Origin of the sequence: Stutzerimonas urumqiensis, from assembly GCF_003640395.1 — a bacterium.
Lineage (GTDB): Bacteria > Pseudomonadota > Gammaproteobacteria > Pseudomonadales > Pseudomonadaceae > Stutzerimonas > Stutzerimonas urumqiensis.
This window is the reverse complement of the sequence record NZ_RBZQ01000003.1, coordinates 450,411-505,684: the sequence shown is the minus strand read 5'-3', so window position 1 is coordinate 505,684 and position 55,274 is coordinate 450,411. Positions and strand designations below refer to the sequence as shown.

The 55,274-nt window shown below is 62.6% G+C and carries 55 protein-coding genes, 2 tRNA genes and 1 pseudogene (1 of these 58 only partly in view); 26 read left to right on the top strand and 32 right to left on the bottom strand.

Annotated elements, in window-relative coordinates; translation table 11 throughout:
• The 9 genes and pseudogenes from rfbA to D7325_RS19060 form a co-directional block, all read left to right on the top strand.
• Positions 1-149: the 3' end of a glucose-1-phosphate thymidylyltransferase RfbA gene (rfbA, locus tag D7325_RS08340; protein ID WP_120995129.1), read on the top strand. The gene continues 733 nt to the left of window position 1, outside the view; the window shows 149 of its 882 coding nt (coding positions 734-882); its start codon lies off the left edge, out of view; its stop codon occupies positions 147-149.
• Positions 149-694, top strand: coding sequence for a dTDP-4-dehydrorhamnose 3,5-epimerase (rfbC, locus tag D7325_RS08335; protein WP_120995087.1), 546 nt, complete (start codon positions 149-151; stop codon positions 692-694). The genes rfbA and rfbC overlap by 1 nt, the downstream gene beginning before the upstream one ends.
• Positions 695-766: 72 nt before the next feature.
• Positions 767-2,161 (top strand): ABC transporter permease, encoded by a 1,395-nt coding sequence (locus tag D7325_RS08330; protein ID WP_162988022.1) that lies wholly within the window; start codon positions 767-769, stop codon positions 2,159-2,161.
• A gap of 98 nt (positions 2,162-2,259) precedes the next feature.
• Positions 2,260-2,859: pseudogene (locus D7325_RS08325) on the top strand (ABC transporter ATP-binding protein); the annotation flags it as partial.
• A 29-nt stretch (positions 2,860-2,888) separates the two neighbouring features.
• Positions 2,889-3,353: a hypothetical protein gene (locus tag D7325_RS08320; RefSeq protein ID WP_120995084.1), complete on the top strand. Its 465-nt coding sequence runs from the start codon at positions 2,889-2,891 to the stop codon at positions 3,351-3,353.
• A 100-nt stretch (positions 3,354-3,453) separates the two neighbouring features.
• The gene (locus D7325_RS08315) at positions 3,454-4,722 is read left to right on the top strand and encodes a rhamnan synthesis F family protein (RefSeq protein ID WP_120995083.1); all 1,269 of its coding nucleotides are present in this window, start codon (positions 3,454-3,456) and stop codon (positions 4,720-4,722) included.
• 95 nt (positions 4,723-4,817) lie between these two features.
• A complete protein-coding gene (locus D7325_RS08310; RefSeq protein WP_120995082.1) occupies positions 4,818-5,210 on the top strand; it encodes a hypothetical protein in 393 nt (130 codons plus the stop codon).
• 299 nt (positions 5,211-5,509) lie between these two features.
• Positions 5,510-6,427 (top strand): hypothetical protein, encoded by a 918-nt coding sequence (locus D7325_RS19065; protein ID WP_162988021.1) that lies wholly within the window; start codon positions 5,510-5,512, stop codon positions 6,425-6,427.
• A gap of 307 nt (positions 6,428-6,734) precedes the next feature.
• Complete coding sequence (locus D7325_RS19060; RefSeq protein ID WP_162988020.1) at positions 6,735-7,922, top strand: hypothetical protein; 1,188 nt, start codon at positions 6,735-6,737, stop codon at positions 7,920-7,922.
• 167 nt (positions 7,923-8,089) lie between these two features.
• On the opposite strand, the gene cysN is transcribed toward D7325_RS19060, so the two are convergent.
• Together cysN and cysD are read right to left on the bottom strand one after the other, a co-directional pair.
• Entirely contained in the window at positions 8,090-10,003 is a 1,914-nt protein-coding gene (gene cysN, locus D7325_RS08305) for a sulfate adenylyltransferase subunit CysN (RefSeq protein ID WP_120995081.1), read from the bottom strand.
• Positions 10,003-11,472 (bottom strand): sulfate adenylyltransferase subunit CysD, encoded by a 1,470-nt coding sequence (gene cysD / locus D7325_RS08300; protein ID WP_120995080.1) that lies wholly within the window; start codon positions 11,470-11,472, stop codon positions 10,003-10,005. Before cysD ends, cysN begins: the two co-directional genes overlap by 1 nt.
• Positions 11,473-11,541: 69 nt before the next feature.
• Between cysD and cysQ the strand changes: the two genes are divergently transcribed.
• Positions 11,542-12,330 (top strand): 3'(2'),5'-bisphosphate nucleotidase CysQ, encoded by a 789-nt coding sequence (gene cysQ, locus D7325_RS08295; RefSeq protein ID WP_120995079.1) that lies wholly within the window; start codon positions 11,542-11,544, stop codon positions 12,328-12,330.
• Entirely contained in the window at positions 12,327-13,106 is a 780-nt protein-coding gene (locus D7325_RS08290; RefSeq protein ID WP_120995078.1) for a sulfite exporter TauE/SafE family protein, read from the top strand. The genes cysQ and D7325_RS08290 overlap by 4 nt, the downstream gene beginning before the upstream one ends.
• A gap of 146 nt (positions 13,107-13,252) precedes the next feature.
• On the opposite strand, the gene D7325_RS08285 is transcribed toward D7325_RS08290, so the two are convergent.
• The 4 genes from D7325_RS08285 to D7325_RS08270 form a co-directional block, all read right to left on the bottom strand.
• Positions 13,253-14,209, bottom strand: a complete 957-nt coding sequence (locus D7325_RS08285; RefSeq protein WP_120995077.1) for a site-specific integrase — start codon at positions 14,207-14,209, stop codon at positions 13,253-13,255.
• Between the two features lie 685 nt (positions 14,210-14,894).
• On the bottom strand, positions 14,895-15,293 hold the full coding sequence (locus D7325_RS08280; protein ID WP_245962049.1) for a DUF6957 family protein: 399 nt from the start codon (positions 15,291-15,293) through the stop codon (positions 14,895-14,897).
• A 97-nt stretch (positions 15,294-15,390) separates the two neighbouring features.
• A complete protein-coding gene (locus D7325_RS08275) occupies positions 15,391-16,122 on the bottom strand; it encodes a phage antirepressor N-terminal domain-containing protein (RefSeq protein ID WP_120995076.1) in 732 nt (243 codons plus the stop codon).
• A gap of 4 nt (positions 16,123-16,126) precedes the next feature.
• Positions 16,127-16,618: a hypothetical protein gene (locus D7325_RS08270; protein WP_120995075.1), complete on the bottom strand. Its 492-nt coding sequence runs from the start codon at positions 16,616-16,618 to the stop codon at positions 16,127-16,129.
• A gap of 110 nt (positions 16,619-16,728) precedes the next feature.
• Here D7325_RS08270 and D7325_RS08265 point away from each other — a divergent pair, with 110 nt between their 5' ends.
• Positions 16,729-16,992 (top strand): helix-turn-helix domain-containing protein, encoded by a 264-nt coding sequence (locus tag D7325_RS08265; protein WP_120995074.1) that lies wholly within the window; start codon positions 16,729-16,731, stop codon positions 16,990-16,992.
• Between the two features lie 148 nt (positions 16,993-17,140).
• On the opposite strand, the gene D7325_RS08260 is transcribed toward D7325_RS08265, so the two are convergent.
• The 7 genes from D7325_RS08260 to D7325_RS08230 all read right to left on the bottom strand — a co-directional run bounded on the left by D7325_RS08260 (position 17,141) and on the right by D7325_RS08230 (position 22,258).
• Positions 17,141-17,428, bottom strand: a complete 288-nt coding sequence (locus D7325_RS08260; RefSeq protein ID WP_120995073.1) for a hypothetical protein — start codon at positions 17,426-17,428, stop codon at positions 17,141-17,143.
• A 488-nt stretch (positions 17,429-17,916) separates the two neighbouring features.
• Positions 17,917-17,992 (bottom strand) — tRNA-Thr (locus tag D7325_RS08255).
• Between the two features lie 58 nt (positions 17,993-18,050).
• Positions 18,051-19,253 (bottom strand): methyltransferase, encoded by a 1,203-nt coding sequence (locus D7325_RS08250; protein ID WP_120995072.1) that lies wholly within the window; start codon positions 19,251-19,253, stop codon positions 18,051-18,053.
• 6 nt (positions 19,254-19,259) lie between these two features.
• A complete protein-coding gene (locus D7325_RS08245; RefSeq protein ID WP_120995071.1) occupies positions 19,260-19,949 on the bottom strand; it encodes an ABC transporter permease in 690 nt (229 codons plus the stop codon).
• Positions 19,946-20,641 carry an ABC transporter permease gene (locus D7325_RS08240; RefSeq protein WP_120995070.1) on the bottom strand — a complete coding sequence of 232 codons (696 nt, stop codon included), beginning with the start codon at positions 20,639-20,641 and terminating at the stop codon, positions 19,946-19,948. The genes D7325_RS08245 and D7325_RS08240 overlap by 4 nt, the downstream gene beginning before the upstream one ends.
• A gap of 53 nt (positions 20,642-20,694) precedes the next feature.
• Entirely contained in the window at positions 20,695-21,447 is a 753-nt protein-coding gene (locus D7325_RS08235; RefSeq protein ID WP_120995069.1) for an ABC transporter substrate-binding protein, read from the bottom strand.
• A 37-nt stretch (positions 21,448-21,484) separates the two neighbouring features.
• Positions 21,485-22,258, bottom strand: a complete 774-nt coding sequence (locus D7325_RS08230) for an ABC transporter ATP-binding protein (RefSeq protein WP_120995068.1) — start codon at positions 22,256-22,258, stop codon at positions 21,485-21,487.
• A 360-nt stretch (positions 22,259-22,618) separates the two neighbouring features.
• Between D7325_RS08230 and D7325_RS08225 the strand changes: the two genes are divergently transcribed.
• Positions 22,619-22,906 (top strand): DUF4124 domain-containing protein, encoded by a 288-nt coding sequence (locus tag D7325_RS08225; RefSeq protein WP_120995067.1) that lies wholly within the window; start codon positions 22,619-22,621, stop codon positions 22,904-22,906.
• 100 nt (positions 22,907-23,006) lie between these two features.
• On the opposite strand, the gene D7325_RS08220 is transcribed toward D7325_RS08225, so the two are convergent.
• The 6 genes from D7325_RS08220 to D7325_RS19360 all read right to left on the bottom strand — a co-directional run bounded on the left by D7325_RS08220 (position 23,007) and on the right by D7325_RS19360 (position 29,862).
• Entirely contained in the window at positions 23,007-23,324 is a 318-nt protein-coding gene (locus D7325_RS08220; protein ID WP_120995066.1) for a copper-binding protein, read from the bottom strand.
• Positions 23,321-26,494, bottom strand: a complete 3,174-nt coding sequence (locus tag D7325_RS08215; RefSeq protein ID WP_120995065.1) for an efflux RND transporter permease subunit — start codon at positions 26,492-26,494, stop codon at positions 23,321-23,323. The genes D7325_RS08220 and D7325_RS08215 overlap by 4 nt, the downstream gene beginning before the upstream one ends.
• Positions 26,494-27,969, bottom strand: a complete 1,476-nt coding sequence (locus D7325_RS08210; RefSeq protein WP_120995064.1) for an efflux RND transporter periplasmic adaptor subunit — start codon at positions 27,967-27,969, stop codon at positions 26,494-26,496. Before D7325_RS08210 ends, D7325_RS08215 begins: the two co-directional genes overlap by 1 nt.
• Entirely contained in the window at positions 27,966-29,204 is a 1,239-nt protein-coding gene (locus D7325_RS08205; protein WP_120995063.1) for a TolC family protein, read from the bottom strand. Before D7325_RS08205 ends, D7325_RS08210 begins: the two co-directional genes overlap by 4 nt.
• A 93-nt stretch (positions 29,205-29,297) precedes the next feature.
• Complete coding sequence (locus D7325_RS08200) at positions 29,298-29,666, bottom strand: hypothetical protein (protein ID WP_120995062.1); 369 nt, start codon at positions 29,664-29,666, stop codon at positions 29,298-29,300.
• A 64-nt stretch (positions 29,667-29,730) separates the two neighbouring features.
• Positions 29,731-29,862: a hypothetical protein gene (locus D7325_RS19360; RefSeq protein ID WP_281273499.1), complete on the bottom strand. Its 132-nt coding sequence runs from the start codon at positions 29,860-29,862 to the stop codon at positions 29,731-29,733.
• A 141-nt stretch (positions 29,863-30,003) separates the two neighbouring features.
• On the opposite strand from D7325_RS19360, the gene D7325_RS08195 reads away from it, so the two are divergent.
• The gene (locus tag D7325_RS08195; protein ID WP_120995061.1) at positions 30,004-31,371 is read left to right on the top strand and encodes a GntP family permease; all 1,368 of its coding nucleotides are present in this window, start codon (positions 30,004-30,006) and stop codon (positions 31,369-31,371) included.
• 42 nt (positions 31,372-31,413) lie between these two features.
• On the opposite strand, the gene D7325_RS19055 is transcribed toward D7325_RS08195, so the two are convergent.
• Together D7325_RS19055 and D7325_RS08190 are read right to left on the bottom strand one after the other, a co-directional pair.
• Positions 31,414-31,566, bottom strand: coding sequence for a hypothetical protein (locus D7325_RS19055; protein ID WP_162988019.1), 153 nt, complete (start codon positions 31,564-31,566; stop codon positions 31,414-31,416).
• Positions 31,567-31,654: 88 nt separating this feature from the next.
• Positions 31,655-33,619, bottom strand: a complete 1,965-nt coding sequence (locus D7325_RS08190; RefSeq protein WP_120995060.1) for a BCCT family transporter — start codon at positions 33,617-33,619, stop codon at positions 31,655-31,657.
• 287 nt (positions 33,620-33,906) lie between these two features.
• Here D7325_RS08190 and D7325_RS08185 point away from each other — a divergent pair, with 287 nt between their 5' ends.
• A complete protein-coding gene (locus D7325_RS08185) occupies positions 33,907-35,190 on the top strand; it encodes an arsenic transporter (RefSeq protein ID WP_120995059.1) in 1,284 nt (427 codons plus the stop codon).
• Positions 35,191-35,285: 95 nt separating this feature from the next.
• On the opposite strand, the gene D7325_RS08180 is transcribed toward D7325_RS08185, so the two are convergent.
• The 5 genes from D7325_RS08180 to D7325_RS08160 form a co-directional block, all read right to left on the bottom strand.
• Positions 35,286-35,361: transfer RNA gene (locus tag D7325_RS08180), tRNA-Phe, on the bottom strand.
• Positions 35,362-35,457: 96 nt separating this feature from the next.
• Positions 35,458-35,730: an oxidative damage protection protein gene (locus D7325_RS08175; RefSeq protein ID WP_120995058.1), complete on the bottom strand. Its 273-nt coding sequence runs from the start codon at positions 35,728-35,730 to the stop codon at positions 35,458-35,460.
• Positions 35,727-36,791, bottom strand: a complete 1,065-nt coding sequence (gene mutY / locus D7325_RS08170; RefSeq protein WP_120995057.1) for an A/G-specific adenine glycosylase — start codon at positions 36,789-36,791, stop codon at positions 35,727-35,729. Before mutY ends, D7325_RS08175 begins: the two co-directional genes overlap by 4 nt.
• Positions 36,788-39,013, bottom strand: coding sequence for an AsmA family protein (locus D7325_RS08165; protein WP_120995056.1), 2,226 nt, complete (start codon positions 39,011-39,013; stop codon positions 36,788-36,790). The genes mutY and D7325_RS08165 overlap by 4 nt, the downstream gene beginning before the upstream one ends.
• 140 nt (positions 39,014-39,153) lie before the next feature.
• A complete protein-coding gene (locus tag D7325_RS08160; protein ID WP_120995055.1) occupies positions 39,154-39,552 on the bottom strand; it encodes an acetyl-CoA sensor PanZ family protein in 399 nt (132 codons plus the stop codon).
• 118 nt (positions 39,553-39,670) lie between these two features.
• Between D7325_RS08160 and hisB the strand changes: the two genes are divergently transcribed.
• The 8 genes from hisB to D7325_RS08120 all read left to right on the top strand — a co-directional run bounded on the left by hisB (position 39,671) and on the right by D7325_RS08120 (position 44,904).
• Complete coding sequence (gene hisB, locus D7325_RS08155; RefSeq protein ID WP_120995054.1) at positions 39,671-40,264, top strand: imidazoleglycerol-phosphate dehydratase HisB; 594 nt, start codon at positions 39,671-39,673, stop codon at positions 40,262-40,264.
• On the top strand, positions 40,264-40,902 hold the full coding sequence (gene hisH / locus D7325_RS08150; protein ID WP_120995053.1) for an imidazole glycerol phosphate synthase subunit HisH: 639 nt from the start codon (positions 40,264-40,266) through the stop codon (positions 40,900-40,902). Before hisB ends, hisH begins: the two co-directional genes overlap by 1 nt.
• A complete protein-coding gene (locus D7325_RS08145) occupies positions 40,902-41,156 on the top strand; it encodes a DUF2164 domain-containing protein (protein WP_120995052.1) in 255 nt (84 codons plus the stop codon). Before hisH ends, D7325_RS08145 begins: the two co-directional genes overlap by 1 nt.
• Positions 41,157-41,188: 32 nt before the next feature.
• Positions 41,189-41,932, top strand: a complete 744-nt coding sequence (hisA, locus tag D7325_RS08140) for a 1-(5-phosphoribosyl)-5-[(5-phosphoribosylamino)methylideneamino]imidazole-4-carboxamide isomerase (RefSeq protein WP_120995051.1) — start codon at positions 41,189-41,191, stop codon at positions 41,930-41,932.
• A 2-nt stretch (positions 41,933-41,934) separates the two neighbouring features.
• Positions 41,935-42,246, top strand: a complete 312-nt coding sequence (locus tag D7325_RS08135; RefSeq protein WP_120995050.1) for a chorismate mutase — start codon at positions 41,935-41,937, stop codon at positions 42,244-42,246.
• 46 nt (positions 42,247-42,292) lie between these two features.
• On the top strand, positions 42,293-43,063 hold the full coding sequence (hisF, locus tag D7325_RS08130; protein WP_120995049.1) for an imidazole glycerol phosphate synthase subunit HisF: 771 nt from the start codon (positions 42,293-42,295) through the stop codon (positions 43,061-43,063).
• 62 nt (positions 43,064-43,125) lie between these two features.
• The gene (locus D7325_RS08125; protein ID WP_120995048.1) at positions 43,126-43,875 is read left to right on the top strand and encodes a substrate-binding periplasmic protein; all 750 of its coding nucleotides are present in this window, start codon (positions 43,126-43,128) and stop codon (positions 43,873-43,875) included.
• 282 nt (positions 43,876-44,157) lie between these two features.
• Positions 44,158-44,904 carry a substrate-binding periplasmic protein gene (locus tag D7325_RS08120; RefSeq protein WP_120995127.1) on the top strand — a complete coding sequence of 249 codons (747 nt, stop codon included), beginning with the start codon at positions 44,158-44,160 and terminating at the stop codon, positions 44,902-44,904.
• Here D7325_RS08120 and D7325_RS08115 read toward each other — a convergent pair.
• From D7325_RS08115 to gpmI, 4 genes are all read right to left on the bottom strand, one after another.
• A complete protein-coding gene (locus tag D7325_RS08115) occupies positions 44,899-45,711 on the bottom strand; it encodes a divergent polysaccharide deacetylase family protein (protein ID WP_120995047.1) in 813 nt (270 codons plus the stop codon). The two genes, D7325_RS08120 and D7325_RS08115, sit on opposite strands and share 6 nt — an antisense overlap.
• Positions 45,708-47,051, bottom strand: a complete 1,344-nt coding sequence (locus tag D7325_RS08110) for a S41 family peptidase (protein ID WP_120995046.1) — start codon at positions 47,049-47,051, stop codon at positions 45,708-45,710. Before D7325_RS08110 ends, D7325_RS08115 begins: the two co-directional genes overlap by 4 nt.
• A 25-nt stretch (positions 47,052-47,076) precedes the next feature.
• Positions 47,077-48,333 carry a murein hydrolase activator EnvC family protein gene (locus tag D7325_RS08105; protein WP_120995045.1) on the bottom strand — a complete coding sequence of 419 codons (1,257 nt, stop codon included), beginning with the start codon at positions 48,331-48,333 and terminating at the stop codon, positions 47,077-47,079.
• Positions 48,334-48,452: 119 nt separating this feature from the next.
• Positions 48,453-49,988 (bottom strand): 2,3-bisphosphoglycerate-independent phosphoglycerate mutase, encoded by a 1,536-nt coding sequence (gpmI, locus tag D7325_RS08100; RefSeq protein WP_120995044.1) that lies wholly within the window; start codon positions 49,986-49,988, stop codon positions 48,453-48,455.
• 146 nt (positions 49,989-50,134) lie between these two features.
• Here gpmI and D7325_RS08095 point away from each other — a divergent pair, with 146 nt between their 5' ends.
• The 3 genes from D7325_RS08095 to secB are packed head-to-tail and all read left to right on the top strand — an operon-like array spanning position 50,135 to position 51,355.
• Positions 50,135-50,548 (top strand): rhodanese-like domain-containing protein, encoded by a 414-nt coding sequence (locus D7325_RS08095; protein WP_120995043.1) that lies wholly within the window; start codon positions 50,135-50,137, stop codon positions 50,546-50,548.
• Positions 50,549-50,550: 2 nt separating this feature from the next.
• Positions 50,551-50,805, top strand: coding sequence for a glutaredoxin 3 (grxC, locus tag D7325_RS08090; RefSeq protein WP_120995042.1), 255 nt, complete (start codon positions 50,551-50,553; stop codon positions 50,803-50,805).
• Between the two features lie 55 nt (positions 50,806-50,860).
• A complete protein-coding gene (secB, locus tag D7325_RS08085; protein WP_120995041.1) occupies positions 50,861-51,355 on the top strand; it encodes a protein-export chaperone SecB in 495 nt (164 codons plus the stop codon).
• Positions 51,356-51,578: 223 nt separating this feature from the next.
• On the opposite strand, the gene D7325_RS08080 is transcribed toward secB, so the two are convergent.
• Both D7325_RS08080 and fdhF read right to left on the bottom strand, forming a co-directional pair.
• Positions 51,579-52,061: a helical membrane plugin domain-containing protein gene (locus D7325_RS08080; RefSeq protein ID WP_120995040.1), complete on the bottom strand. Its 483-nt coding sequence runs from the start codon at positions 52,059-52,061 to the stop codon at positions 51,579-51,581.
• Entirely contained in the window at positions 52,061-55,024 is a 2,964-nt protein-coding gene (gene fdhF / locus D7325_RS08075; RefSeq protein WP_120995039.1) for a formate dehydrogenase subunit alpha, read from the bottom strand. The genes D7325_RS08080 and fdhF overlap by 1 nt, the downstream gene beginning before the upstream one ends.
• Positions 55,025-55,274 lie beyond the last annotated feature (250 nt).

Genomic DNA, 55,274 nt, shown 5'->3' with positions numbered 1-55,274 from the left:
GCCAAGGGTTGAAAGTTGCATGTCCGGAAGAGGTTGCTTTCAGACAGAAATGGATTGATGCCGAGCAGCTTGAAAAGCTCGCTGCGCCGCTCGCCAAGAACGGCTACGGGCAATACCTCAAACGACTTCTGAGCGAGACCGTTTACTGATGAAAGCGACGCCTTTAGCCATCCCTGATGTCATTCTGTTCGAGCCCAAGGTATTTGGCGATGATCGAGGGTTCTTCTTCGAAAGCTTCAATCACCGCCGTTTTGAAGAGGCTGTCGGTAAACCCGTCAACTTCGTGCAGGACAACCACTCACGTTCGGTGAAGAACGTTCTGCGAGGCTTGCACTATCAGATCCAGCAACCGCAAGGAAAGCTGGTGCGGGTCGTGCAGGGCGAAGTATTCGATGTTGCCGTGGACCTGCGCAGAAGCAGCGCAACCTTCGGGCAGTGGGTGGGAGCTCACTTGAGTGCTGAAAACAAGCATCAACTCTGGGTGCCCGAAGGCTTTGCGCATGGTTTTGTGGTGCTGAGCGAGACGGCTGAGTTCCTCTACAAGACGACCGACTACTACGCGCCAGAGCATGAGCGCTGCATCATCTGGAACGACATTGATCTGGCGATCGACTGGCCAATTGACACCCATCCTGCACTCTCGGGTAAAGACCAACTAGGTAAGTCTCTGGCACATGCTGACGTTTTCCTCTGACATATGACTGCCAGCACATCCAAAACCGAAGTCATGGCACCTGCAGAGGCGTTCGCTCTAGCGACTGCGCCAATGCGTGAGAAGCGCTGGCTGGAGGCCAGCGCGCTTTGGCAGGTCTACCGCGATCAATACCCTGGCCATCCGGCTCCATGGACTCAGGGCGCTACCTGCCTCATGCGTCTCGGTGAGATGTCAGCTGCAGCCGTGATTCTCGAGAAAGCACGCGAGCGGTATGCAAGGCATGCCAGTGTATGGCTGGTCAGTGCCGAATGGGCGCGACTGCTGCATGACCGTGATCGTGAGCGCGAATTTCTTGAGCAAGGGCTGGCGAAATGCCCGGAGCAATGGGAAATCCTCTATCGAAGTGCTGATCTGCAGGTACGGCAGGGCAATCTCATTCAAGCCGAAGTATTCAATGAACGCGCACGTGCTGCAGATCAACAGCGTATCGAACCACTTATCCAGCATGCCGAACTGGCGGAAAAGTGCGAAGACTGGCCGGAAGCCGAGTCACGCTGGCATCAGTTGCTTCAGCGCAAGCCCGAACACAAGCAAGCCTATGCTCGCCTATCAAAAGTCCTGATCAATCAGGGACGTAACCAGGATGCCCGGCGCTACCGGTTGGCCGGCCAATATGGTGCCGAGCTTCTTGAGCCGGTTAAGCAGCCCAACGCCGAGGCCAACAGTAAGGGCTCCGCTGGCAAGTTTCACTTTGCGCAACTGGTTTTGACCAAGGCACTCCTGGGGCTTAAGTCCGAAACATCCCGCACTCACCTGAATTACGCATGGGTGGTAATCGAACCCCTGCTGCACCTCATCATCTACTACATGCTGTTCGGTCAGTTACTCAATGCAGGGGTTGAGAACTACGGGCTGTTCCTACTCTGCGGGCTAGTCCCCTGGATGTGGTTTGCCAAAGCCATATCCACCAGTGCCACCAGCATCATCGGCGGTCAGTCATTGATGCTGACCACCAACATCGCACCGGCCTTCTTCCCATTGGTCAGCGTCGTGCAGGCCACCCTAAAACAGCTGCCAGCCCTTCTTTGCCTGCTTGCGCTGGGGCTTGCGACCGATATCAAGACGCTCAGCTGGAATCTGCTATGGCTGCCACTGATCATCGTGCTGCAACTACTGCTGACGATTTCACTCGCCCTGCTGATCGCGGCAATCATCCCGTTCCTGCGTGACCTCGCCAACCTCGTAGGTACCGGGCTGATGTTGCTCATGTTCCTTTCAGGCGTCATCTATGACTACCGCGCAATGCCCGGCACCATTGGGCAGTGGCTGGAATACAACCCGATGGCCGTCATGATCAGCACCTACAGGCGCGTCATCCTGGATGGCAATGCCCCTGATATGTCCGGCCTGTGCTTCATCGTGATAGTCACAACGACCCTGCTCACATGCGGAGTTATTTTCTACCGCCTTCAGCACCGTAAATTCGTACGCCAGGGGCTACGCTGATGGGCAAGATCGTACTCTCACTACGCAACGTCGGCGTACGCTTCAAGCTAAGCGGTAAAGGAGCACAGCAGGCATACAACCAGCCACTGAAGGGTATAACGCTCGACATCCGTGCCGGCGAAACGCTGGGTGTCCTGGGCGCCAATGGTGCAGGCAAATCTACCCTGCTCAAAATCATGTCAGGAGCACTACAACCGGATACCGGCGAACTCATCAACCATGGCGTGAATGTGGCGCTGCTCGCATTGCAGGCAGGTTTCGACAGCAACCTGAGCGGACGCGACAACGCCCTGTTTGGCGGCATGCTCCTGGGTTACACACGCAGGGAAGTGACGCTGCGCCTTGATGAAATAAATGCCTACGCTGAACTTGGGGATTACTTCGATGAGCCTGTACGCAACTACTCCAGCGGCATGGCGTCCAGGCTCGGCTTCGCCATTAGCACCATCATCAGCCCGGATGTACTGCTCATAGACGAGGTGCTTAGCGTCGGTGACGCACATTTCAAACAAAAAGCAGAACGCACCATGCTGCAAAAAATTGCCAGCGGTCAGACCGTCGTACTGGTATCGCATTCACGGGGGCAGATTGCCAACCTCTGCGACCGTTGCGTAATCCTCAACAATGGTGAGCTGATCGAGGGCGAAAACCTCGATGACACCCTCAAACGCTACGACCAGATCATGCAGCGCCAATAGGTCGCAACTTGAATTCCCGGGAGCTCAACATGCAAGGAATCCTAAGATCAGCAGTCGCCGCATCATGCCTGATCCTTATCGCAGGCTGCGACCAGACCGATACGCAAACACCAGCGCTGAAGTCGCGCCTCAGCACGCTCTGCGCGCTGGACGTCATCAACGGCAGTCAAGACCTTGTGGTTGAAGCCAAGGCACAGACCGTCGACTTTCGTGGTTGGGCCGTGGACAGCGAAACAAAGACCGTGCCCGACAACGTCAACGTGGTATTGACCAATAAACAGGGCCACGCCTACGCCTTCTCGCACGCACAACATAACCCCAGGCCCGACGTGGTCAAAGCGCTCAACCAAGAGAACTACCTGCAATCCGGTTATCGCGTGCTGGCCGACGTATCAACCCTGACCAATGACACCTACCTGATTAGCCTGCAGATGCCCACGCAAGACAGCGTGATCACCTGCAAGACCCGCAAAGTCTTATTGCTCAAGCAATAGCGGCCTGCCGCAGAGCCTTGCTCAATATAAAGGCACCACCCTCACCAGGGGCTCCAATGCCTACTGACTATCAGCCGAATTCATTCAAACCAGCAGTCAAATGAAAATTATCGAGCAACTGAAAAACCGTCTTATCTATCCAGCGGCCTACAGCTACGTCGCCTATCAATCGATGCGTAACGGCCTGCGCAGCATTGGCAAAAAAGACAAGGTACATTTCGCCGAGCCTTACGCCGGCCAGAAAATCATGCTCATGGCCCTGTATCAGAAAGGTGAGCTGCGCGCTGATGTCATCGCGGCATTGGCGGCTGCCAAGGCACAGGGTATCTACGTGATTGGCGTCAACACCCTCAAGATTGCCGAGCCCGACACCTGCCGTGACTATATGGACTGCTACATCGAGCGCTTCAATTATGGGCGCGACTTCGGCAGTTATAAATCCGGTTTCAACTATCTGTATGCCAACGGCCTGGCCGAGCAATGCCCGCGCCTGTTAATGATCAATGACAGCGTATTCTTCAGCAAAAAACATATCGATAAGTTTCTGGCAGATATGTTTGTCGATGATGTTGAAGTGCTGGGCGCAACTGAAAATCATGAAATTGAGCATCACCTTGGCTCATTTTGTATAGCCATCAGTCATGCAGTGCTCAATAGCGACAAGATAAAGTCTTATTGGCGAAAATATAAGTGCAGTGATATTAGGCCTATTGTGATTGAGCGGGGTGAAATGGCTTTATCCAAAGCGCTCAGAGGTGCCATCACTAGGTCTGATAGCTTTGGAGCACTTTATGACGTTACTCGCGCGGTCAATATGCTTCGTTCTGACTCCAGTTTATTTGATGACGTTGCAATTTTGAGTCGGTGCTCCAAGACACATTGGCAGACATTTTCGTTCTCTCAAGTCTCACAAGATCTTTACGAGAAATATCTTCACAGCAAACTATCTGTAACCGGCACGGAGGCAGATGTTGAAATACACAACATGGACGATATGGTTATGAGCTTCGGCTCTTCAACAACTGAGTTCAAGAGAATTGTTAAAAGCCTTGTCGCCAATGCTGAGACCATAAATAATAGCCTTGAAAAAGTCATTGATAGAGAAATCATATCCAATTTTGCAGATAGTTTCTCCTTAGGTTCACAGATACATCAGAATGGCCCATTTCTACACCGTATCGGTTTGGCTTTTGTAAAGCTTGACGGTCTATATCGTGGGACTTTTAGTTCTGAAGATATTGAAAATATTGCAGAGGATCTACTGCCAGAACAGCGGAATAGCTTCCGTAAAATTATGTATTCACGCCCTTATGGTAAGGCTGTCTATTATGGTTGGAAACGGGCGGCTTTTGAAAGAGGATTGATATAAACTTGAGTTTACTATTGGTGTGCATGTGCATGACTGCATAGTCTATTCATATCTCCAGCATGAATTTCATATATACCAGTAAGGAACTTTTTTAAATGTTTAGCAAAAAACTGGCTCTTGCTACTTCGCCAATGGAACAGTTCCCGCCATCATGGTGCCCCAAGACCTACCGAAGACTCCACGCGGATCTCACCCAGATGGACGATGCCGAACTGGCGCAGCATTACGAGCGGTTTGGTAAAAACGAAGGCAGGCTGGCTAGCGAGGTACGCAACAGATTTGATCTCATTAAACTGTTGAACAAGATTCGTCCCGCGTTGGAGATCGGGGCCTTCGACAGTCCCCTATTGCATCCGAAGGATGTGAAGCATTTCGACGTTCTGGATCAGGCCGCGCTGATCCGGCGCGCTACAAAACTCAATCGCGAGGCGAACCTGTGGATGGCACGCCGACATTTGCTGATCAATGCGGGAGAGGTGCGCCTGTAATGCAGGAAATGGCCGCCGCGAGGTGGTCTCGGCGGCTAGAAACACCGAAATAAGCGGGTTATCTGATCGTTTTTGATCGGTTTGCCGCTTTCAAAATCGGCGGAGGCTGAAGTCAGCCAGAAATGCATGGCTACTTCAGACCATCCTTAGGCGGATTATGTACTCTCGGCCGTTTGGCGGGAGTGTATTGTATGGCTGGAAACGTGCGGCGTTTTATCGCGGGCTTATTTAGGCCCTCTGCTGAGTAATAGTTTACGGCCTGTGGCTTAGTTATTTTTTATGCTTCATGAGGTGTGTTTATGAGTAAAGAGTTAGTTAATAAAGGTATTTCAATAATTGGCGCTCATGATGAAAGAAAAATACCCGTAGTGGTCGTGGGTGCAGCCCGTGGTGGTACCTCTATGGTAGCTGGTGCTCTAGCAAAGCTTGGAGTGTTCATGGGTGACCAAGCGCTTCCTCCTGTTTTTGAGGATGTGCGGCTGTCCGAAAAGTTTGAATCGAAAGACTTTATAGCTGCTGGCAATATAGTCAGTGAATACTCCAGTAGTCATGAGTGCTGGGGATGGAAACGGCCCTCTTCTATTGGTTACCTGTCGGATGTTGAGCGCGTTTTTGGCCGTGTGAGATATATTTTTATATACAAAGATATTTTTTCAATTTCTCAGCGAAATGCAATTTCTATGCGAAGTGAAATACTTCCAGGAATGCAGCGCGCTTTAAATCAATATGCAGGTACCTTGGCTTTTTTAAATGAAACAAGTGCCCAGGCAATGTTGTTGTCTTATGATAAGGTTCTTGCGGACCCTGTGAATTTTGTTGATTCTCTAGTTGCGTTTTGTAGGCTAACCCCATCGGCTGATCAAATAAAATCTGCTGTGGATTTTGTCAGGCCAGATCCGCAAGACTATCTTGAGGCTTCCAGGATAACTAAAGCGCAGGGGTGGATCGATAAAGTATCAAGCCGTGCAGTATATGGTTGGGCTCGTTATGTGCACAAGGATGTTCCTGCAGTGGTTGAGATTTTTTTGAATGATGTAAGTATTGGGAAGGTAGTTGCTGAGATACCTCGTGCCGACCTGTTGGCTAAATTTAACAAGCCATGTGCATTCACGTATGAAGCTCCAGGTGAGCTGGATTTTAAAAAGGGCGATGTGGTGCGCGCTAGAGTCCTATATGAGGTGAGGGACCTAAATAACTCGCCGCTTACAGTTGAGTAAATATTGTCTGCGCAAGCAGCTAATTCAAAAAAAATATAACGAGGTGCTCTAAAATCCCCGTTATTAAAATACGGGTATTTGTAAGCTTCAGTGAAGCTTTCTGGCTAAACGCGGGCAATCAATAGGTGCCTCGGCTCAATTATGGGCTTTTGTAATTTTGGCAAGGCTAAGAAACTATAAACCATACAAAGAAGATGCATAGTCATAAGCTGTGAAGCAATCTTCCTTAGCTCCAAAACTTTTAAATGAGCAATTTCAGGAACTGAATGCACGCACGTTGATAACATGATAACTGGGGTTGACTAGAATGTTCAAAACAATATATTTGCACGTAGGGCTGCCAAAAACAGGCACCAGCTACTTACAAAATGCACTTGATGTTCTGTCCCGAACAGACGCGCTGACGCAAACCAGTTATCCAGTTCTCAACTGCAACGAAGATCATACGCGGATACAGTCTGGCAATGGCGAAGCCATTGCCTTTCAGTTGCTGGCCGAGATGGTGCCAGAATATTGTATGCAAACCGTGGTTCGCCTGACGCAAAACTTATTGTCAGTGGCGGATCATTCGAAACCCAATCTGCTCATTTCCAGTGAGCATTTCAGCAATGCGGAGCCAACGCGACTGGCACATCTACTGGATCTGCTGGGTGCACATGCAAAATCGGTTGAGGTGATAGTTTTTTTACGCCCTATGGATCGCCTCTGCCATTCGCGTTATCACCAAGAAGTTAAGCGCCATGCGGAGTCGAGTGCCTACAACGCAAGTTTTTTCCAAGCGTTCAGCAAACAATTGCTAGATCAGCTCATCTTGATAGGTAACTTACCAAATCCAGTCCATGCCTTTAACTATAAGGCGAGCGGCCTTCTGGCAGTGCTGCTGGAGTTTTTGGGTGAGGATGCCAGCCTGCAAGTTCCATTCACGGATCAGGCCATCAATCGCTCGCTGACGGAGAGCGAATTGCACCTGCTGCGTCAGATCAATGCCATTTTCAAAAATGCAGAGCTTTCAACGCGGATTAGTGATCGCTGGATTTATTCGAATCCGCATGCTGCAAGTGTGATTGAGCACGCAGAGCGTACAGAGATCTTCTCGGCGCTTCGCCAAGTCGTTTGCGAACAACCTGACCGTGTTGCGACGCCCGTATGCCAGGCTATGTTAGATCGCCTGCTGCCGACAGAGACACCAAGTTATGGAACGGCTGATGTTTCATGTGCCGTTAAAAACGCTGAAAATGAGTCGTCTAATGAAGACTTGATGCGCATGGCACTTGAGGAAATTGCCAACTTGACGAGATTTGAAAGTGGGCTTTCGGCCTATTACCGAAACCTCAGCCCCACGCGTGACTTCTTTGACCCAGTACATTACCTTTTGCTTAATCGGGATGTTTTGTCGGCCGGTGTTGACCCTGTCGAGCATTTCAAAAAGTTTGGCTTAAAAGAGGGGCGTTTTTCTGCTTTTAGCTCGATATCAGCACAGTATGATATCAGTTAATTATATAAAGGAAGCCTGCGTCTTATGGTTTCACATCCCCTTAAATCTTCTCATATACCTCTGCTAGGTTTGGCAAATATAAAGATGGCGCAAAAACCGAGGGCAAAACCTGACCTTTCAGGTAAGGTGGTGCCCTTATGCCTTATTCATAGCTCAGCGTTTACTGATTATAAACTTTCATCAATTTTTTTCAGAAGGTTGGTCACAATAGAGTCCGGTTCGCCTAGCGCGGTATTGACCTCAATGTCTGCGGCAATAGGTGGCTCATATGCGCTGCCCACCCCAGATAGATTCGGCAGCTGCCCGGCGCGCGCCTTTTTATAGAGCCCTTTTACATCCCGCTGTTCACAGACTTCCAGAGATGTACTGACGTATATTTCGAGAAAGTTTTCTTCCCCTATGAGTTCTTTTGCCATTTCCCGCTCTCGCCTGAACGGTGAAATAAATGCAGTCATGACAATCATTCCTGCATCCATCATCAGTTTGGCTACTTCTGCAATGCGCCGAATATTTTCCACGCGGTCTGCATCGGTAAAGCCCAGGTCCTTGTTCAAGCCTTGGCGAACGTTGTCGCCATCGAGGATGTAGGTGCGTTTGCCCAGGGCGTGGAGTTCTTTCTCCAGGGCGTTGGCGATGGTCGATTTTCCCGAGCCGGAAAGGCCGGTGAACCAGATGACCTTGCCTTTATGGCCATTAAGGCGTTCGCGGTCCTCGCGGGTAATGCTGAGTGCCTGGCGATGTACGTTTTGTGCGCGGCGCAGGTTGTGGCGGATCATGCCGGCGGCGACGGTGCTGTGGGTGTATTTGTCGACCAGCAGGAATCCGCCCAGGGTGTTTGATTGGGCGTAGGTATCGAAAACCAGTGGCTTGCTCAGTGCAAGGTTGGCCACTGCGATGTCGTTAAGCTGCAGCTGGCGGCACGATTCATGAGCTTGGGTGTTGACGTCTATGCGGTGCTTCAGTGCGGTAAGGCTGGCGCTGGCCCATTGGTTCGCCAGTTTGATCTCGTAGGGGCGGCCTATCAGGCCAGGCTCGTCGTGCATCCAGACCAGGGTGGCTTCGAACTGGTCGGTCATTTCCAGCGGTTGCTCGGCGCGCGCCAGTATGTCGCCTCTTGAGGAGTCGACTTCGCGGTCCAGTACCAACGTGATGGCATCACCCGGGTTGGCACAGTCGAGATCACCGTTGGCGGTGACGATGCGTGAGACTTTGGCTGTCTGCCCGGAGGCCGTTACTCGTACTTCGCTCCCTACCGCCAGCTGGCCGGAGGCCAATGTGCCGCTGAAGCCTCGGAAGCTGGCATCCGGACGGTTGACCCATTGAACGGGAAAGACCGTTTTGAATGCCTTGGGGGGACGAGGGTCGATGGTTTCCAGGCAGGCCATGAGGGTTGGGCCCTGGTACCAGGGCGTATGCGCCGAGCGGGAGGTGATGTTGTCGCCCTTGAGAGCCGACAATGGGATGGCGGTGATGCTGTCGAATCCCAATGGCTCAGCCGCTGTATTGAACGCAGCCAGCGTATCGGCGAACACCTGGGGGTCATACGCCACCAGATCCATCTTGTTGATGGCCAGGATGATGTGCTTTATGCCCACCAGTGACGCCAGATAGGCGTGCCGGCGGGTTTGCGTCAGCACGCCCTGGCGCGCATCGACCAGCAGTACCGCAACGTCGGCGGTGGAGGCTCCTGTGATCATGTTGCGCGTGTACTGCTCGTGGCCAGGGGTGTCGGCCACGATGAACTTGCGATGCGGTGTGGAGAAGAAACGATAGGCCACATCGATGGTGATGCCCTGTTCTCGCTCGGCTGCCAGGCCATCTACGAGCAGGGCAAAGTCAATGTCGTTACCTTGCGTGCCATGGCGCTTGGAGTCTGCCTGCAGCGTACTCAACTGATCGTCGAAGACCTGCTGTGCCTCCCAGAGCAAGCGGCCGATAAGCGTGCTTTTGCCATCATCGACGCTACCGCAGGTGATAAAACGCAACAGGTCCTGATTGGCTTGCTGCTCGAGCCATTCGCTCAGTGTTGCCGTCTTGTGGGCGTGTTGTTCGGGCGAGGTGCTTTTCTTGAGGCGTGCCATCAGAAGTAGCCCTCCTGTTTTTTCTTCTCCATGGAGCCTGCGCTATCCGTATCGATTCGACGGCCCTGCCGTTCGGATTGTCGTGTGTTGATGATTTCCAGCAGGATGTCTTCCGGCGTCTGTGCTTCTGACTCCACGGCGCCTGTCAGCGGGTAACAGCCTAGTGTGCGAAAACGCACTTTGCGCATCTGAATGTCTTCGCCGGGCAGGAGTTTGCAGCGCTCATCGTCGACCAGCATGATCATCTCGGGACGCACGACTACAGGCCGCAACTTGGCAAAGTACAGGGGCACCATGGGGATGTTTTCCAGGTAGATGTAGTGCCAGATATCGAGTTCAGTCCAGTTCGACAGGGGGAATACTCGAATGCTGGCATCCTGGCTTTTACGGGTGTTGTAGAGGTTCCAGAGTTCCGGGCGCTGGCTTTTCGGATCCCAGCGCTGGGTTGCACTGCGAAACGAGAAGATGCGCTCCTTGGCGCGGGATTTTTCTTCATCGCGGCGCGCGCCACCAAACACGAGGTCAAATTTGTACTTGTCCAGCGCCTGCTTGAGCCCTTCGGTTTTGGTGATGTCGGTATGCAGCGAAGAGCCATGATCGAAAGGGTTGATATTCTTTTCGATGGCTTCCGGGTTGGTGTGTACCAGCAAGTCCATGCCGCTCTCACGTGCCATGAAATCACGGAACAGATACATCTCCTGAAACTTCCAGCGCGTGTCTACGTGCAGTAACGGAAAGGGTGGCGGTGAGGGGAAGAAGGCCTTGCGGGCAAGGTGGAGCATCACGCCACTGTCTTTGCCGATGGAATAGAGCATCGCCGGATTCTGCGCCTCGGCTACCGCCTCACGGATGATGTGAATGCTCTCTGCTTCCAGGCGCTTTAGGTGCGGGGATAGTTCGGATACCGCCTCTGCGGGCATTGAATCGAACCGGTGGAGCTTGAGATGAGGCGGTAGCACCGGCTGGTAGACCTGCGCGCAGCAGTGGATGTCAGGCAGCTCGTCCGCGTTGCGCATCGAGGCTACCAACGAGCCATGCGGAAACATCGCGACGGGCTTGCCGATGTGTTCTTGCAATGCGACACAGGCTGTGCGGACTGTTTCCCACGCGACATTTGCCAATGGCACCCAGAAGCGCGCGCCCCTGGCATCGTTTGCATGCAGACAGGGCTTTCCGCTGGGTAGCGGGCTCAGTTGAACGAACAGCACTCTATCGCGGCGTTTGCGCGCTTGCTCCATGGCCCAGGCCAGTACGATTCTGTTGGGGGCGCGGCCATGCTCGTCTTGCAGTGCTTCTTCAGCCAATTCAGCAGGCAGCAGACCCTGAGCGTTAAGGCGGCGCTCGGCGGTGCGCTTGGTATCGGCCTCGCCGCACGCTTTGAGGTGTTCGTAGGCGAGATGAGTGTCCCAGACCTGTTCGGCCTCGAGCCCGGTAAAATCACCTGCAGCGGCTGTCGTAGTTTGGGTCATATTGATTCCTGGCAATAAAAATCGCGTGATAAGATTCGCTGATCAAATTAAATCACAGGGATTTACATTATGCGACAGCGTGTATCGATCGACTTGGCTGCTCTTTTGTTGCCAATCGCTCGTCAGGCGGGTGATGCCATCATGTCGATTTACAGCCGCGGGCAGAGCGGTGTTCGTGAGAAGGCAGATCACAGTCCGGTTACCGAGGCTGATTTGGTCGCTCACGTTGTCTTGACCAACGCCCTTGGTTCTTTGTCGCCCGGCTATCCAGTGGTGTCGGAAGAAGATGAGCGTTCGCTGGCGCATCGCAATGGCTCGGGGCGCTTTTGGTTGATCGATCCACTTGATGGCACCAAGGAATTCATCGCGCGTAATGGCGAGTTCACGGTCAATATCGCTCTCATCGATCAGGGCCGCAGTGTGTTGGGTGTGGTCTATGCACCTGCTATCGACTGCATGTATTGGGGTGGCGCCGGCCTGGGTGCATTCAGAGAGACAGCCGCAGGTACGCAGCCTATCAAGGTCAGCGCGGCTGAACCGGATGATGGTTGCCGCGTTGTGGCCAGCAAGAGCCATCTGAACGAAGAAACGCAGGCATTCATCGAGCGGCTTGGATCGGTCAGCCTGATACAGGCTGGCAGCTCTTTGAAATTTTGCCGAGTGGCGGAGGGGGTGGCTGATATCTATCCGCGCCTGGCGCCTACCTGTGAGTGGGACACTGCGGCTGCGCAGGCGGTGCTTGAAGGCGCAGGGGGCGTAGTGCTGGATCGGGAGGGTAATCCCCTGCGCTACGGCAAACCCGATGTTCTGAACCCCTCGTTCGTGGCTGCGCGCAACGCCGTGCTGATTCCTGCATGATTGATTGGACATATTCACTGGCAGGTGCGCTGACCGGTTTTGTCGTCGGATTGACGGGGGTTGGCGGCGGCGCCTTGATGACGCCAATCCTGCTGCTGGTATTTGGGGTGTCGCCAGTCACTGCAATTGCAACCGATCTGTGGTTTGCCGCCATTACCAAATTGGTCGGCGCGCGTATTCATCATGCCAACGGCCAGGTGGACTGGCAGGTAGCTAAGCGCTTGTGGTTGGGCAGCCTGCCCCTGGCCTTGTTCGTCGTAGTGCTGGTGAGCTTGGGCGCGCAGGTGGCCAAGGTGGAATGGCTAAGCAAGGCAATTGGCGTGGTGGTTTTGATCACTGCCGTGGGGCTGTTGGCGGCACCAAAGCTGATGGCATATGCCCGAAACCGTCGCGTCAGCCAGGCAGAGCGCTTCAAGGCCGTGCAGCCTGTCCTGACCGTGGTTTCAGGTGCGGTGCTGGGGCTTTGTGTGGCCTTGACCTCTGTTGGCGCTGGCGCGCTGGGTAGTGTGATGCTGTTGTTTCTCTACCCTCTGCGCATGACTCCCCATCGTCTGGTGGCCACCGATATCGTGCATGCCATTCCGCTCGCTGTCGTTGCGGGGCTGGGTTATCTGTTTGCCGGGATGGTGGATGGGTGGATGTTGATTAGCCTGTTGCTGGGTTCGGTTCCGGCGGTACTGCTGGGGAGTTTATTGGCTGGAAAGATCACCGGGCGCTGGATTCAGATTGGGTTGGCGCTGGTCCTGATGGTGGCAGGCGTAAAGGTACTTGCATGAAGTTCGCTGGCACGTATGACCAATGCCCGGTGATGCTGGAACCGGGCTCGGTTTAGTGTCTGCTTTGGCTGTATTCACCGATTGAGTCCACAGTTGAAAGCAGAGATGGGTTCATCTTCGCCGATGAACCTACGTCCACGATGACGTTACGGCGTCCGCTGGTTTTTTTCGTCACGTCGACGTTTCATCTCGTTAGACCAATGCCCCCTGGTTGAGGCAGGAAACTCGATCATCCCTAGACTGCGTCCTTGTCCGTATCTTGGGGGCTTCTGTGGTTGGCGAATGCTTGTCAGATCAGCACTATCGGCGGGGCGAACGAGAGCCTTCATGCCTGTCCCCAGTCGGCTATCCCCGTAAACGCTCAGGGAGCTGATGCACTGATGTCCCATGACGTACGCCTGGGTTTCTGGGCTTTCTCCGGAAGCCTTGAGGATGGAGCCCATCTGATGCCGGAAACTCTTCAGTGTCGGAACCTGTTTGCGCCTCGACCATAGAGCTCGTGACTCTCGGCGAAATCGATCTCGAATAGCCGTGTTGGTGCGCGGGCACTTCGACATTCTATGTGCGGCCCATTCAATCAATTTCAGAATGTTGGGTTTGTCGATCACCAGGGTTCGGTCAGCGCCGCGGTGTAGCTCTGCGGATTTTTTGCCACCGATGATTTGCACAAGGTTCCCTGTAACAGAGATCGTGCGCATCTCACAAGGACGCACGCCTATGCAGTTCGCCAGGACAAGCGAAGCGGCTTCATCGAGATTACCCCCCTCATGAAGGTGCTTGTACAGCGCTTTGAAGTCCTCGAAGGGGACTTTACGAATCTGTTTCAGCTTGGGTTTTCTGGTCATCTTGCTATCAGGCGCTGTGACCGGATTGATCAGCTTTCTGATTGCTGCTGCTGTGTTGCTGTTGCCACGAGCGAGCTGATCGTTCAGCAGCGAATTTTTGAGCGTGCTGAACGAGTTGGTGCGGTACTCGCTAGCGCAGGCAAGCAGAGCCGCGCAAATCTGCGCCGAAGATGGATCGTCCTCGCCGCAGCGAGTCCGATAGAAATTTTGTGCTCTGGTCTGATACCGCTTCAAAGTTGTTGGTTGCATCGCTGTCATCTCTCTTCTTGTTGTTTTGATGACAAAGCTAAGCCGCTTCGCGAAAGGCGTTGTGTCAGTTCGGCCTACACTGAAATGCACTACGCCTTCGCTTCGTTTTTTCTCGTTCCGTCCGAACTGCCACAACGCCCTCTTACTCGCGCCGCGAGTAAGAGGTGCGCGCTCTCACTCACGCGACACGCTTCATCTACATTCAGCGTGCGCCGTGAGCAAAAGCGCGCGCAAGCCTTTTGTCATCAAAATCAAAACGCAGCCAGCGCCATGGCGCTGAAGGGGCGAGCTCGGCAGCACGAAGCTGCATATCGTCGATGCAACAGAAATCGGCGCATTCAAAAATGCTGGCCAGTGGCAGGTGATTTGGTTATGAGTTTTCCGATTAAGTGACTGATATTTAATGGTTTACTATCGGAATATAACCAATATGAGCAGTGCCAGTTACGGCTGCTTTCGGCGCCTCATCAGGCACTGCCAATGCCACTTTCGGCACAGCAAGGGTGTCGCAAGCCGCATGTGCGATATGCAAGGTGTATCGCAGCCGGTGCATGCGACATGGCCAGTGTGTCGCAGCGAGAGTTTGCGACAGCCAATGCGTGTCGCATCGGTGCCCTGTGATACTCCCAGAGTGTCGTAAGTCCTGCCTGCGACACGCAGGCTATGTCGCAGGCGGGTGAGTGCTCAGATGCGGTCAGACAATGCGGGCTACGGTTTCAGCCTTGGCATATTTGCGTGTACCAGGGCCCAGTAGCAAGTAGAGGGTGTTTAGCGTTTTGAAATGGAACCCTTCGTGGAACTGGTGCAGCAGCGATGTCCGTACGAAGTCACCAACATCCCAGCGCCGCTCGCTGTCATAGACCACGGTGTGCGCATAGATCAGGGCGGGTTCGCGCTGAGTCTGTACCAGTTGCAGACGCTGCTCCTCAGTGACATCGAGCGTCACCCAGATCCAGTCCCGCACCAGGCAGTAATTGCCGTAGGGGAAATGCCGTCTGGCATAGGCAAGAGCCTCTTCGTCGCTCATGGCACTGCCGTGCATGGGCTCGCCCATTGCGTACAGCAAGTCAGTAATTTCGTTCAATGCGTCCATGGTTTCTCGATGGTCTTCTCGACCCGCCTGGCGACGTCCAGCCTGCCAGCAGTCAAGTCGTTCGCGAAAGGAGCTACAGGTCGGGGGCGCCAATGCCCTAGGGTTTCCCCTGTTGAGCGATGCTGCTGTGGTGCTGCTGCTCAAGCTCGACACCGCACATCAGTGCCGCAAAGTCTGCGTCGAGCAGATGGATGCGTTGGGGGCGGGCATCAACAATGGATTTGATGATCGCATCGACACGCTGCGAAATCGGCATCTGGCTTGGTGTCTTCAAGCGATCATGCTGATAGATGATCGTGCTGAGCGATGCGACTGATGCACGCAGTTGATGGTCTTGGACTGCGGCAATTTCAAAACCGTTCTTCTCTCGGAATTGGTCGGCAATCTGTTTGAGCAGTTCCGGGCGGTTAGATGGGGCTGTCTGCTGCGCTCGCCAGTTCAGAATTCGGTTCAGGACTACTGACGCAGCAGCTGTTGCTGGCACTGGGGGCTGTTCCTCCACAGTCGTTGTTCCGCCAAAAAAGTGAGTGCGTAACTGATCGAGATGCCGCCGAACGACTGGGGACACCTTGCGCGAGCTCAAGCTTTTCAGCCAGAACTCAAACTCTGACTGGGGCAGGCACAGCGCCCGCTTCATAAGAGGCTGGCCTGGCAGGGATACATCATGCTCACGAGGGCTGTATCGAGGGGGATGCATCTTGGCTGCTTGAGAGTGCCAGTTCAGCCCCATTGCTTCGCATATCGGCCGCATTGGCCAGTAGCGCTCACTGTCGCTGCCGATCAGATAAGGGATAGTCAGCCCCTGAATTTTGATTTTGGATGTGCGCATCGGATTACTGGCCCCCTTGGGTGGTGGCTGGGTTCGGGGCAAAGGCTGTCGAGCGCTTAAATTGCGCAGCGATGAGTTCGTGCAGTGCATAGCTGGCCGGGGCCATTTCCATCCATTGCTGCATGAGGTCGAGCACTTCGGGCCTGTTGGTCTGCGTCAGCGTGATGAGCTTGTTGGTGCTTGCCCCTAGTGCACGGAAGCCATCCCTGAACTGGATGGCAGCCGCGCTACTCTCAACGCTCAGTTGATCAAGGATCTGATCAATGAACGCTGGAATCAGTCGGGCCGGCAGGTAGTGCAGCGTGGATTTAGATTCAGTGTCATCTTCGATCAGCAGATCGCGTTCCCATGCCGTAGCGGCAACCTGGGCCAAGTCGGTTGGTGCGCCGAAGGAGGTGAGTAGAGCGTTCAGCTCCATGTGGATTTCTAGCGTTTGCTTGTTCAACGTGAGCTGAAGCTTCGGGCTTGGGGAAGAGGGTTGTGCCGTGGTGTTCATCGAGTGATTCCTTGAAAAAGGGATAATCAGGATAATCGGAGTAACTGATAATCCGATAACTGTAGATTAGATATACCCTTGCAGACTGTCAAGCTGTGAGGTGGTCCCCGTTGGAAAAGTCGGTGTATCGAGAAGAAAATCTGGTGCTGCTCAGGCTGCTGAAGCAGTGCAGGGTGGAGGCTGGTTTGACCCAGATGCAGTTTGCTCAGGCGCTTGAACGTCCGCAGTCTTTCGCGAGCGACATCGAGCGCGGTCTGCGTCGTCTCGATCTTGTTCAGCTGCGCGATATCTGCATTGCGCTGAACATCGGTCTTGTTGAGTTTGTGCAGCGATTTGAAGATGAGCTTTCGGTTTCAAAAGGGTCAGGTGAGTAACACCTGTCCCTTTTGAAAATGGACGCGCGGTTCGCTCCGGGGGGGGGGGCGCTCCGAATATTGCCCAGTTACTAGAGTGTTGTGAGGGCCTGGCTTGGAGCCCGGGCGGATGAGATGAGCTGCACCCCTTGCCCGAGGTCACTGTGCTTTAGGCGGCGCCTCGCAGCATGCTCTCCCATGCTGCTGTGTACAGCCCTGCTGCATCGCTACACAGCAGTCGAATCGCTTGCATGCATCCACCTAGTGGCTCGTCTGAAAGCTCATTCAAAATGGATGTACCACTGAGCGCGCAGAGTAGGCCTAAGGCGGCATGCTGTCGCTGCATGGCTTCATCATAGAGCTCGGCTGCTTGGGCATCGCTTCGATAGCCAAGCAGGCTGTTGTGCTCGTCGGCATGTAGCGGGGTAAAACCCGGGGATGAGTTGCTCTGGCGCATAGGGTGACCTCTTGAGTTTTAGAGGCAGCCACCTATCGCTTCCACACGAGGGGTGGCGGCTGCATACGGGTGTGGAAGACCGAGACTCAAGGAACTCGGCGCGCCGAAGCGCCCCGCATACAGCCACCATAACGAGTTGCCTCATGGTGCTAGTGATCCTGGAGTCAGGTCTGTTGACCCGCTCATTCACACTATTCAGCTCTCATGGGCTGTGCAAGACCCTACTTTACGGCATTCGGGCGGAAAAGGCCTTCGCCATGAATGGCCTTCAAGATGACTAAGAATGCGCCTGGCGATTTTAGGGTAGCTAGGAAATTCGCGCCAAGATGACCTGGGCCACGATAAATTCAAGACGAACGGTATATGGGCGACGCGAAATTTTTCTAACCAGCTGGGTAGGGGGTGTCAAATCCCTACCCCAATCCTACCCCAAGCCAAATTTTGCCAACAAAAAAGGCCTACGCTTTCGCGTAAGCCTTTGATTTTTATGGTGCCGGCACCAGGAATCGAACCCGGGACCTACTGATTACAAGTCAGTTGCTCTACCAGCTGAGCTATACCGGCAAGAAGGGCGCCATTATAGCGAGTGGGCGAGCGGAGTAAACCGTTGAGTTGCCTGCCTTTATCGAATCCGTCGGGCGACAAGCATGGCGTTGCGGGGTGTGAGGCGGGAGGGGCAGAAGGTGCCGAGCAGCACCTCATAGCCGTTCTCGGCCAGCAGCAGTGCGCGATCGAGCAGTAGCCAGGTTTCCAGGGGACGGCGAAACAATCCGCGCACCAGCTCGAGGTTGCGTACTTCGGCCAGGCGTCGCCAGCCGATGGCTTCGAGTCGTTGCCAATCCTGGGCGTGGGGCACGGCCAGACCCTTCAGCTGTGCCAGATGCTCGCAGTAGCGGGCGAAGGGCTGCTTCAGCCAGGCGACAGGCAGGGAAGGAGTCGGCAGGTAGCTGTCCTGTTTGCGCAGCTGACGCTGCAGGTGATCGAACGCCAGCCGCCAGGCCATCGATTGGTCGCGCTGGCGACGTTCCCGTGCGCCGGCCGTCACGGTTTCGCTCAGTGGCAGGCCCAGGTCATCGCGCGAAAGCGTCAGCGGGGAATGGGTCGCCGTCTGGGAGCGTGGACGGTAGTGCTCATCCTGCGTTCGGTTGTAGCAGCAGGGTGCGACCGCCAGGGCATCGACCCGTCCTGCGATGGCTGCTTCGATCAACCGGACGTGCAGGTCGCCGCATGCGTGCAGGGCGACAGGCCAGGTGCCGGTGAGCAGCTCGCTGGCAGAGTCGGCCATCACATCCTGGCATCGGTGAACCGCCGCAACCCCCTGCGCAACACTCACGCTTTTGCCGGCGGCGCAGAGCGCCGGGTCCCATTCCAGGCAGGTGAGTTGGTCGCCTTCTTGCCAGAGATGACGGCCCAGGTGCCCCTTGCCTGCGCACCAGTCGAGCCAGTGGCGAGGGCCGTCATGGCGTGGCAGATGGGCGCCGAAGGCACGCACCTGCTGCCACTTGCGGCCCGGCACGCCAGCGGGTGGTTCGTCGGTACCGCCGATCAGCCGTGCGACGGGCAGCTCGGGCAGCCGGCTTGCCTCGAGGGCCTGTCGTGCCAGCGTCGGAAAGGGTTCTGGTGCCTCCAGCGATGTCGGCTCCCGGTGCGCCGCCTCCGCCTGTTCCAGTGTGCGCTCGCGTAGCCAGCTGGCGAGCGCCGGGTGGCTCGCCTCCCAGGGCAGCACCCGGTATGTGAATGGTCGTGGCCGCCACAGCGCTTGATGCTGAACGAGGAAGGCGTCGACCGCCCGGAAGCGGTCGACGAGTTCGGTGAACGTCACGATGCCGGCTCAGCGGCCCTGACAGGCGTCGACACGCAACCAGCGTTCGAGCTGCTTGAAGCCCTGCATCAGGGCGAAGGCGATGATCAGGTAGATCACCCCCGCCACCAGGAACATCTCTTCATACATGTAGGTGCGCGCCGCGACCTTGCGCGCCATGCCGGTCAGTTCGAGGAGCGTGATGGTACTGGCCAGCGCGCTGGCCTTGAGCATTAGGATCACCTCGTTGCTGTAGGCCGGCAGGCCGATGCGCGCCGCACGCGGCAGGAGGATGTGCCAGAGCGTCTGGCTGCGCGACATGCCGAGCGCACGCGCGGCTTCGACTTCCCCCTGTGGCACGGATTGGATCGCGCCGCGCAGGATTTCGGCGATATAGGCCGCCGTATGCATGGTCATGGTGATGACGGCGCACCAGTACGGATCGCGCAGATACGTCCAGAGGAAGCTCTGGCGTATCACCTCGAACTGCGCCAGGCCGTAATAGACCAGAAACAGCTGGACCAGCAGCGGCGTGCCGCGGAAGAAGAAGATGTAACCGTAGGGAAGTGCCCGCACCAGCGGGTGGCGCGAAGCGCGTGCAATGCCCAGCGGCAAGGCGAACAGCAGCCCGGCGATCACCGATACACCCACCAGCTGCAGCGTGAGCCAGGCCCCCTCGAGGAAGTCCGGCAGCCACTTGATCAACAGTTCCCAGCTCATGTCGCGCTCCTGGAGAAGCCGCGCCCGGCCCGGCGTTCGAGAAAGTACATGCCGGTCATCGCGACGATCGTCAGGCACAGGTAGATCAGCGCCGCCACCAGGAAGAAGGTGAACGGCTCCTTGCTCGCGGTCACCGCGATCTGCGAGGTGCGCATGACCTCTTCCAGGCCGATGACCGAGACCAGCGCGGTGTCTTTCATCAGGATCATGAACAGGTTGCCCAGGCCTGGCAGCGCGATGCGCCACATCTGCGGCAGGATCAGCCGCCAGAAGATGCGGCGCTTGCCCAGCCCGAGGGCCAGGCCTGCTTCACGGTGGCCCTTCGGAATGGCCAGCAGTGCGCCACGGAATACCTCGGTGGCGTAGGCCCCGAAGCAGAGTCCCAGCGCGATGGTGCCGGCCGCGAACGGGCTGAGGGCGAGCCGCTCGATGCCCAGCGACTCGCCCAGTACGCGAACCATGTTGACCGTGCCGAAGTAGATCAGCAGGACCCACAGCAGCTCCGGCACGCCGCGCACGATGGTCGAATAGGTGCCGCCAAGCCAGCGGAAGAAGGGGTAGGGCGACGTCTTGGCGAGGGCGCCGAGCAGGCCCAGCACCAGCCCGAGGGCAAGCGATGCCAGGGCCAGTTGAATGGTTATCCAGGTACCGGCAAGCAGTGCGGCACCGAATCCGTGTAGGTCGGGAATCATGGTTGCTCTGAAACGCCAACGCCCGGCCGGAGCCGGGCGTCAGTCGGGCAAGGTCAGTAAATGCTGAAGGGGAAGTACTTGTCGTTGATCTGCTTGTAGGTGCCGTCGGCGACGATCTCGTCCAGCGCCGCGTTCAGGCGCTCGCGCAGTTCATCGTTGCCTTCGCGCACGGCGATGCCGATCTTGTCGTTGTCGAATACCGGCTCACCCTTGAATTCGAAGTCTTTGCCGGTCTCGCTCTTGAGCCATTCCCATTGCACGAACTTGTCGGCCAGCACGCCATCCAGGCGGCCCGAGGCGAGGTCCAGGTAGGCGTTTTCCTGGGTGTCGTAGAGCTTGATCTCGACCACGTCGCCCAGGTTCTCTTCCAGCCAGGTGCCGGCGATGGTCGCGCGCTGCGCACCGATGACCTTGCCGTCGAGGCTTTCCTTGTCGGTCTTGAAGTCGCTCGACTTGGGCGCCACGAACTGCAGCTTGTTGGTGTAGTACGGCTTGGTGAAGTCGACCGCCTGCTCACGCTCGTCGGTGATCGACATGGACGCGATGATGAAGTCGAACTTGTTGGCGTTCAGCGCCGGGATGATGCCGTCCCAGTCCGAGGTGACCACTTCACATTCGACTTCCATCTTGGCGCACAGGGCGTGGGCGATGTCGAGGTCGAAGCCGACGACCTTGCCGCTGGCATCGATCAGGTTGAAGGGTGGGTAGGCGCCTTCGGTGCCGATGCGCAGTTTTTCGGCGGCGAACGCGCTGCCGCAGGCGAGGGTCATGGCGGCGGCCAGCAGGACCTTGTGCAAGCTCTTCATGAGGGTTGGCTCCATTTATTTATTTATTGGCTATTTATTAGCGATGGCTGGACATGAATTGTTTACAGCGGGCCGATTGGGGGTTGTCGAACACCTCTTCCGGGGTGCCCTGTTCCTCGACTTGCCCCTGATGCAGGAAGACCACTTCGCTCGAAACCTGCTTGGCGAAGTTCATCTCATGCGTGACCAGCAGCATAGTCCGCCCCTCGTCAGCGAGCGAGCGAATGACGGCTAGCACTTCCTGGACCATTTCCGGGTCCAGCGCCGAGGTGGGCTCGTCGAACAGGATGACCTTGGGCTGCATGGCCAGGGTCCGGGCGATCGCGGCGCGCTGCTGCTGGCCGCCGGAGAGCTGCGCCGGGTAGGCGTGGCGCTTGTCGGCGATACCGACCTTGGCCAGCAGTGCCTCGGCCATCTCGGTGGCTTCGGCCTTGCTCTGGCCGCGCACGCGACGTGGCGCCTCGATGATGTTGTCGAGCACCGTCATATGCGGCCAGAGATTGAAATTCTGGAAGACAAAGCCGATCTCGCTGCGTACGCGGTTGATCTGCTTGGCGTCGGCCGCGACCAGCTCGCCCGACTTGGCCTGCTTGAGCTTGAGCTGCTCGCCGGCCACCATGATCTCGCCCTCGTTGGGGTTTTCGAGCAGGTTGATACAGCGCAGGAAGGTCGATTTGCCGGAGCCGGACGAGCCGAGGATGGAGATGACGTCGCCGTCGTGGGCGCTCAGCGAGATGCCCTTGAGCACCTCGAGCTCGCCGTAGCGCTTGTGCAGGTTGCGGATTTCCAGCGCGGGCATGGCCTCTGCCATGTGGGTACCTCTTCTCGGGACAACGAATAGATTAGCAGTGCTTCCTCAGCACGCGCCGCCCTGCCAGCGGGTCGGCGGTCGCCCCGAGATGCGGTGCTTGCGCGGCGTGCGTGTCGCGAACATTCCAAGCGAATGGCCCGCCGTCCTGGCGAGGCGCAAACCTAGCATGGCGACGAAAATGCGCCAAGTTCCAAACATGGCACTTTGCGGTCGCATCGCGGGTGCAACGGAGTGCATCAGGGTGCTAAGCGGCCAAGAACGGGGCGCCAGGTCCGGCCTCTTTTCGACGCACTCGTCGGCTGGCGGGCACGGACATGCCACGCATCGAGTCACATGGCCATGCCATAGCCGGGAGACCCCATGCGTCTGCTTCTTCTTTTGTCGCTCGCCAGCCTGCCGATGATCGCGCCCGCGCAGTCGGTGTTCAGTTGCATCGACGTCGATGGCGAGCCGTTCTACTCCAGCGTGCCCTGTCATCTTGCCTCGAAGGACACCCGCCTCGACCTGTACCGCGGCGAGCCCGACCCGGCCGACGCCCCGCCACCCGGCCCGGACGAGCCGCCCCTGCCTGACAACCAGCCGCCGCCGGGCGTGGTGATCGAGTTCGGCGATCCGAGCGGAACGTTGCGCAACCCGGACGGCCGCTGACCACGCCGAGGCAGCCCGGCCCCGCCAGTCAGGCCGGTCGTTGAGGAGCGACGCGGGCGGCCGCCGCGGCGCAAGCGGCTCGCGGCGATCGGCGTGCCGCTCAGCGTTTCTCGATATGGAGCAGCGTCGCCATGCCCTCCGGGTCGAACTCGAACGCCACGGCATCGCCCACGGCGACCGCCGCGCGCTGCTCGGCGCTGGCCTTGAACGGCATGACCATCGCCGGCCAGCCGAGTGACGGTACCGGGTCGTGCGCGAGCACGAGGGTGCCCCTGTCGTGATCGATCTTGCGCACGGTGCCGGTGGCCTGTGCGGTGGCCGTGGCGTTGACCGCCTCCGTCGAATGGTCGGCCATCGGCTGGGCCGCCATGACCGGGGCGCAGGCGAGAATGAGCAGGGTGCAGGCGATTGACTTCATGGGGTTGCTCCCGAGGTTGGTCGATGGTGCAAGGAGGCGGGACGCGCGAGTGCGCGGCGACGCATCAGCCGATAGGCGGCCGGGATGACGAACAGCGACAACAGCGGCGCCGTGACCATGCCGCCCACCATCGGCGCGGCGATGCGGCTCATGATTTCGCTGCCGGTGCCGCCGCCGAGAAGAATCGGCAGCAGGCCGGCGATGATCACCGCCACCGTCATCGCCTTGGGCCGCACGCGCTGGACCGCACCGAGGCGGATCGCTTCGATCAGGTCGGTCTCGTCGGGCGCGGCGCCCGCTCGCTGCCGGTCGAGCCAGGCGTTCTTCAGGTACAGCAGCATGATCACGCCGAACTCGGCCGCGACACCGGCCAGCGCGATGAAGCCCACCCCGGTCGCCACCGACAGGTGATAGCCCAGCAAATACAGGAACCAGACCCCGCCGGTCAGCGCGAACGGCAGCGTCGCCAGGATCAGCAGCGCTTCGTCCATGCGGCCGAACGTCAGGTAGAGCAGCACCAGGATGATCGCGAGCGTCGCCGGCACCACCAGCATCAGCCGCTGGTTGGCGCGCTCGAGGAACTCGAACTGCCCCGAAAAGCTCAGGCTCATGCCGGGCTCGAGCTGGACCTCGCGATCGATCGCCGCACGCAGGTCGCTGACGACCGATGCCAGGTCGCGGCCGCGGACATCGACATAGACCCAGCCCGAGAGCCGCGCATTTTCGGTCTTGAGCATGGGCGGCCCGTCGCTCACCCGTATCGCCGCGACCGTGCCGAGGGTGATCTGGCTGCCCTGCGGCGTGTAGATCGGCAGGTCGTTCAGGTCGCTCAGCGAGTCGCGCCACTCGCGGCCATAGCGCAGGTTGATCGGGTAGCGCGCCAGGCCCTCGACCGTCTCGCCGATGGTCGCGCCGCCAATGGCGCCGCTGACGATCGCCTGTACGTCGGCGATGTTCAGGCCGTAGCGCGCCGCGGCGGCGCGGTCGATGTCGACGTCGATGTAGCGGCCGCCGGTGAGCCGTTCGGCCAGGGCCGAGCTGACGCCGGGCACGGTTGCCGCGACGCGCTCGATGGCTTGGGTGACGCGGTCGATCTGCGCCAGCTCGTTGCCGGCGACCTTCACCCCGATCGGACTCTTGATGCCGGTGGCGAGCATGTCGATGCGGTTGCGGATCGGCGGCACCCACAGGTTCGCCAGCCCCGGCACCTGCACGGCGCGGTCGAGTTCCTCGACCAGGCGCTCGGGCGTCATGCCCGGGCGCCACTGGTCGCGCGGCTTGAAGCGGATCGTGGTCTCGAACATCTCGAGCGGTGCGGGGTCGGTGGCGCTGTCGGCGCGCCCCGCCTTGCCGAACACCTGGGCCACCTCCGGGACCGAGCGAATCATGCGATCGGTCCGCTGCAGGAGCCGCGCGGCCTCCTGCGCGGACAGGCCCGGCAGCGCGGTGGGCATGTAGAGCAGGTCGCCTTCGTCCATCGGTGGCAGGAACTCGCCCCCCAGCCGGCTGGCGGGATACCAGCCGGTCAGGAAGATCGCCAGCGCGACCACCAGCGTGAGCCTGGGCCGTCGCAAAACCGCATCCAGCGCCGGGCGGTAAAGGCGGATCAGCCCCCGATTGAGCGGGTTGCGCGCCTCATCCGGGATGCGGCCGCGTATCCAGTAGCCCATCAGCACCGGCACCAGCGTCACCGACAGCCCGGCCGCGGCCGCCATCGCATAGGTCTTGGTGAACGCCAGCGGGCCGAACAGCCGCCCTTCCTGCGCCTCGAGCGTGAACACCGGGACGAACGACAGCGTGATAATCAGCAGGCTGAAGAACAGCGCCGGACCGACCTCGATGGCCGCCTCGGTGATGACGCGCCAGTGGGCATCGCCCGTCGGCGCTTGGCCGGCGTGCTCGTGCCGCCAGCGCTCGAGGTGCTTGTGGGCGTTTTCGATCATCACCACCGCCGCGTCGACCATCGCGCCGATGGCGATGGCGATGCCGCCCAGCGACATGATGTTGGCGTTGACGCCTTGCCAGCGCATGACGATGAAGGCGATCAGCACCCCGATCGGCAGCGAGATGACCGCGACCAGCGAGGAGCGCAGGTGCCAGAGGAACAGGCCGCAGACCAGCGCCACGACGATGAATTCCTCGATCAGCTTGTGGCCGAGGTTCGTCACGGCGCGATCGATGAGCTGGCTGCGGTCGTAGGTGGTGACGATCTCGACCCCGGCCGGCAAGGCGCTGCGCAGGTCGTCCAGCTTGCGCTGCACCGCGGCGAGCGTCGCGCGGGCGTTCTTGCCGCCGCGCAGCAGCACCACGCCGCCGACCACCTCGCCTTCGCCATCGAGTTCGGCGATGCCGCGCCGCATCTCCGGGCCGAGCTGGACGTGCGCCACCTCGCCGAGCGTGATGGGTACGCCGCGGGCGTCGAGCTTCAGCGGGATCTGCCGGAAGTCGGCAAGCGACTGGAGATAGCCCGACGCGCGCACCATGAACTCCGCGCCGCCCAATTCCAGCACGCTGCCACCGGCTTCCTGGTTGGCGGCCTGCACCGCGGCGGCGACGTCGCCCTGCGTCAGCCCGCGAGCGGCCAGCTTCACCGGGTCGAGCAGGATCTGGTACTGCTTGACCATGCCGCCGATCGCCGCGACTTCCGCCACGTTCGGCAGGGTCTTGAGCTCATAGCGCAGGAACCAGTCCTGCAACGACCGCAGCTGCGACAGATCGTGCGTGCCGCTGCGATCCACCAGCGCGTACTGGTAGATCCAGCCAACCCCGGTGGCGTCCGGCCCGAGCGCCGGCGTGACGCCAGCCGGCAGGCGAGCCTGCGCCTGGTTCAGGTACTCCAGCACGCGGGCGCGGGCCCAGTAGAGGTCCGTCCCGTCCTCGAACAGCACATAGATATAGCTGTCGCCGAAGAACGAATAGCCGCGCACGGTTTTCGCGCCGGGCACCGAGAGCAGGGTGGTCGCCAGCGGGTAGGTGACCTGCTGTTCGACCAGCTGCGGCGCCTGGCCGGGGTAGGAGGTGCGGACGATCACCTGCACGTCGGACAGGTCCGGCAGGGCGTCGATGGGCGTGTGCCGGAGCGACCAGAGCCCGGCGGCCACGGCGAACAGGGTCGCCAGCAGCACCAGCGGGCGGTTGGCGACCGACCAGCGGATGAGGGAGGCGATCATCAGTGATGTCCCTCGTGCGGTGCGGCCTCTGGCGCGGCGGGGGTCTGTTCGGCGTGTCCGGCGAGCTTCTCGATGCGCTCGATCAGCAGGCCGTCGTCGGTCTGCCGCACGCCGACGCGGACCCGGTCACCCACCTTCAGGCCCTTCAGCAGGGCCGGATCGGCGACCGGGAAGGGCATGGTCATGCCGGGCATGCCGAGCGTCTCGAAGGGTCCGTGGGACAAGCCGACCATGTCGCCGTCGAGCGCGACCAGCGTCCCCTCGGCCTCGTGCAGCGCCGGTGGCGGCGCCGCGGGCGTGCTGCCGAGTGCCTGGACGGCGAGCCCGCGCAGGCTCGCCTCCGAGTCGAGCAGGAACTGTCCCGATGCAACCACCTGCTGGCCTTCCGAGAGGCCCTCGAGCACTTCGGTGAGCTCGGCCGATTCGCGCCCGGTGCGGATTTCCACCGGCTGGAAGCGGCCTTCCCCGTCGGCGCGCATCACCAGCGCTCGCCGACCGGTACGGATCACCGCCTCGGTCGGGATCGCCAGCGTCGGCTCGCCCGTTGCGGTCGCCAGTTCGGCTTCGGCGCTCATGCCGGGACGCAGGCGTCCGTCAGGGTTCGGCAGCACGACGCGAACGGTCACCGTGCGCGTCGCCGCATCGGCCTGAGGCAGGATGGCATCCACTTCGCCGCGCAGGACTTGGCCGGGCAGGGCCGCCAGTCGCGCCTCCACCGCCTGACCCGCGGCGAGCCGACCGGCCTGCGCCTCGGGCACCGCCACCTCCAGCCACACCGGGTCGAGGCCGTTGATGCGCGCCAGGGTCTGGCCGGGCGCGAGCGTCATGCCCTGGCGAACCTCGAGCGTTTCGATGACGCCGGCGCGGGGGCTGGTGACGGTCCAGGTCGACTGGACCTGGCCGGTGCGTTCGAGCCGGGCGATCAGGTCGGCGGGCATGCCCGCCAGGCGCAGCCGCTGGCGGGCGGCGGCCAGCAGCTCCGGTTCGCCGAGCCGACGCAGACCGAGGAATTCTTCCTGCGCGGCCGCCCACTCGGGTATCAGCAGTTCGGCCAATGGCGCGCCCGCGGCGATCACATCGCCGGGTGCGAGCGGATGGACGCGCTCGACGAAGCCGCCGCTGCGCGCCTGCACCACCGCGACGCTGCGAGCATCGAAGGCCAGGTTGCCGGTCGCCACCAGCGGCTGATCGAACGGTGCGCGACGCACCTCGGCCAGCCGCACCCCCAGGTTCTGCGTCACCCGCGGGTCGATGCGCAGGCCGCTCGCGTCGCCGCCGGGTTCGGCGTAGCGGGGCACCAGGTCCATGTCCATGAAGGGCGACTTGCCCGGCGCGTCGAACCGCTGTTGCGGGTACATCGGGTCGTACCAGTAGAGCACCTCGCGCTCGGTCTGCTCGGCAACGACCAGCCCTGTGGACACAGACAGCGCCAGTGCCAGTACGGCCTGCAGGCCGCGTTGGGTCAGGGTGTTCATGGGGTTTCTCCGAAGGCGTAGTACAGGCGCGCGCCAAGGGCGGCGCGTTCGGCGGCCAGGTCGATGGCGCGCAGGCGGGTTTCGACGCGTTCGCGCCGGGCATCGATCACGGCGGTCAGGTCGCCGCGGCCGGCGCGGTAGTCATCCATCGCCAGCGCGACCTTTTCCTCGGCCAGCGGCAACAGCACCTGCTCCAGCCGGTCGACCGCCCGAGCGGCGCGGCGGTGCTCGGCGAGCTGGGTTTCCAGCGCTTCGCGAAGCTCGCGCCGGGCGGCTTCGTGCTCGGCGTCCAGCTGCTCGACCCGTGCGCGCCGGGCGGCGATCTTCGGGTCCTGCCGGGTCGCGCTGAACAGCGGCAAGTCCATGCTGACGCTCAGGCTCAGCATGTCGCCGTATTCGCGACCGCGGCGCTGGTAGTCGACGCCCCAGGCCCAGTCGGGACGCTTGTCGGCGAGTGCCTCGCGCACCTGGGCTTCGGCCAGTTCGGTGCGCGGGTCGAACAGCACCAGCTCCGGATGCGCGCTCAGGTGATGGCGATAACGGGTCGGTTCGGTCGGCCAGCGGGGCCAGTCGCCGGTGGGCGGCTGGTCGGCGGTGTCGCCGATCCAGCGGCGTAGTGCGGCACGCGCGGCGTCGCGGGTCTGGATCAGGGTGTCTTCCCGTTCGGCGAGCAGCGCGGCTTCCTGCTTGGGCAGGACGGCCTCGGCGACCCGGCCCTGGCCACCGGCCAGGCGTGCCCGCACCGCTTCGGCGAGCAAGCGGTTCTCGCGGTACAGCCCGTCGAACAGCGCGAGCTTGCGTTCGACGGCCAGCAGCGCCGTCCAGGCCTGGGCGGTTTCGCGGCGCACGCGCAGTCGCTCGACATCGCGCTGCCGTTCGGCGACGGCGATGCCGGCCTCGGCCGCGTCGATGCGCGCTTCACGCTTGGCGCGGTTGGGCACCGCCTGCATGAAGCCGATCATCTGCATGGTCATGCCGTCTTCTTCGAGACGGTAGCGGGCGTCGCCTTCGATCGGCAGGTTCTGTATGCCGAGGCGCAGTTGCGGGTCGGGTAGCTTGCCGGCCGGGATCGCCGCGCTGCGTGCGGCGGACAGGTTGGCGGCCTGTGCGGCGAGCGAAGGTGCCTGTCGTTCGGCCAGGCGCAGCGCCTGGTCGAGCGTCAGCGCGCCGGCCAGGCTTGGCCAGGCGCCGATGCAGGCCAGCAGGAGGCCGGCCGTGCGGAATAGGGGACGCATAGGTCTGATGTCCTGTGTCACGGGCGCACGCAAGCATGCGCAACAGCCAGCACCGGCCAGACCGGGCGTGGCGTTCAGGGACTGAGCAGGCGATCAGGCGCGGGGTGGGCGCCAGCGTGGGTCGGGCACTTGCGACGGAACGAAGTCGCCGTCGGCCCAATGCAGCGTGGGGGAGGCCCCAAGGAAGGTGCGGGTGCTTGCCAGGTCGAGTTGCAACAGGTTGCACGACTTGCAGGTCTGGCTCATGTCGCAGGTGCCGTCGTCGCTCATGTGGTCCGCCGGCGAAGGGGAGACCGCGGCGGGCTCGTGCATCTCGCCGTGACCGGCGTGTGCCGATTGCAGCGGATCGGCCGGCTGTTCCATCGGGCAAGGCATCGCGCCCAGGGTCACGCTCGCCATCCCGTTGACGGGAAGCGCAAGGCTGACGATCAGGAGCAGGCAGAGCCGCAGCAGGCGAGACATGGCGCGATTCTAGGCATGCCGCGCAAGCGGCGGCAATGCACCGGGCGTCGCAGGTGACGTGGGGTCAGTCGTTGCCGTCCACGCCGGCATCGTCCGGCAGGGCGTCGGGCTCCTGGCCATCCTTGCCGTCGGTCTCGAAATCGTCGGGGCTGTCGAGCGGGTCCTGGTCTTCGTCGGTGTCGATCGAGTCGTTCATGGTGCCTCCTGTCGTGGAGTAGGTTCGAGCGCGGCCGCCCGCCAACGTTCAGCGCGAACAGCGCCTGGCGCGGCCTGTCTGAGCCTTGAGCCGACCGGCGAATACGGGCCCGGTCGGCCCCACCTATCGAAGGAGCTGAACATGGGCCTGGTACTGATCCTGCTGGCGCTGGTCGCGTTCATCGTGCTGGCGACCACGCGGCTGAAGCTGCATCCCTTTCTCGCACTGCTGCTCGCCGCGCTGATCGGCGGGTTCGCCTATGGCCTGCCGCCGGCGGACATCCTCAAGACGGTGGCCGCTGGCTTCGGCGGCATCCTGGGCTACATCGGCATCGTCATCGTGCTCGGCACCATCATCGGGGTGATCCTCGAACGCAGCGGCGCGGCGATCACGATGGCCGAGACCGTGATTCGCGTGCTGGGCGAGCGGTTCCCGACACTAACGGTGTCGATCATCGGCTACCTGGTATCGATCCCGGTGTTCTGCGACTCGGGCTACGTCATCCTCAATTCGCTGAAGAATGCGCTGGCCGCCCGCATGAAGGTCTCGGTGGTGGCGATGAGCGTGGCGCTGGCCACCGGTCTCTACGCGACCCATACCTTCGTCCCGCCGACGCCCGGCCCGATCGCGGCGGCGGGCAATCTCGGCCTCGAGGACAACCTGGGCCTGGTCATCGGCGTCGGCCTGGTGGTGGCGCTGGTCACGGCGCTGGCCGGCATGCTCTGGGCCAACCGGTTTCTGCGCCAGGACGATGCGCTGCTGCTCGAGGAGGCGCCGAGCGAGCTGTTGGCGCAGAGCGAAAGCTTCGAGGCGCTGAAGCAGCGTTACGGCACGCTGCCGAGCGCCTGGCAGGCGTTCGCGCCGATCTTCATGCCGATCGCGCTGATCTGCCTCGGCTCGGTCGCGGCCTTCCCGACACGGCCGCTGGGCGACGGGCTGGTGCTCGACGTGCTGGGCTTCCTGGGGCAGCCGGTGGTCGCACTGCTGGTCGGCCTCGCGCTGGCCTGCACGCTGCTGGAGGGCGAGAACAAGCGCCAGCAGTTTCATGATCAGGTGGTCGACGGCATCGTCTCGGCCGCGCCGATCCTGCTCATCACCGGTGCCGGCGGTGCGTTCGGTGCGGTGCTGAAGGCGGCGCCGCTGACCGACTATCTCGGTCAGACGCTGTCGGCGCTCGGCATCGGCTTGTTCATGCCGTTCCTGGTCGCGGCGGCGCTCAAGAGTGCCCAGGGCTCGTCGACCGTGTCGCTGGTGACCACTTCAGCGATGGTTGCGCCGCTGCTGCCCAACCTCGGGCTGGACAGCGAGATGGGCCGGGTGCTGACAGTAATGGCGATCGGTGCCGGTGCGATGACCGTCTCGCACGCCAACGACAGCTTCTTCTGGGTGGTGACCCAGTTCAGCCGGATGAAGGTGTCCACGGCCTACCGCGCGCAGACTGCCGCGACGTTGGTGCAGGGCCTGGCGGGCATGCTGACGGTATGGGTGCTGGGGCTGGTGGTGCTCTGACGATGACGGCGGCCTCCTGTGGCGAGGCCGCCGCCCGGTCCGTCAGCGTTGGTCTTCACTGTTGATGATCGGGTCTTCGGGCAGGGTTTCCGGCCCGGTGTAGGCGTTGTCGTCCCGATCCGGCGTGGTGGCGTCTTCGATGTCTTCAGGTGTGCTGATCGGGGTGACGCGCTGTGAGTCGGCTGGCTGGCTCATGGTCGGCTCCTGTCGAGGGCTGTCCAGCCTTCGAGCCGCCCGCGTCTTACCCGTTCGGCCGGCGCATGGCCGGCCGTCGGGTGATACCTCAGTGGACCAGATGAAGGAAGTGCAGGTGCTTTTCGTACTGGTCGAGGATGTCGCCGATCACCTCGTCCTTGCGCCAGCCCATCAGGTCGTAGTTCTGCCCGCCCTCCTTGAGGTACACCTCGGCGCGGTAATACTCCTGGTCGCCCTCGTCGTCGTCGGGCGCATACGCCGGGCGCGGGTAGGCCTTGCGGCGTACTTCGTAGGTGAAATCCACCTCGCCGGCGCGCAGCACCTCCAGTCGCACGCGACCGTCTTCGCCGCGCTCGATGCGGCTTTCGATGCCTTCCGCGCTCAGTTGCTCGACGACCGCCGTGCACGCCGGCGCCGCCACTTCCTCGATGAACCGTGCGACTTCGCCACGGCCGGGCAGGTGCAACAGGTTGTGCAGGCGGCGCTGCCAGCCACCGCCGGTACTCGGCGCGCTCGGCGAGATGTTCGGCGCCAGGTAGCGCAGGTCGCGTTTGGTGGCATCGAGGCGCAGCGCTTTCAGCAGCCCCCACATGGACAGCAGCAGCGCGATGGTGAAGGGCAGGGCACTGGCGATCGTGGCGGTCTGCAGTGCGGTCAGGCCATCGGCCAGCAGCAGGGCGATGGCGACGACGCCCATCGATGAGGCCCAGAACACGCGCTGCCAGGTCGGCGTGGGCTCGCGGCCGCCGGAGGCGAGCAGGTCGACGACCAGCGCGCCGGAGTCGGCGGAGGTCACGAAGAACACCACCACCATGATGATCGCGATCAGCGAGATGGCCGAGCTGAAGGGGAAGTGCTCGAGAAAGGCGAACAGCGCCAGCGAGCTGTCCTGCTCGATGGCTTCGCCCAGGCTGGTGATGTTTTCCAGCATGATCATGTGGATGGCCGTGTCGCCGAACACGGTCATCCACAGCAGGGTGAAGCCGGCCGGCACCAGCAGCACGCCGGTGACGAACTCGCGAATGGTGCGCCCGCGCGAGATCCGCGCGATGAACAGGCCGACGAAGGGCGACCAGGCCAGCCACCAACCCCAGTAGAACAGCGTCCAGCCGCCGATCCAGTCGTTCGGCTCGTAGGCGTAGAGGTTGAAGGTCTTGCTCACGAGGTCCGACAGGTAGCTGCCGGTGTTCTGCACGAAGGTCTGCAGGATGAACACCGTCGGCCCAGTGACCAGGACCAGCCCCAGCAACAGCACGGCCAGGCCCAGGTTCAGCTCCGACAGGCGCCGCACGCCCTTGTCCAGCCCGGTGACCACCGACACGGTCGCCAGCGCGGTGGTGCCGATGATCAGGCCGATCTGCACGGGGATCGAGATCGGTATCCCGTACAGATGGTTGAGGCCGGTGTTGATCTGCGTGACGCCGAACCCCAGCGACGTGGCCACGCCAAGGACCGTACTGATGACGGCGAAGATATCCACCGCATGCCCGATCGGACCGTGGATGCGGTCGCCGATCAGCGGATACAGCGCCGAGCGAAGGGTCAGTGGCAGGCCGTGACGGTAGCTGAAGTACCCCAGGATCAGCGCGACGATGGCGTAGATGGCCCAGGCGTGCAGGCCCCAGTGGAAGAAGGTGATCTTCATGGCCTCGCGCGCGGCGGCCACGTCGCCGCCCACGCCGACGGGCGGGTCGAGGAAGTGCATCACCGGCTCGGCGACGCCGAAGAACATCAGGCCGATGCCCATGCCTGCCGAAAACAGCATGGCGAACCAGGTGGTGTTTCCGTAATCCGGCTGGCTGTGGTCCGGGCCGAGCTTGATGTCGCCGTAGCGACTGAAGGCGACGAGCACGACGGTGAGCAGGATCACCGCGACCGCGAGGATATAGAGCCAGCTGACGTTGGCGATGATCCAGGCTTGCAGGTCGCCGAAGAGGGTCTGTGCCCGTTCCGGCATGAGCGCGCTGAACAAGACGAGCGCGAGGATGAGTACCGCCGAGCCAATGAAAACGGGCGGATTGAGGGTGGATGACGAAGGCTGTCCGGCCTGCATGCTGCTCTCCTGTTTCTTGCGATTCGAGGGGGCGCCTTTAGGCGAACGGCAAAGCCTAACACGACAAGACGGCCAACCCTGGCCGAAGCGGCCGCGCGATGCGCCGTATCGGCCGGCTGGCGGTGATGTTTTTTTGAGGTGCGCCTGCGCGAAGCGTTCCGCCGCTTCGATGCCGTGGAGCGCCGGAGCGGCGCTTGCCAAGCAGCGGGATTTCCCTATAGTCCGCGCTCGTCGTCGCGCCCCGCCTGGCTTCGATGGCGCGTCGCCCCCCACCGGAATCCATCTGCATGCCGCTCGCGTTCGCCCTTTTCAGCGCCACCGTCGCCCTGGTCATCTGGCAGCCGCGGGGGCTCGGCGTCGGCTGGAGCGCATCGATCGGCGCGGCGCTGGCCTTGCTGACCGGAGTGGTTTCGCCGGGCGACATCCCCATCGTCTGGGACATCGTCTGGAATGCGACGGCCACGTTCATCGCGATCATCGTCATCAGCCTGCTGCTCGACGAGGCCGGCTTCTTCGAGTGGTCGGCGCTGCACGTCGCGCGCTGGGCCAAGGGGCGAGGGACGCGATTGTTCGCCTTCACCGTCCTGCTCGGCGCGGCCGTTTCGGGACTGTTCGCCAATGACGGGGCCGCGCTGATCCTGACGCCGATCGTCATCTCGATGCTCGTTGCCCTGCGGTTCAGCCCGGCGACCACCCTGGCCTTCGTCATGGCGGCGGGATTCATCGCCGACACCGCCAGCCTGCCGCTGGTGGTATCGAACCTGGTGAACATCGTATCGGCCGATTACTTCGGCCTCGGCTTCAGCGAGTACGCATCGGTCATGCTGCCGGTGAACCTGGTCAGCGTCGGCACGAGCCTGGCCGTGCTGTTGCTGTTCTTCCGCCGGGACATCCCGGCGACGTACGAACTCGCCCTGTTGAAGGCGCCACGCGAGGCGATTCGCGACGCGGCGACCTTCCGTGTCGGCTGGTGCGTGCTGGCGATACTGCTGCTCGGCCTGTTCGCGCTGGAACCGCTGGGCATTCCGATCAGCGTCGTGGCGGCCGCGTGCGCGGCGGTGCTGTGGCTGGTGGCCAAGCGGGCGGGCGTGATTTCGACGCGCCGCGTCCTGCGGGAAGCGCCGTGGCAGGTGGTGGTGTTCTCGCTGGGCATGTATCTGGTGGTCTACGGGCTGAAGAACGCCGGGCTGACCGATGCACTCACCCTGGTGCTGGATTGGCTTGCCCAGCGCGGCCTCTGGGCCGCCGCGCTGGGCACCGGCCTGCTGAGCGCGGGGCTTTCCTCGGTGATGAACAACATGCCGACGGTGCTGGTGGTCGCCCTCTCGATCCAGGGCTCGGAGGCCACGGACCTGGTGCGCGATGCGATGATCTACGCCAACGTGATCGGCTGCGACCTGGGCCCGAAGATCACGCCGATCGGCAGCCTCGCCACCCTGCTCTGGCTCCACGTGCTGGCGCGCAAGGGAATCCGCATCGGCTGGGGTTACTACTGCAGGGTAGGGATCGTGCTGACGCTGCCCGTCCTGCTCGCGTCCCTGGCCGCGCTGGCGGTGCGCCTGGCGCTCTGAGCGAAACGAGGCCACGCAAGGCGCCGTCGCGCTGAATCCGCACGGCAGAAAAAAAGAAACCCCTGAGCCTTTCGGATCAGGGGTTTCGCAATTCATGGTGCCCAGGGACGGAATCGAACCGCCGACACGGGGATTTTCAATCCCCTGCTCTACCAACTGAGCTACCTGGGCAACGGGGCGCCATTAAACGGATTTGGTTTTGACCTGTCAACAAGGCTGCGGAAATTTTTTAGCCGGGACGGGCGTTTAGCGCCGCCCGGCGGGGTATCAGGCGCTTGGCGGGACGTAGCCGTCGGCCTGGGCATAGGCTTCGCCGGAGAAGAACTTGTCCATCTCCGCCTGCAGGAACTTGCGATCGTCGGCATTCATCATGTTCAGCCGCCGCTCGTTGATGAGCATGGTCTGGTGCTTCTGCCAGTCTTCCCAGGCCTGGCGCGACACGTTGTTGAAGATGTCCTCGCCCTTGGGGCCCGGGTAGGGCGGGCGGTCCAGGCCGGGCAGTTCCTGCTTGTACTTGCGGCACGTGACGGTGCGGGTCATGGCGAGTCTCCCTGTAGTTCGGTCGCTGCGCGGGCCAGCAGGGCCTTGACCGGAGCGGCCAGGCCGAGGCGCGGCGGAGACGCGAGGTTATACCAGAGCCAGTCCGCCTCGGTCACGGCGGGCGCGGTGCCCTGCACCTGCACCAGCCAGGGCTCGATCGCCAGCTGGAAATGGCTGAAAGTGTGGGTCAGTCCGGTCAGTTCGCGGCGCTGGCCCAGTTGCAGGGCATGACGTGCGGCGAGCGGGTCGAGCCCGGCGAGGTCGTCCAGCTCCGGCAAGCTCCACAGGCCGCCCCAAAGCCCGCTGGACGGCCGGCGATAGAGCAGGATGGCGCCCTCGGCGGTGGCCAGAAGCGGCATGAGGGTTCGCTTCTGCGGCAGGGTCTTGCGCGGCTTGGGTACCGGAAAGTCGGTTTCGCGGCCCAGCCGGTGGGCCTGGCAGGCGGTCTGTAGCGGGCAGATCAGGCAGCTCGGTGCGCTGCGGGTGCACAGGGTGGCGCCCAGGTCCATCATCGCCTGGGTGTAATGGGCGACCCGCTGCCGTGGCGTGAGCTGCTCGGCCAGCGCCCAGAGCTGCCGAGCCACCTTCGGCTCGCCGGGATAGCCGTCCTGCGCGGCGAAACGCGCCAGTACGCGCTTGACGTTGCCATCGAGGATCGGGGCGCGGAGGCCCATGCTCAGGCTGGCGATGGCGCCGGCGGTCGAGCGCCCGATGCCGGGCAGCTCGGCCAGTGCGTCGACGTCGGCTGGAAACTCGCCGCCGTGTTGCTCGACGACGATTTTCGCGGTGCGGTGCAGATTGCGGGCGCGGCTGTAGTAGCCGAGGCCGGTCCACAGGTGCAGCACTTCATCCTCTGCCGCCGCGGCGAGCGCCTGGACGGTCGGCAGCGCCGTCATGAAGCGGTCGAAGTAGCCAAGCACGGTGCTGACCTGGGTCTGCTGCAGCATGATCTCGGACACCCACACGCGGTATGGCGTGATGCCCTGCTGCCAGGGCAGGTGCTTGCGGCCGTGGCGGTCGTACCAGTCGAGCACCGCCGAGCCGAACTGCTCGGGGCTCATCGATCGAACAGCCCCTTGAGCGCGTCTTTCAGTTCCGGGCTCACCTTGTCGCCGAGTTCTTCCTCGATCTTTTCGGTCAGCTTGTCGCCGGCCAGCTTCGCCGCGATCTTGCCGAGCCCGTCCTTGTCCAGGCGGCAGGCGCGCGCGCCCAGTTCCAGCGGGCCGCGGCAGCGCAGCGGCCATTCCAGGCCGACATAGCGCTCATTGACCTGGCAGGCCGGGTCGGGCATCGCGCCCTGGTCGCCTTCGATGACGATGCCGACGCGGTAGTCCATGCCCAGCGTTCGCAAGTCGAGGTCGCCGCGGCCATTGACCGTCAGGCCCGGAATGCTGGCGCGCAGGTCCGGGTTGGTGGCGACACCGTCGTTGAACACCAGGCTGCCGCGCAGGGTGCGGAACGGCGTATCGCGGCCGCGCGGTTCGGTGGTAAGCGTCTTGCGGTTCAGGGTGGCGATGGCCTGGCAGAGCTGCTGTTCCAGATTGGCGTCGACCAGCACGCCATTGTCGATGACGAAATCGATACGGCCGTCGAGGTTGTCCACCCAGGCCTGCTGGCTGTTGCCGCGGGTTTGCAGGTCGGCGGTCAGGTCGAGAATGCCGTGGACCACGGGCTTCTGGTCGAAGGCCGTCAGCAGCCGCTCGACCGGGACGCCGGTCATTCGTTCGTTGATGTCGAGCAGCGGCAGGGCCGGGCGCGTGTTGAGCGTGCCGGTGGTTTCCAGGCGACCGCCGAACAGGTTCGCCCGGAGCGTTTCGAGCGTCAGCAGGCCGCCGTCGGCCTTGGCCTTGAGGGTCAGCGCTTCGAGCGGCAGCTTGCGGTAGCTGAGCTGGTCCAGATTCAGCGAGACATTGCCGTCCAGCCCGCGTAGCGCCTGCACCGGCAGGATGTCCTCGCTGCTCCAGGCGTTCGCGGTGGGTTCCTCGGGCAGCGGCGAGGTCGCCGAGCCGGTGGTGGCCGCGGTGGCGACCCGGTTGCGTTCGGCGCGTGCCTGCGCCTCGGCCGCGTCCTCTGCGCTCGGTGGCGGCAGGTAGCGGTCGAGCACGATGCGATCCCCCTTGAGCGAGGCCTGTATCCTGCCGGTCTCCAGGTCGGCCAATGCCACGCGACCCGTGAGGATGGTGTCATCGATCTGCAGTTTGAGCTCTTCGAGCGCGAGGCTGTCGGCGGTACCAGCGAGCCGACCGACCAGTTCGACCTTGCCGAGCGCGGCTTCGTCCGCCATTGCCGGCAAGGGCTGGCCAAGGTTCTGGAGGAACTCGCGGGCATTGAACTGGGCAATCGACAGCGTGCCTGCCAGCTTGGGTTCGCCCTGCAGGTCGCGCAGCTTGAGTTCGCCCAGGCCGCGCAGCTGGTTGGCGGTGAATTTCATCCCGTTCCATTCGGCCACCTGGGCAGCGAGGTCGGCCATCAGCGCGCCCTGCGCGGTGAAGTTGAGGGTTTCGCCGTTGAGCGGCTCGCCAGAGGCCTCGCCGGCCAGCTTGAGGTTGTCGAACAGGTAGCGCCGCAGGGCATTGTCGAAGCGCAGCGTGCCGGTCAGCTCGGCGCGCGCACGCATCACCGGTTTGTTGCTGCCGAAGAAGGCGCTGAGCTTGACCGGAATCGGGGTGTTCTCGCGGATGGCGCCGGTCATCAGCTCAATGCCTTCGGCGCTGTACTGGTTGCCGGTGCGCGCATCTTCATAGGAAACACGCGCATCGCGAACGGTCAGGCTGTCGATATCGAGCCGCATCGGACGGTCGTTCCCGGCCGGTTGCTCGGGTTCGCGCGGGGCTTGCACCGGCGCGGGCTCGGCCGCTGCTTGCGGCGAGTCGGCCGGCAGCGGTTCGCCGATGCCCTCCCAGTTGCCGCGGCCCTCGGCGTCGCGCCGCAGCGTCAGGTCGAGGCCGTCGACCGTGATATCGCTCATCTGGATTTCGCGCCGCAGCAGCGGCATGACCCGTACCGAAAGCCCCAGCATGCGCAGGTCGGCCAGTGGCTGGTCCGGCGTGCGTGCGCTGGCGACGGTGGTGTCGTGCAGCTCCAGGCCGAGCCAGGGAAACAGGCTCCAGCCGATGTCGCCGTCGATGGTCAGCTCGACGCCGGCCTTCTCCCGCGCCAGGCGCTGGATTTCGTCCTTGTAGTCATTGGGGTCGAAGAAGTGGGTCAGCACGAACCCGAGCGCCACGATGATGAGCAGCAACCCGAAGACGACGAGGCCCAGGATCTTGGCGAGCGCTTTCATGACGGATCCTTGTAGTCGTATTACTTGGACGGGTGAGGGCGAAAGGGGCCGAGTATAGCCTTGGCCGTACCCCGTCCGATGATGGCGCTTTGCTTTGAGCGATCGGCGCCGCTCGGGTTCCGGAGCGCCATGCCGGCGCGCTAGAGCGAGGCGAGCGGCAATTGAGCCCTGGCCGCGAGTGCCTGGGATTCCAGGTGCCCTGGCGGCGCGGCGAGATGCAGGGGCTGTCCGGCCGATTCGGCCCAGGCACGCGCCTGTTCCAGCAGGCGCCGGCCGACACCGCGGCGACGCGTCACGGCGCGCACGCAGAGATGCGACAGCTGCCACGGCCGATCGCCGCGCGTCAGCAGCGCCGCGCCGAGCAGGCGGTCGTTGAAGCGGCCGGCGATCAGGGTGCCGGCGGCGAGGCCGGCGTCGATCAGCGCCTGGGCATCGGCGTGGGGCGCCAGCAGCCAGTCCGGCGCGTCGGCATAGATGCGCGCCAGATCCAGGCGATCCTGGGCGGACGGCTGCGAGACGGTTTCGACCTGAACGGGCATGGCGGCCTCCTGGATGCGGGCCGGCCAGTGTAAACCCGCGCCACGGGCGCCGGTAGCCGGGGCCTGTCGCGCGCGCCTATAATGGCCGCCTTTTCCCCGTGGCATTTGCGGAGCAGTGATGGCCGAACGTACGGCTTACGTCGAGCGCAACACCCTGGAAACGCAGGTGAAGGCGTCGATCAATCTGGATGGCACCGGCAAGGCGAGATTCGCCATCGGCGTTCCCTTCCTAGAGCACATGCTCGACCAGATCGCCCGGCACGGGCTGATCGACATCGACCTTGAATGCAACGGCGATCTGCACATCGACGATCACCATACCGTCGAGGACGTCGGCATCACCCTCGGCCAGGCCTTCGCCAAGGCGATCGGCGACAAGAAGGGCATCGTCCGCTACGGCCATGCCTACGTGCCGCTCGACGAGGCGCTGTCGCGCGTGGTGATCGACTTCTCCGGCCGTCCCGGGCTGCACATGAACGTGCCCTACACCCGCGCGGTGGTCGGCAAGTTCGATGTCGACCTGTTCCAGGAATTCTTCCAGGGCTTCGTCAACCATGCCCAGGTGACCCTGCACATCGACAACCTGCGCGGCGTCAACACGCATCACCAGATCGAGACGGTGTTCAAGGCCTTCGGCCGTGCGCTGCGCATGGCCGTCGAGCGCGACCCGCGCATGGCGGGGCAGATGCCGTCCACCAAGGGATGCCTGTGATGCAGACGGTCGCCGTCATCGACTACGGGATGGGCAACCTGCATTCCGTGGCCAAGGCGCTCGAACACGTCGGTGCCGGCCGGGTGCTGGTGACCAGCGACGAGGCCGTCATTCGCGAAGCCGATCGCATCGTGTTTCCCGGTGTTGGCGCGATCCGCGATTGCATGGCCGAAATTCGCCGGCTGGGCTTCGATGCGCTGGTGCGCGAGGTCAGCGTCGATCGACCCTTCCTCGGCATCTGCGTCGGCATGCAGGCGCTGATGGAACGCAGCGAGGAGAACGGCGGCGTCGATTGCATCGGCCTGTTTCCTGGCCAGGTGTGTCGTTTCGGCAATGACCTGCGTGAAGACGGCGAGCCGCTGAAGGTGCCGCACATGGGCTGGAACGAGGTCTACCAGGCCGTCGACCACCCGCTCTGGCACAACATCCCGGACAACGGCCGCTTCTACTTCGTGCACAGCTATTACATCGAGGCCGGCAACCCGCGCCAAGTCGTCGGGAGAGGGCATTACGGCCTGGACTTCGCGGCCTCGCTGGCCGACGGTTCGCGCTTCGCCACCCAATTCCATCCCGAGAAAAGCCACACGCATGGGCTGCAATTGCTGCAGAACTTCGCGGCGTGGGACGGGCGCTGGTAATGAGCCGGAGCAAGCCGCCGATGCTGAAGCTCGACCCGGCGGTACAGCAAGCGGCATGCGAGGGGCTGAAGCGGTTGCTCGATGATCGCTTCGAGGTTCGCCTGGGTAGCTTCGAGGTGCAGGAAATCATCGACTTCTTCGCCCAGGAACTCGGTCCTCACTATTACAACCGCGCGATCGCCGACACTCAGACACTCCTGAGCGACCGATTCGCCGGGATCGAGAGCGACCTCTGGGCGCTCGAGAAAAGCTGACCCACCGATTCGTTTCAGACAGGTTTCGAACAATGCTGATTATTCCCGCAATCGACCTCAAGGATGGCGCCTGCGTCCGGCTGCGCCAGGGCCGGATGAATGAGTCCACGGTGTTTTCCGACGATCCGGTCAGCATGGCGGCGCGCTGGGTCGTCGCTGGCTGCCGTCGGCTGCACCTGGTCGACCTGAACGGCGCCTTCGAGGGTCAGCCGGTCAATGGTGACGTGGTGACCGCGATCGCCGCTCGCTACCCCGAGCTGCCGATCCAGATCGGCGGCGGCATCCGCTCGCTGGAGACTATCGAGCACTATGTTCGCGCCGGTGTCAGCTACGTCATCATCGGCACCAAGGCGGTCAAGGAACCCGAATTCGTCGCCGAGGCGTGCCGAGCCTTTCCGGGCAAGGTCATCGTCGGCCTGGATGCCAAGGACGGTTTCGTCGCCACCGATGGCTGGGCCGAGGTGAGCGAAATGCAGGTCATCGACCTGGCCAGGCGCTTCGAGGCCGATGGCGTGTCGGCGATCGTCTACACCGACATCGCCCGCGACGGGATGATGCAGGGCTGCAACGTGCCGGCGACCGCCGCGCTGGCCAACGCCACCAAGATCCCGGTGATCGCCTCGGGCGGCATCCATAACATCGGCGACGTCCAGGCGCTGCTCGATGCCGGCGCGCCGGGCATCATCGGCGCCATCACCGGCCGGGCGATCTACGAAGGCACGCTCGACGTCGCCGAAGCGCAGGCGATTTGCGATCTGCGGATGAAGGCGGAGTAGATATGGACAGGTCCGAGCCAGCTCCCCTCTGCCGCGATCTCGACGAAGTGAGGGCCGGCATCGATGCGTTGGACGAACGCATTGTCGAACTGCTGGCGCGCCGTGAACATCTGGTGAAGCAGGCGGCAGCGTTCAAGCGTGACGACAGCCAGGTCCGCGCGCCAGCGCGCGTCGAGCAAGTGATCGCCAAAGTGGTTGCGCTGGCGAGCCAACACAATGCTGACACCGATGTGGTCGAGCGGGTGTACCGCGCAATGATCGCCGCCTTCATCGACCGCGAGCTGATCGAGCACCGACGCCTGGCGGCAGATTGATACACGGCGCGGTTATCCGCGCCCTAGCCCAACGAGAGAGTTCGATATGGCCCTGGCCAAACGCATCATCCCCTGCCTCGACGTGGACAACGGTCGCGTGGTCAAGGGCGTGAAGTTCGAGAACATCCGCGACGCCGGCGATCCGGTGGAGATCGCCCGCCGCTACGATGAGCAGGGCGCCGACGAGATCACCTTTCTCGACATCACCGCCAGCGTCGACAACCGCGATACCACGCTGCACACCGTCGAGCGCATGGCGAGCCAGGTGTTCATCCCGCTGACGGTCGGCGGCGGCGTCCGCACCGTGCAGGACATCCGCAACCTGCTCAATGCCGGGGCCGACAAGGTTTCGATCAACACCGCCGCGGTATTCACCCCGGAATTCGTCGGCGAGGCGGCCGCACGCTTCGGCTCGCAATGCATCGTCGTGGCCATCGACGCGAAGAAGGTCTCGGCCCCCGGCGAGCCCGATCGCTGGGAAATCTTCACGCACGGCGGGCGCAAGCCCACCGGACTGGATGCCGTGGCCTGGGCCAGGAAGATGGAAGACCTCGGCGCGGGCGAGATCCTGCTGACCAGCATGGACCAGGACGGCGTCAAGAGCGGCTATGACCTGGGCGTCACGCGCGCCATCAGCGAAGCGTTGCGCATTCCGGTGATCGCCTCGGGCGGTGCGGGAAACATGCAGCACCTGGCCGACGGCATCCTCCAGGGCAAGGCCGACGCGGTGCTGGCCGCAAGCATCTTCCACTTCGGCGAGTACACCGTGCCCGAGGTCAAGGCCTATCTGGCTGGCCAGGGTATCGTCATGCGCTAACCCGCCGGGGCGGCATACAAGGAGCGCTCCGCCAGCGGAGTGCATCGACAAGGAGACGTACCATGCTCAAGACCCCACTCGCCGCGCTTGCGGCCGTTCTGCTGCTGCTCGGCGGCCCGGTTCACGCCGAAGCGCCGGCCAGGATCGATCTGCTCACCGAGAATTTCCCACCCTACAACATGGCACAGGGCGGCAAGAACTACGCGCGTGACGAACACATCAGCGGCATCGGCGCCGATACGGTGCGCGAGATGTTCAAGCGCGCCGGGATCGACTACACCCTGACGCTGCGGTTTCCCTGGGATCGCATCTACAACACCACGCTGCAGCAGCCCGGCTATGGCCTGTTCGTCACGGCGCGGCTGCCAGCGCGCGAGGACCAATTCAAGTGGGTCGGCCCGGTCGGTCCGGATCACTGGGTCCTGCTCGCGCGCGGGGACAGCCCCATCAGCGTGACTAGCCTCGAGGAGGCCAGCCAGTACCGCATCGGTGCCTACACCGGCGGAGCGATAGCCGAGCACCTCCAGAACAAGGGGCTGGTGCCAGCGCTCGCGCTCAACGACCGCAACAACGTCGCCAAGCTGGTGAACGGCGACCTCGATCTATGGGCGACGAGCGACCCGGTGGGCTTCTACCTGGCCAGGCAGGAAGGTGCCAGCGGGTTCAAGACGGTGCTCCGGTTCGGTGGCGCCGACCTGTACCTGGCGCTGAACAAGGAAACGCCCGATGAGATCGTCCAGCGGCTGCAAACGGCGCTCGACGAGATGCGCGCCGAAGGCAGGCTGGAAGCGATCCGCAACCGTTACCTCTGAGCCGTTTCGTTTCCTGGCGACACATCGCGGCGGTGCGCGGCCGTCCGTGGTGGCGCGTTTCCGTGCGTACTGGCAGCCGGCAGGCGCGGTCGGCCGGTATTGACCGACCGGTCCGCGCCAGGCGGTTGTAGGCCTGTCCTGATGGCGATCAGCCATGAGTTTGTCGTGTTGCCCTCGGGCCGTACGCGGCTGGTTCGCATCTTGCTTTGGATGAGCTTCACACGCGGCTACCCAGCGGAGGGGGTGATCGCGCGTGACGATGTCATTCACAAGGAGCGTTCCATGCTGAAACCTGTCCTCGCGGCGTTCTCGCTGCTGCTGTGCCTCACCGCGCATGCCGAACTGCCGCCGGCCTACCGAGTCACCGTGCAGACGGAGAACTTCCCGCCGTTCAACATGGCGGACAACGCCAAGAACTTCGCCTACGAGAAAAACATTTCCGGGATCAACACCGAAATCGTGCAGGAAATGTTCAGGCGCGCCGAAGTGCCCTATGACATGGCCTTGCGCTTCCCGTGGAGCCGCATCTACGACCAGACGCTGGAAAAAGCCGACCATGCGCTCTTTTCCACCACCTTCACCGAAGCGCGCAAGCCGCTGTTCAAGTGGGTGGGTCCGCTGGCCGGGACCGGCTGGGTGCTGCTCGCCAGGCCAGGGAGCGACCTGCGCCTGGGCAGCCTCGCCGAGGCGGCGAACTACAAGATCGGCGCCTACAAGAACGACGCTGTCAGCCAGTACCTGGAAGGGCAGGGCCTGGAGCCGATCAATGCGCTTCAGGACTCGAAGAACCTCGACAAACTGCTCAAGGGCGAGATCGACCTCTGGGCCACCACCGACCCCGTCGGCCCCTACCTGGCCAAGCAGGAGGGCGTGACCGGCCTGGCGACCGCCCTGCGCTTCAACGATGCAGAGCTGTTCCTGGCCTTTAACCTGGACACCCCGGACGAGGTCATCCAGCGCTTGCAGGCCGCTCTCGACACCATGAAGGCCGACGGCACGGTCGAGCAGATCAAGGCCCGCTATCTATGAGTCCGGCCGTGCGTAGCGACCGTCGCGCCCATGCGCAGGCATGGCGCGGTTACCGCGCACGGCGATCATCAGCTTCGGGCCGACCCAATCGATACCGGCGGCCGAGAGCTTTGGCAGCTCGCGTTCGAGCACCCGCAGCGTCGACGGCCGCGGATGGCCGATCATGACCACCGATCCCTGTTCCCGCGCCAGTGCGATGGCCGAGCGGAACTGACGGGCGATCGCCTCGGGGCGTGGGTCATCGTCAAGGAAGATGTCGCGTGACAGGCTCGCCAGCTGTGTCTGCTGTGCCATCGCCGCGGCTTGCGTGCGAGGCGTGGTGCGGCTGTCGACGAAGAACAGATGGCGGCGTTGCAGGCTCTGCATCAGCGAATGCATGGGCGCGGATCGCTCCGTCATCCGACTGCCCATGTGATTGTTGACGCCCTCGGCATAGGGCACGCGTCCGAGCGCCGCCTGGAGGCGGCTCTGCAAGGTCGCCTCATCCAGCCCGGGTGACCAGCTGTAAGGCCCGGTCGCCGGTGCCATCGGCAGGTGCAGCATGACCGGCTTGCCCGCGCGGTGAGCCAGCCTGGCCAGCTGGGCGGCATGCGGCGTATCGGGCAACACGGCGAGCGCGACCGGCCCATCCAGCGCGATCACGCGCCGGCCCTCGGCCAGATTCTGGCCGACGTCATCGATGATGAGCGTGAGCTTCGGGGCGCTGTCCGGCAGCTTGTCCCGGGGCGCGGGCGCCGCCTGCAAGCCGCTGGATACGACCCCGCACAGCAGCGCGCAGAGCGCGCTGCGCCCTAGCCAGTGCCTCACTGGCGGCGGGTGAGGTTCAAACCCTTGAGCAGATTCAGCGCTTGCGACAGCTGGTAGTCGTCTTCCTGTGGGCGTGGCTCGTCGGCGTCTGCTGGTGTGTCGCTCGGCCGATCGGGCTCGCCATTGCCGTTGCCCAGGTGGCCGGCAAGGTCCGCCTCGCGGATGGTGTCGACGCCGTTCTCGCGGGTCAGCTTGGCGCGCTCGACACGGATGTCCGGCTCGATGCCCTGCGCCTGGATGGAGCGACCATCGGGCGTGTAGTACAGCGCGGTGGTCAGCTTCAGCGCGCGGTCATTGTTGAGCGGCAGCACGGTCTGCACCGAGCCCTTGCCGAAGCTGTCGGTGCCCATGAGCACGGCGCGCTTGTGATCCTGCAGGGCGCCGGCGACGATCTCGGAGGCCGAGGCGCTGCCGCCGTTGATCAGCACCACCAGCGGTACGCCTTCGGAGGCATCGGCGGGGTCCGCGCTGAAGCGCAGTTCGGAGTTGGGAATCCGTCCCTCGGTGTAAACGATCAGCCCGTCGGTGAGGAAGTGATCGGCGACTTCCACCGCCGATTGCAGCACGCCGCCGGGGTTGTTGCGCAGGTCCAGCACCAGGCCCTTGAGCTTGCCGTCGTTTTCCTTGCGCAGGCGCGCCAGCGCCTTCTCGACTTCGTCGCCGCTGTGGACCTGAAACTGGGTGATGCGCAGGTAGCCGTAGCCGGGTTCGAGCATCTGGCTCTTGACGCTCTCCACCTTGATGTTGGAGCGGGTCAGCTCGACATCGAAGGGCTTGCCGCCTTCGCGCACCAGCGTCAGCGTGACCTGGGTGCCGGGCTTGCCGCGCATCTGCTCGACGGCTTCCATCATGCCCAGGCCCTTGGTCGGCTGGCCGTCGATCTTGACGATGAGATCGCCCGCCTCGATGCCCCCGCGCGAGGCCGGGGTGTCGTCGATCGGCGCGATGACTTTGATGAAGCCATCTTCGATGCCGACTTCGATGCCGAGCCCGCCGAACTCGCCGCTGGTGGTTTCCTGCAGGTCGGCGAACGCCTCCGGCTCGAGGTAGGCCGAATGCGGATCGAGGTTGCTGAGCATGCCCTTGATGGCGTTCTCCAGCAGGGTCTTGTCGTCGACCGGCTCGACGTAGGCCGCCTTGATGCGGTCCATCACCTCAGCGAAGGTGCGCAGTTCGTCCAGCGGCAGCGGCGCCTTGATCTCCGGCTCGGCAAGCTCGGCAGGCGGCGTCAGGTCGAGGTCGGCTGGCGTTTGCTCCTGGGCCATGACAGAGCCCTGCCAGGCCAGCAGGACGGCAAGGGCCAGGCTCGAGGGGCGGGCGATGGGGCGCAGCTGCAGCATGTCTAACTCCAAGGTAAGAGGCGCGTCATCCCTGCGCGCGACACCATTGCGCCGGGTCGCTCGGGCGGCCTTGTTGGCGAATGGCGAAATACAGGGCGGCGGTGTTCTGTCCGCCGCTGGTACCGACCGTGGCGATCGGCTCCCCGGCCTTGACCAGGTCGCCGGCATCGCGCAGCAGGCTCTGGTTATGGCCATAGAGGCTCAGGTAGCCGTTGCCGTGATCGAGGATCACCAGCAGGCCGGCGCCGCGCAGCCAGTCGGCGAATACCACCCGGCCGCCATGCACGGCGCGTACCGGCGTGCCGGGCGCGGCGCCGATCAGCACGCCGTCCCATTTGCTTCGAGCGTCGCCCGCGCGAGGAGTGCCGTAGCGGGCGACGAGGCGGCCGTCGACCGGCCAGGGCAACTTGCCCTTGGCCTGGGCGAAGGGGCCGCCGAATGCGCTGCCGGTCGCGACGCGCGGACCGGAAGGGGCCGTCGGGGTGCTGGCTTGTGCTTGCTCTTTTAGTTCGCGTGCTTGTGCGAGTTCGCGCTGGCGCGCCAGCTCCGCCTCGCGTGCCTGCCGGGCCAGCGTTTCTTCGATGGTGCGCAGCACACGTTCGAGCTGGGCCTGCTCCTGGCGTCGCGCCTCGAGCTTTTCCTCGCGACTGGCGATGTTGCGTTCGAGCTTGGCCAGGGTCTGCTGACGCTCCTCGCGGACAGCCGCGAGGGCGGCGCGGCGATCCTCGAGGCCGGCTTTTTTCTCCGCCAGGGCGATTCGCTGCGTTTCGATCTCGGCACCGACCGCGTTGAGCTGGCGAATGGTCTCGTTGAACTGCTCGACCTGCTCGAAACGCGCGCGGCTCAGGTAGTCGTAGTAGGTGAGGGTGCGGCTGAATTTTTCCGGATTCTGCTGGTTGAGCAGCAGCTTGAGGTATTCCTGCTGACCGCTCTGGTAGGCGGCGCGAGCCTGGATGCCGATCAGGCGCTGCTGTTCGAGCCGGGCGCCTTCCAGGGTGGTCTTTTCCTCTTCGAGCCGTTGCAGCTCCTGCTCGCTTTCGCCGAGCTCCTGTTCGAGTTCGTCGACCTGCTCTTGCAGGGCGCCCATCTCCTTTTCGGTGCTCTCAAGCTTCTGCTGGACGCCGGACTTCTCGCGTTCGATCTGCTTGAGCAGCTTCTGCAATTCGGCGACGTCCCGGCGGGCCGCCTCGATCTGCTCGCGCGTCTGGGCGCGCTCGTCGGCGAGGACAGCGGTCGGTAGCAGCAGGCCGGTCAGGACAAGCGCTGGAAGGATACGAAGCATGGAGGACACCGGGGCAACTGAGCCGCCGTAGTATGCCAAGGAAGGCGCGCGCTGTAAGTGCCGGAACGAGGGTCGGTACGCGGGGCAGGCTGAATGGACCTCGGCTGCCCCGCGTCGGCTCAACCGAGCTCGACGATGGTCTTGCCGGTCATTTCCGGCGGTACCGGCAGGCCCATCAGCGTGAGCATCGTCGGCGCCACGTCGGCCAGTACGCCGCCCTCGCGGATGCGTGCCTGGCGCTGGCCGAAATAGATGAAGGGCACCGGCTCGCAGGTGTGCGCGGTATGGGCCTGGCCGGTGCTCTCGTCGGACATCTGCTCGACGTTGCCGTGGTCGGCGGTGATCAACGCCTCGCCGCCGACCTTCGCCAGCGCCTCGGTGATGCGGCCGAGGCAGCTGTCCAGGCATTCGACCGCCTTGACCGCCGCGTCGAACACGCCGGTGTGGCCGACCATGTCGCCGTTGGCGTAGTTGACCATGATGGCGTCGAAGCGCTGCTGCTCGATGGCCTCGACGATGCGGTCGGTGACTTCCGGCGCGCTCATTTCGGGCTGCAGGTCGTAGGTGGCGACCTTCGGCGATGGGATGAGGATGCGCTCCTCGCCGTCGAACGGCTCTTCCCGGCCGCCGGAGAAGAAGAAGGTAACGTGGGCGTACTTTTCCGTCTCGGCGATGCGCAGCTGGGTCTTGCCGTTCTTCGCCAGGTATTCGCCCAGCACGTTGTGCAGCTCCGACGGGCCGAAGGCGCAGGGCGCCGGGATGGTCGCGGCGTACTGGGTGAGCATCACGAAGCCGGCCAGTTGCGGGCGGCGCTGGCGGGCGAAGCCGTCGAAGTCGTCCTCGACGAAGGCGCGGGTCAGCTCGCGGGCGCGGTCGGCGCGGAAGTTCATGAACACCACGGCGTCGCCGTCCTCGACCTTCACCGGTTCGCCGATGGTCGTGGCCTTGACGAATTCGTCGCTCTCGCCGCGCTCGTAGGCGGCGATCAGGCCGTCCACCGCGTAGTCGGCATGGTAGTCGGCCTGACCGTCGACGATCAGGTTGTAGGCCTGTTCGACGCGGTCCCAGCGGTTGTCGCGGTCCATCGCGAAGTAGCGACCGATGAGGCTGGCGACCTTGCCCTTGCCGAGGCGGCTGAAGGTGGCCTGCATGAGCTCGATGGACGATTGCGCGCTCTTGGGCGGAGTGTCGCGGCCGTCGAGGAAGGCGTGCAGGTAGATCTTTTCGGCGCCACGCTTGGCGGCCAGTTCGGCCATCGCGACCAGATGGTCCTGGTGGCTGTGCACACCGCCGTCGGACAACAGCCCGAGGATGTGCACCGCCTTGCCGTTGCCGACGGCCTTGTCCACCGACGCGCAGATCACCGGGTTCTCGAAGAACTCGCCGTCGCGGATGGCCTTGGTCACGCGCGTGAAATCCTGGTACACCACGCGGCCGGCGCCGAGGTTCATGTGGCCTACTTCGGAGTTGCCCATCTGCCCGTCGGGCAGGCCGACATCCATTCCGCTGCCGGAAATCAGGCCGTGCGGCTGGCTGGCCAGCAGGCGGTCGTAGACCGGGGTCTTGGCGGCGAAGATGGCGTTCGATTCGGGGCTATCGCTGTGCCCGAAGCCGTCGAGAATGATCAGAACCAGGGGTTTGGGCGCGGCAGGCATGGGTTGGCTCCTTGCGCAGAGGGGTCCGAAAAGAGGCCGGCCAGTCTACTGGCTGACCCGGGTAGCGTCACCTTCAGGGCGGAGGTACGCCGGGCTGGAGGGGCTGTGTATACTGGCCCGCATTTTACCGCCCGGATCCCCCGTAGATGCTCGCCAAACTGATTGAATTCGTCTCTAACCACTATGTATTGAGCAGCCTGTTCGTCGCGCTGCTGATCGCCCTTTTGATCAACGAAACCCGCAAGGGTGGCAAGAGCTTCAGCAACCGCGAGCTGACCCAGAAGGTCAACAGTGGCGAAGGCGTCGTCTTGGACGTGCGGCCGAAGAAGGAGTTCGACGCGGGACATATCGTCGAGGCGTTGAACATTCCCCACGACAAACTGGTCAGCCGTCTGGCGGAGCTGGAAAAGCACAAGGCCAAGACGATCATCGTCGTCGACGCCATGGGCCAGCACGCCGGAGCCGCCTGCGGGGAGTTGCAGAAAGCAGGCTTCACAGCCGCCAAGCTGTCCGGAGGGATTGCCAGCTGGCGCGGTGAGAATCTGCCAGTGGTCAAGTGACAATGTCCAAAGTACTGATCTATACCAGCGCGTGGTGCCCTTACTGCATCCGCGCCAAGGACCTGCTCGAGAAAAAAGGCGTGGCGTACGACGAGGTCAAGGTCGACGGCAAGCCGGACGTGCGCGCCGAGATGAGCCGCAAGGCCGGCCGCACCTCGGTACCGCAAATCTGGATCGACGAACACCATGTCGGTGGCTGCGACGACCTCTATGCGCTCGACCGTGCCGGTCGGCTGGACCCGCTGTTGCGGGCCTGACCCATCCATCCGCCCTAGCGGATGCCGAATCACTGCATGACAAGAAGGCAAGGACATGACCGAACAAGCAACCAACGGTGCCACCCCCAACGCGCAGGGCGCGCAGTTCTCGCTGCAGCGCATCTACGTGCGCGACCTGTCGTTCGAGGCGCCGAAGAGCCCGGAAATCTTCCGTCACGACTGGAACCCCAGCGTTCAGCTGGACCTGAACACCCGTCAGAAGAGCCTGGAAGGCGACTTCCACGAGGTCGTGCTGACGCTCTCGGTGACCGTCAAGACGGGTGAGGAAGTGGCCTTCATCGCCGAGGTCCAGCAGGCCGGCATCTTCCTGATCAAGGGCCTGGACGCACCGGCGATGAGCCACACGCTCGGTGCCTTCTGCCCGAACATCCTGTTCCCCTATGCCCGCGAGGCGCTGGACAACCTGGTCACCCGTGGCTCGTTCCCGGCGCTGATGCTGTCTCCGGTCAATTTCGATGCGCTGTATGCGCAGGAAATGGCCCGTGCCCAGCAACAGGGCAGCGCCGCGCCGGCTCCGGCCCAGCACTGATACCCCGCCGCGATGCCCAGAACCCCGCCGATTGGCGGGGTTCTGCATTTCAGGCTGTAGGGTGGGCTGAAGCCCACCGAGGGCGCACGAAAAGCGCGGCGGCCAGCACGCGAGGTCAGGAAGCAAAAGCCAAGAGCTTCGCCAGCAAGCTGGCTCCTACCGGCTTCGTGTGAAGGCGTGACCTGCCGTCCGGGCCTCGAGAAACCGAAGCGACCGCCGTGCGCTACTGCTCCGTCTGCTTGCCGCTGAACGCGGTGATGGGCTTTTCCGCGTCTTTTTCCAGCCCGCCGGCGAACGTCTTCAGCCCTTCGATGATCGGCATCAGAGCCGCCCACAGATCATCGTCGTGCAGCATCTTGTAGGCGCCGGTCACGCCGGGCGCCTCGTCATGCTTGCCGTCGGGTTTGTAATGGCCAACGGCGTGGAAGGCATCCTGCAAGGCGAACACCACCTTGCAGAACTGCGCCGGCTCGATGCGCGACAGGGCCATGCCGAGGATCGACAGGTTCTGCATTGCATTGAGCGAGCCTTCCTTGTTCATGCCGTCGACGAACACCTTGAGCAGCTTGTCATGCGAGCCGGCCAGATCGTTGGCGAAGCGCAGCACGCCGCGCTGATGCAGGGTTTCCAGCAGGGTATCCAGCTCTTCGCGGGCGCTGGGGCCGATCGGGGTCGGCTTGACGTCGTAGTCGATGCGTTCGGCCATCAGAATCTCTCCGGATGTGGTGCGCGGGCGGGCGGAGCCACGTAGTCGTCTCGGTACCACTTCACCTCGACGGGCACGCCTTCGGTGGGCGTGCGCCTGGCATTGCGGAAGCTGTTCGGCGGCAGCGGCGGCTCGCCTTTCTTCGGCAGCACCTCCAGCCTGACCGCGGTTTCCTTGTAGGCCGGCGTGTTCACATCCGGGTCGTGGTGCTCGCCGGTGAGCAGGTTCAGCCCCGGCTTGCCCTGATGGATGGGCATGAACAGCGTCTTGCCGGCGACCCGCTCGGTCACGGTGGCGCGCACTTCCACCGAGCCGCGCCGTGAGCTCACGCGCACCCAGGTGCCGTCCTCGATTCCGCGCTCAGCGGCCAGTTCCGGGCTGACCTCGACGAACCAGTTCGGCGCCTGCGACCAGAGGCGCGGGCCGCGCCCGGTCTGGTTGGTGCTCTGGAACTGTTCCAGCATCCGGCCGTTGTCGAGCATCAGGTTGTACTCCGCGTCAGCCGATTCTTCCGGCTGTTTCCACTCCAGCGGGAACAGCACGGCCTTGCCGTCTTCGGTATGGAAACGGTCGGTATAGAGCAGCGGCGTGTCGCTGCCATCGGCCTGCATCGGCCAATGCAGGAATTGCCAGCCCTCGAGCCGTTCGTAGCTGATGCCCTGGAACATGGTCGCGATGCCGGCCGCCTCGTCCATGATCTGGCTCGGGTGGGTATAGCCCCAGTCGTGACCCATTCGGCGGGCCAGGTCGGTAAAGATCTGCCAGTCCGGGCGGCTGTCTCCCAGCGGCGGCAGCACCTGGTAGAAGCGCTGAATGCGCCGCTCGGTATTGGTGAAGGTGCCGTCCTTCTCCACCGAGGGGCAGGCCGGCAGCACCACGTCGGCGAACTGCGCGGTGCGGCTCAAGAAGATGTCCTGCACCACCATGAAGTCCAGATTTTCGAAACCGCTATGCACGTTGCGGCTGTTGGCATCGGAGAAGGCTGTTTCTTCGCCGATGATGTACATGGCCTTCACCTCGCCCTCGCCGGCTTTCTGCACCATGGTGAAGTTGTCGTTGCCTTTCTCCAGCGGCAGGCGGTCCTTCGGCACGCCCCAGGCCGCGGCCCACTTGTCGCGGTATTTCTCCTCGGTGACCTTCTCGTAACCGGGATACATGTTCTTCAAACAGCCGAAATCGCTGGCGCCCTGCACATTGTTGTGGCCACGCATCGGGTAGCCGCCGGTGCCGGGCCGGCCGTAGTTGCCGGTGACCAGTAGCAGGTTCGACAGCGCGGTACTGGTGTCCGAGCCGTGGCTGTGCTGGGTGATGCCCATGGCCCAGAGCAGGCAGACCGAGTCGGCCTGGCCGATCAGCTCGGCGGCCTCGATCAGCGCTTCCTTGGCGATGCCGGTGACCTCGGCAGCGAAGTCCATGGTGAAAGGCTCGAGCGATTTTCTGTATTCCTCGACCTGATTGACCCGGCTGTCGAGGAAATCGAGGTCGGCGTATCCGTGATCGAACATATAGCGCGCCAGCGCCGAGGCCCAGACCATGTCGGTGCTGGCATTCGGCCGCAGATGCAGGTCGGCGCGCTCGGCCATCTCGTGCTTGCGCGGGTCGAACACCACCCACTTTTGCCCGCGGTGCTTCTTCTGCGCCTTGAGCTTGGAGGCGATCACCGGGTGGTTCTCGGACAGGTTGCTGCCGACCAGGATGATCAGCTCGGCCTTTTCCATGTCGCGGATGGTGCCGGCATCGCCGCCGTAGCCGACGGTGCGGAACAGGCCCTTGGTCGCCGGGTTCTGGCAGTAGCGCGACGAGTTGTCGACGCTATGGGTGCCGATGATCGCGCGCGCGATCTTCTGTGTGAGATACGCCTCTTCATTGCTCGCCTTGCTCGAGCCGATGAAGCCGATGGCGTCCGGCCCGTGGGTGTCGCGGATCTGCAGCAGGCGATGGGCGACCAGGTCGAGCGCTTCGTCCCAGCTGGCCTCGCGGAATTTCCCGTTTTCACGGATCAGCGGGGTGGTCAGGCGTTTCGGGTCATTGACGAAGTCCCAGGCGAACTTGCCCTTGATGCAGGTGGAGATGCCGTTGGCCGGCGCATCGACCACCGGCTGCACCTTGAGGATGTGCCGGTCGCGGGTCCACATCTCGAACGAGCAGCCCACGCCGCAGTAGGTGCATACGGTCTTGGTGCGCTTGATCTCCGGCTGGCGCCAGTGCATGTCCATCTTCGAGATGGCGGTGATCGGCCGCGCGCCGATGGTTTCCTCGAGCGTCTTGACCATGTCGATCATCGGCCGCTTGACGTCCTGCGGCAGCGACGTGAACGGGCCGGCGTCCGGCTGCATGGTTTTTTCCAGCAGCGCGTTGCACGGGCAGACCGTCACGCAATGGCCGCAGCTGACGCAGCTCGAGTCGTCGATCGGCTTGCCGCCGTCCCACAGCACGCGCGGGTGCTCCATGGTGAAGTCGATCGAGAGCGTCTCGTTGACCTCGACGTTCTGGCAGGCCTCGACGCAGCGGCCGCAGAGGATGCACTGGTCCGGGTCATAGGTATAGAAGGGGTTGGTGTGGTCCTTCTCGTAGGGCTTGCGCTTGAATTCGTAGCGCTGGATCGGCGGATTGATCTGCGCGTAGGTGTTGTGCAGCGTGCAGTCGCCGGTGTTGTGCTCGCACAGCGTGCAGTACAGCTCATGCTTGGCCACCAGCCGGTCCATGCCTTCCTCACGCGCGGCCTTGGCCTCCACGATCTCGCTGGTGACCTCAAGCCCGTCACGCGCCTTCAGCGTGCAACCACGCACCAGTTCGCCGTCGACCTGCACCCAGCACACGTCGCAGGTCCGCGGCGAGCCGAGCGCGCGGTGATAGCAGACATGGGGGAGGTCGATGCCGTTGTTGGCGAGAAAGTCGATCAGCGGGGTGTCGGCCTCGCCGACCAGGGCTTTGCCGTCGAAGTGGATCGTGCAGTCGGTCATCAGGCCTCCGTTGTCTTGCGGAAGAAGATCAGCGGGCGCCGGCCTGCATGGCGGCGGACGGGCGCGGGCTCGGCCGGGCCGGGTTCTCTTTCACGGAACCTGCGTGCGCGACCGTCACGGTCCTAAGGTGACTGGCCTGGGTACGGATCGTTCCCGACGTCGAGCGGTGGGGAACGATTCGGCGCATCGATGGAACTCGCTCGGCGCATCGGCGGACTGACACACATAGATACAAAAACGGATGCCTGAT

Excerpts from the sequence above, each read along its gene's own strand:
- rfbC (WP_120995087.1), top strand. The coding sequence starts at position 149 with ATGAAAGCGACGCCTTTAGCCATCCCTGATGTCATTCTGTTCGAGCCC.
- D7325_RS08330 (WP_162988022.1), top strand. The coding sequence starts at position 767 with ATGCGTGAGAAGCGCTGGCTGGAGGCCAGCGCGCTTTGGCAGGTCTAC.
- D7325_RS08320 (WP_120995084.1), top strand. The coding sequence starts at position 2,889 with ATGCAAGGAATCCTAAGATCAGCAGTCGCCGCATCATGCCTGATCCTT.
- D7325_RS08315 (WP_120995083.1), top strand. The coding sequence starts at position 3,454 with ATGAAAATTATCGAGCAACTGAAAAACCGTCTTATCTATCCAGCGGCC.
- D7325_RS08310 (WP_120995082.1), top strand. The coding sequence starts at position 4,818 with ATGTTTAGCAAAAAACTGGCTCTTGCTACTTCGCCAATGGAACAGTTC.
- D7325_RS19065 (WP_162988021.1), top strand. The coding sequence starts at position 5,510 with ATGAGTAAAGAGTTAGTTAATAAAGGTATTTCAATAATTGGCGCTCAT.
- D7325_RS19060 (WP_162988020.1), top strand. The coding sequence starts at position 6,735 with ATGTTCAAAACAATATATTTGCACGTAGGGCTGCCAAAAACAGGCACC.
- cysN (WP_120995081.1), bottom strand. The coding sequence starts at position 10,003 with ATGGCACGCCTCAAGAAAAGCACCTCGCCCGAACAACACGCCCACAAG.
- cysD (WP_120995080.1), bottom strand. The coding sequence starts at position 11,472 with ATGACCCAAACTACGACAGCCGCTGCAGGTGATTTTACCGGGCTCGAG.
- cysQ (WP_120995079.1), top strand. The coding sequence starts at position 11,542 with ATGCGACAGCGTGTATCGATCGACTTGGCTGCTCTTTTGTTGCCAATC.
- D7325_RS08290 (WP_120995078.1), top strand. The coding sequence starts at position 12,327 with ATGATTGATTGGACATATTCACTGGCAGGTGCGCTGACCGGTTTTGTC.
- D7325_RS08285 (WP_120995077.1), bottom strand. The coding sequence starts at position 14,209 with ATGACAGCGATGCAACCAACAACTTTGAAGCGGTATCAGACCAGAGCA.
- D7325_RS08280 (WP_245962049.1), bottom strand. The coding sequence starts at position 15,293 with ATGGACGCATTGAACGAAATTACTGACTTGCTGTACGCAATGGGCGAG.
- D7325_RS08275 (WP_120995076.1), bottom strand. The coding sequence starts at position 16,122 with ATGCGCACATCCAAAATCAAAATTCAGGGGCTGACTATCCCTTATCTG.
- D7325_RS08270 (WP_120995075.1), bottom strand. The coding sequence starts at position 16,618 with ATGAACACCACGGCACAACCCTCTTCCCCAAGCCCGAAGCTTCAGCTC.
- D7325_RS08260 (WP_120995073.1), bottom strand. The coding sequence starts at position 17,428 with ATGCGCCAGAGCAACTCATCCCCGGGTTTTACCCCGCTACATGCCGAC.
- D7325_RS08245 (WP_120995071.1), bottom strand. The coding sequence starts at position 19,949 with ATGAGCTGGGAACTGTTGATCAAGTGGCTGCCGGACTTCCTCGAGGGG.
- D7325_RS08240 (WP_120995070.1), bottom strand. The coding sequence starts at position 20,641 with ATGATTCCCGACCTACACGGATTCGGTGCCGCACTGCTTGCCGGTACC.
- D7325_RS08235 (WP_120995069.1), bottom strand. The coding sequence starts at position 21,447 with ATGAAGAGCTTGCACAAGGTCCTGCTGGCCGCCGCCATGACCCTCGCC.
- D7325_RS08230 (WP_120995068.1), bottom strand. The coding sequence starts at position 22,258 with ATGGCAGAGGCCATGCCCGCGCTGGAAATCCGCAACCTGCACAAGCGC.
- D7325_RS08225 (WP_120995067.1), top strand. The coding sequence starts at position 22,619 with ATGCGTCTGCTTCTTCTTTTGTCGCTCGCCAGCCTGCCGATGATCGCG.
- D7325_RS08220 (WP_120995066.1), bottom strand. The coding sequence starts at position 23,324 with ATGAAGTCAATCGCCTGCACCCTGCTCATTCTCGCCTGCGCCCCGGTC.
- D7325_RS08215 (WP_120995065.1), bottom strand. The coding sequence starts at position 26,494 with ATGATCGCCTCCCTCATCCGCTGGTCGGTCGCCAACCGCCCGCTGGTG.
- D7325_RS08210 (WP_120995064.1), bottom strand. The coding sequence starts at position 27,969 with ATGAACACCCTGACCCAACGCGGCCTGCAGGCCGTACTGGCACTGGCG.
- D7325_RS08205 (WP_120995063.1), bottom strand. The coding sequence starts at position 29,204 with ATGCGTCCCCTATTCCGCACGGCCGGCCTCCTGCTGGCCTGCATCGGC.
- D7325_RS08200 (WP_120995062.1), bottom strand. The coding sequence starts at position 29,666 with ATGTCTCGCCTGCTGCGGCTCTGCCTGCTCCTGATCGTCAGCCTTGCG.
- D7325_RS19360 (WP_281273499.1), bottom strand. The coding sequence starts at position 29,862 with ATGAACGACTCGATCGACACCGACGAAGACCAGGACCCGCTCGACAGC.
- D7325_RS08195 (WP_120995061.1), top strand. The coding sequence starts at position 30,004 with ATGGGCCTGGTACTGATCCTGCTGGCGCTGGTCGCGTTCATCGTGCTG.
- D7325_RS19055 (WP_162988019.1), bottom strand. The coding sequence starts at position 31,566 with ATGAGCCAGCCAGCCGACTCACAGCGCGTCACCCCGATCAGCACACCT.
- D7325_RS08190 (WP_120995060.1), bottom strand. The coding sequence starts at position 33,619 with ATGCAGGCCGGACAGCCTTCGTCATCCACCCTCAATCCGCCCGTTTTC.
- D7325_RS08185 (WP_120995059.1), top strand. The coding sequence starts at position 33,907 with ATGCCGCTCGCGTTCGCCCTTTTCAGCGCCACCGTCGCCCTGGTCATC.
- D7325_RS08175 (WP_120995058.1), bottom strand. The coding sequence starts at position 35,730 with ATGACCCGCACCGTCACGTGCCGCAAGTACAAGCAGGAACTGCCCGGC.
- mutY (WP_120995057.1), bottom strand. The coding sequence starts at position 36,791 with ATGAGCCCCGAGCAGTTCGGCTCGGCGGTGCTCGACTGGTACGACCGC.
- D7325_RS08165 (WP_120995056.1), bottom strand. The coding sequence starts at position 39,013 with ATGAAAGCGCTCGCCAAGATCCTGGGCCTCGTCGTCTTCGGGTTGCTG.
- D7325_RS08160 (WP_120995055.1), bottom strand. The coding sequence starts at position 39,552 with ATGCCCGTTCAGGTCGAAACCGTCTCGCAGCCGTCCGCCCAGGATCGC.
- hisB (WP_120995054.1), top strand. The coding sequence starts at position 39,671 with ATGGCCGAACGTACGGCTTACGTCGAGCGCAACACCCTGGAAACGCAG.
- hisH (WP_120995053.1), top strand. The coding sequence starts at position 40,264 with ATGCAGACGGTCGCCGTCATCGACTACGGGATGGGCAACCTGCATTCC.
- D7325_RS08145 (WP_120995052.1), top strand. The coding sequence starts at position 40,902 with ATGAGCCGGAGCAAGCCGCCGATGCTGAAGCTCGACCCGGCGGTACAG.
- hisA (WP_120995051.1), top strand. The coding sequence starts at position 41,189 with ATGCTGATTATTCCCGCAATCGACCTCAAGGATGGCGCCTGCGTCCGG.
- D7325_RS08135 (WP_120995050.1), top strand. The coding sequence starts at position 41,935 with ATGGACAGGTCCGAGCCAGCTCCCCTCTGCCGCGATCTCGACGAAGTG.
- hisF (WP_120995049.1), top strand. The coding sequence starts at position 42,293 with ATGGCCCTGGCCAAACGCATCATCCCCTGCCTCGACGTGGACAACGGT.
- D7325_RS08125 (WP_120995048.1), top strand. The coding sequence starts at position 43,126 with ATGCTCAAGACCCCACTCGCCGCGCTTGCGGCCGTTCTGCTGCTGCTC.
- D7325_RS08120 (WP_120995127.1), top strand. The coding sequence starts at position 44,158 with ATGCTGAAACCTGTCCTCGCGGCGTTCTCGCTGCTGCTGTGCCTCACC.
- D7325_RS08110 (WP_120995046.1), bottom strand. The coding sequence starts at position 47,051 with ATGCTGCAGCTGCGCCCCATCGCCCGCCCCTCGAGCCTGGCCCTTGCC.
- D7325_RS08105 (WP_120995045.1), bottom strand. The coding sequence starts at position 48,333 with ATGCTTCGTATCCTTCCAGCGCTTGTCCTGACCGGCCTGCTGCTACCG.
- gpmI (WP_120995044.1), bottom strand. The coding sequence starts at position 49,988 with ATGCCTGCCGCGCCCAAACCCCTGGTTCTGATCATTCTCGACGGCTTC.
- D7325_RS08095 (WP_120995043.1), top strand. The coding sequence starts at position 50,135 with ATGCTCGCCAAACTGATTGAATTCGTCTCTAACCACTATGTATTGAGC.
- grxC (WP_120995042.1), top strand. The coding sequence starts at position 50,551 with ATGTCCAAAGTACTGATCTATACCAGCGCGTGGTGCCCTTACTGCATC.
- secB (WP_120995041.1), top strand. The coding sequence starts at position 50,861 with ATGACCGAACAAGCAACCAACGGTGCCACCCCCAACGCGCAGGGCGCG.
- D7325_RS08080 (WP_120995040.1), bottom strand. The coding sequence starts at position 52,061 with ATGGCCGAACGCATCGACTACGACGTCAAGCCGACCCCGATCGGCCCC.
- fdhF (WP_120995039.1), bottom strand. The coding sequence starts at position 55,024 with ATGACCGACTGCACGATCCACTTCGACGGCAAAGCCCTGGTCGGCGAG.